Below are 56,704 nucleotides of genomic sequence, written 5' to 3' on the forward strand. Positions count from 1 at the left end.
CGATCGCCAGCGCCGCGCCCGGCACGTAGCCGTCGGGCGTGGGCAGCGGCGTGCCGTCCGTCAGCACCAGCCGCGGATTCCACAGCACCGTGCCCAGTTCCGGCAGGTTGGCGAGCAGGGCACGGGCCTGCGCCTCGGGTGCTGAACGCGCGCCGCCGGCGATCTCGGCCAGCACCTTGCGCACCACCGCGGTGCGGCTGCGGCCCGCTCGCCGGATCTCCAGGTCGAGCCCCTTCAACGGCACCCGGAACCGCTGCACGGCCTCCGCCATGACCGCCCGCACGATCCGCAGCTCGCGCAGCTCACGACAGGTGTCGACGACCGCGCGGGCCGGGCTGGCCACCCGGTAGTGCTCGGTGTGCCGGGCACGGCTGTCCAGGGACAGTGCCCGCTTCACCACGGCGAAGCCGTTGGAGCGGCAACGGGTCGCGTGCGGGACGAGGAGGTTCACCTCGGGCGCGGGCGGCAGGGCGCGGAAGCCGTACCAGGCCAGTGCGCTGGGGCCGGTGATCTGCGCGTCGGGACCCGCGTACAGGGTTGCTGCGACGCGACGCTGCTCGTCGGTGAGGGTGCCGCCGTGCACGCAGTAGACGCCGGCGAGCACCCGCTGCCAGCGGCCGGTCTGGATCCGACGGTAGATCATCATGTCGGTATGCCCGGTGGCCAGCACCTGCGCGCGGGTAAGCAGTTGCTGCTGGCGGTGCGCCAGCTCGTCCAGCACGGCGGTGGAGTCGGAAGTCATGCACGGCAGAGTCGCGGTCGCCCCCGCGCCGGACAACCACGCGACCTGGCCCGCCTGTGGACGAACCGCCGCTTGTGGAAAACCACTGCGGCCGGTGTGGATCTGCTATGCGCGACCCACCGGAGCACAACCCTGAGCGGCACTACGGCCCAGGTCAAGCCATCGTGGCGTTAAGAAGGGCACCTTCTGCAACGCGGAGCGTTAAGAAGGTGCCCTTCCTTTGTCCGAGACCTGGCTAGAGGGTGGTGGTCCAGCCGTGGGGGTCGGTGGCGCGGCCGTACTGGATGTCGACCAGGGTCTGGCGCAGGGCGGCGGTGACCGGGCCGGTGCCGCCGTCGCCGAGCTTGAACTCGCCGTCGACGCCGCGCACGGTGCCGATCGGGGTGAGCACGGCGGCGGTGCCGCAGGCGAAGGTCTCCACGATCTCGCCGCTGCGCGCGCCGTCACGCCACTCGTCGATGGTGACCGGGCGCTCCTCGACCTGCCGGCCCTGCTCGCGGGCGAGCGTGATGACCGAGTCGCGGGTGATGCCCGGCAGGATCGAGCCGTTCAGCTCCGGCGTGAACATCGAGCCGTCCTTGCGGACGAAGAAGACGTTCATGCCGCCCAGCTCGTCGACGTACCTGCGCTCCACGGCGTCGAGGTAGACGACCTGGTCGCAGCCGTTCTCGGCGGCCTGGGCCTGGGCGAGCAGCGAGGCGGCGTAGTTGCCGCCGCACTTGGCCGCGCCGGTGCCGCCGGGGGCCGCCCGGGTGTAGTCGTCGGACACCCAGATGGTGACCGGCTTGAGCCCGCCGGAGAAGTACGGCCCGACCGGCGACGCGATCAGGCAGTACAGGTACTCGCGCGCGGGCCGCACGCCGAGGAAGACCTCGCTGGCGTACTGGAACGGGCGCAGGTACAGGCTGCCCTCGGCGCTGGTCGGGATCCACTCCTGGTCGATGCCGACGAGCTGCCGGATCGAGTTCAGGAACAGGTCCTCCGGCAGCGGGGCCATCGCCATGCGGTGCGCCGACTCGGCGAACCGGCGGGCGTTGGCGTCGGGGCGGAAGAAGCCCACTTGGCCGTCGGCCCGGCGGTACGCCTTCATGCCCTCGAAGATCTCCTGGGCGTAGTGCAGTACGGCCGTGGCCGGGTCCATCGGGATCGGCGCCCGCGCCTCGACGCGCGCGTCGTACCAGCCCTTGCCCTCGGCGTACCGGATGGTCACCATGTGATCGGTGAAGACCCGCCCGAAACCGGGGTTGGCCAGCAGCGCCTCGCGCTCCGTGGCCGATACCGGCTGCGAACTCGGACGGATCTCGAAGTCGATCGTGCCACCGCCACTCATGCGCGCTGCCCTCCATCGTTCGGGGATCTGGGGGAAAACTTACCTCTAACGGTCGTTCAACCCCAGCCCGGCCGATGACCTGGGCAGTTTGTACGCATCCACCCCGGTCACCGCACGGACCGGAGCCCTGCGGTCATGCTACGAGTACGGATACCCGGTCGCCGACCTCGGCGGTGCGGATCGGCTCGCCGGTGCGCCCGGAGAGCTCCGTCGCCACGGCCTCCTCGATCTTGCGAGCCTCGTCGGGGTAGCCCAGGTGCTCCAGGCACAGCGCCACCGACAGGATCGCCGCCACGGGGTCGGCCTTGCCCTGGCCCGCGATGTCCGGAGCGGAGCCGTGCACCGGCTCGAACATCGACGGGAACGCCCGGGTCGGGTTGATGCAGCCGCTCGCGGCCAGGCCGATGCCACCGGTGACGGCGGCCGCGATGTCGGTGAGGATGTCGCCGAACAGGTTGTCGGTGACGATCACGTCGTAGCGCTGCGGGTTGGTCACCATGAACATGGCCGCCGCGTCGACGTGCTGGTATTCCGTCGCGATGTCCGGGAACTCCTTGGCCACCTCGGCGAAGGTGCGCGCCCACAGGCCGCCCGCGTGGGTCAGCACGTTGGTCTTGTGCACCATGGTGACCTTGCGGCGGGTGCGGCCGGCCGCCCGCGCGAAGGCGTCGCGGATGACCCGCTCCACGCCGTGGCGGGTGTTCAGGCTCTCCTCGGTGGCGATCTCCGCCGGGGTGCCCCGGTGCAGGCCGCCGCCGGCGCCCGCGTAGAGGCCCTCGGTGCCCTCGCGCACCACCACGAAGTCGATCTCGCCCGGCTTGACGTTCGCCAGCGGACCGGCGGTCCCGGGCCACAGGCGCGAGGGGCGCAGGTTGACGTACTGGTCGAAGTCGAAGCGCAGCTTGAGCAGCAGGCCCCGCTCCAGCACACCCGGCGGCACGCTGGGGTCGCCGACCGCGCCGAGCAGGATCGCGTCGTGCTGGGCCAGCTCGTCGCGCACCGAGTCCGGGAACACCTCACCGGTCCGGTGGTAACGCGCCGCGCCCAGGTCGTACGGAGTGGTCTCCACGCCCGGCAGCACCGCGTCGAGGACCTTGAGCCCCTCCGCCACCACCTCGGCGCCGATACCGTCCCCTGCCACGACCGCGATCCGCATGCCAGCCCGCTCCCTACCGCTCATGCCACATGTCTACCGAACGTTAAGCCCCGCTCCCACCCAACGGTACATCCGTTCCACCATGTGGACTTCGCGGTCAGGGATTGCGGTGGTCGCCGAGCAGTCGGCCGCTGCGGATCAGGGGGCGCTTGGAGACGCCGCGTACGGCCCGGCCGGGTTCCTCGTCGGGCTGGCTGCTGCGCACGAACAGGGTCACCGTCACGGCGGGCGCGAAGCCGTTGCGCGACATGAGCGTCGCCGACGCGCTGTTGGACGACTCGACGTCGGTCACCACGCGGCTCGCCCCGCCCGCGAACAGCGCCTCGCAGCAGGCGTTCACCAGCCGCCCCGCGATGCCCCTGCCCTGGTACGCCGGGTCCACCGCGATCCACTCCAGGTAGCCCCAGTCGTCGCGCAGTTCGAACGTCTGCGAGCCCAGCACGAAGCCGACCACCTTGGCGCCGTCCAGCGCCACCCAGCACGCGCTGTCGCCGCTGTCCAGGTGCTCGGCGACGGCGGTCAGCGACCACGAGGTGTACGGCTTCACCGTCGTGTCGAAGACCCGGTAACCGAGGTCCAGGACCTGGCGCAGGTGCTCGAAGCCGACCGGCGCGATGACGATCTCCGTCGGGGACGACTCACTCATGCCGGAATGCTGCCATGAACCCGCCTCGATCGGCCGGATTACCGCCGTGACCAGGAGCAGCGCGCGGGCACCGCAAACATGTGAGATAACTAACCGACCGATCGTTCTTATTGATTGCTAACCTGCCGCCATGAAGGCAGCGATCCTGATGACCGGTCGGCTCCTCAACGCCACCGCCGTGCTCGCCCCGCCCCTCGCCCGGCGTGTGGCGTACAAACTCTTCTTCCGCCCGGCCGGCCGCGCCGCGGTCCACCCTCGCGAGCAGGACGTGCACGCGGCGGCCACGGTCGCAGAGGTCGATCTCGACGGTGTCCCGGTCGCCACCTACAGCTGGGGGGACGGCAGCCGGCCGGTGCTGCTCGTGCACGGCTGGAGCTCGCGCGGCTCCCGCTTCGCCGGGATGATCGCCGAGCTGCTCGACCGGGGCTACAGCCCGGTCACCTTCGACGCGCCCGGCCACGGCGACTCCGGCGGCACCACGACCAACCTGCTCCAGTACGAACGCATCATGCGCGCGCTGCAAGAACGGCACGGCGACTTCGCGGCGGTCGTCGCCCACTCCTTCGGCGTCCCCTGCGCCTTCCACGCGCTGCGCACCGGACTGCGCGCGGAATGCCTGGTCGTGGTCGCCGGTCCCGCCGAGTTCGACCACCTGGTCACCGAGTTCGCCCGGCAGTTGCGCCTGCGCCCCTCACTCGCCCGGCACCTGCGCGAGCACTCGGTGCGCGAGCTCGGTGTCGACGACTTGTGGACCCGCTTCTCCAGCGTGTTCGAACCGGCGGCGCTGGCGGTCCCGCTGCTCGTCGTGCACGACACCGACGACGACGTGGTCGGCGTCGACCACGCCCACCGGATCCACACCGCCTATCCGGACTCACAGCTGCTGATCACCAGTGGACTGGGGCACCGCCGGGTCCTCGTCGATCCGCGCATCGTCGACCCGGTCGGCGCGTTCCTCGACACCCACGCTCCGGTCGCCGCCAAGCGATCTGCCTACCCGCTCTGACACCGCAAACACCGCGAATTGCCCATGACACCACGCGTACCGCGCGTTGATCCGTTTTTGTGGACGCTGGACGCCCCTGTAGGGGCAACGGGCGTCCACAAAAACGGATCAACGCCGTGGCTGCTCACCACCAGCCCCAGCCGGACTGCGCGCCGGACTCCACGGCGGGCGGGTGGGTCGCCTGGTAGGCCAGTGCTGCGGCCAGTAGCGCGTCCGCGGGCTCGCGCAGCAACTGCTCGTCCACCACGATCCACCGGTTGCCGCCTCGCAGGCCCCACAGCAGATACCGGCGGGCCCAGGTCGGGTAGGCGCTCAGCGCCACGATCCGGTCCGGGTCGCGCACCTGCACCGCCAGGCCCGTGCCGTCGCGCCTGCTCGGGCCGACGGCGTGCAGACCGACGACCTCGGCCCAGGGCACGGTGACCCGCAGCTGCCGGATCCAGATGCCCGCCTCGTCCACCCGCGCCGCGGCCCCCCGGTCGAAGGGCCGCAGCCGGTACAACTGGACCAGGCTGATGACCGCTGGCACGAGCAGGGTGAGCGCCCAGACGACGGCCCAGCCGCGCACGGCGGCCCAGTCGAACGGCTGACCCGGGAACACCTCCGCCCGCAGGTCGCGCTCCATGCCCACCGAGTCGATCATCAGGTACAGGTACAGCACCGACACGCCGAACAGCGGGATGGCGATCAGCGGCGAGCCGATCCCGGCCGGCCGTGCCGTCGTCGGCACCGCGCCTCGGGGGTCCCGCAACGCGGCGGCCACCCGGGCCGGCGCGACGGTCCGGGCCCACCGCCCGCGGAGGATCTCGACGCCGAGCACGGCAGTCGCGACCAGCACCATGGTCACGATGCCGGCCAGGCGCACCCAGGACCTGCCCGGACCGCCCGTGTACGAGGTCCCGAGCACCACCGCGGGCACCAGCAGCAGGATGACCGGAGTCAGGCACCTGCTGCGGCGCAGCCACGCGTGATGGCGGGCGATCATGGCGTCCTGCACGGCGGGGTCTGCGGGCACCGGGTCGGCGCGACCCACGCGACGGGCTTCGTCGCGCCGGGCCGCCGGCAGGTCGCGCCATGCGGTCGCGGGCTCAGGCATCGGCATGACCGGCATTCTGCTGCCCGGCCTCCACGCCCGCATGCCCGGTAGCCTGCCCAGCACCGGGCAGCGCCGCTCCCGGAACCCGCTCGGCGGCAGCCACTGGCACGGGCGTGTCCGCCGACGCCTGCGCGGCGGCGAGGTGTGCGGCGTGGAAGGCCAGCGCAGCTGCGTACGCCGGGAACATCGGTTCGCGCACCCCGGCCTCGGTGATGAAGATCCAGGGGCGCGAGCCGCCGCCGCCCCACAGCAGGCGTCGCAGGAGCGACGGGCGGCGGGCGGCCCACACCGCTCGCGGGTCGCGAAGGCGCAGTGCCAGTCCGATCAGCTCCTGCTCTTTCCGGTCGGCTGGCACGGCCGCGATCTCGGCGACCTGGTCCCAGGGCACGTCCAGGCCGCGCACCGGCAGGCGTACCCCCTGCTCGTCGATCTCCAGCGCGAGCCGCTTGCGCCGCCACCGGACCACGGCGAGCCCGGCCGCGAGAAGCAGCAGCGCGACCAGCACCGCACCGGTGAACAAGGCCTGGCCGGCGTCCGCTTCGCGGCGTCGCGCCCACAGCCCGAACCACATCACCACGGCCGGCGCCGCCGCGATCAGCACGATGGTCCGCAGCGAACCGGGGGCTGGCAGGCGCAGCCGGACCGGGTGCACCGCGCCGCTTTCGCGCGCAGCGGCCGCCGGCCACTGCGCCGCCTCGATCCGCGCGAACCGTGCGTCGACACCGAAGGCCATCGCCATCAGCACCCAAGACAACGCGGCCACGACCCGCCAGCCCTGCACCGGATCCGCGGAAAGACCCGACTGGATCCACGTGCCGAGCCAGAAGACGGCCAAGGACCGCATCACCCAGTGCAGCACGCGGCGTTGCGCACGCACCACTTCGTGCACGGCCGGGTCGGGGTGCGGAAGGCCGGCCTGGGCAAGCCGCCACACCTCACGGCGCACGGGCTTGGACAGGCTGAGCCAGGCAGACGAGGGCATGCCGAAAGAGTGCGGCACCGGGGCAAGAAAATCTGTCCCGGTACGCAGTTCGGCCCGGTGAGCTGCGGCAACAGCTCACCGGGCCGAACGGTGCTCGTCTGGCTGCTCGTCACCGCCGCGGCAGGGGTCACCCGAAGACCCGTCCCGAACGCGTGACAAGCGTGTCCGCAGTGGACACCTGTGCAGGTTACCCAGCGGGCAACACGCTACGCAAGCGTCTGCTCACTCTTCGGTGAGATCAACCGCGCTGACCGACGCCGCGCCGATGTTCTCGGCGGCCCGCTGCAGCAGGTCGGCGGCGACCGGCGAGTCGACGGTCAGCGTCATCAGCGCCTCGCCGCCGGCCTCGCGCCGGGCCACCTGCATCGCCGCGATGTTCACGCCGACCGCGCCGAGCACGGTGCCGACCGCGCCGACCACACCAGGCCGGTCCGCGTAGCGGAAGAACAGCAGGTTGCCGTCGGCGTCCAGCTCCAGGTCGAAGCCGTCCAGCTCGGTCAGCTTGATCTGCTCGCGCAGGCCGTGGGTGACCACCGCGCCGGCGACCGAGACCGTACGGCCGTCCGGCAGCGCGCCGCGCACCGTCACCAGGTTCTTGTGCTCGTTGACCTCGGGGTTGGTGGTCAGGTCGATCTCGACGCCGCGGTCGGCCGCGATCAGCGGCGCGTTGACGTAGGTGACCTGCTCCTCGACGATCGCGCTGAACAGGCCCTTGCTGGCGGCCAGCTTCAGCACCGACACGTCGTGCAGGTTCACGATCTCGCCGCGCACCTCGACGGTGACCCCGGCGGCCACGCCACCGGCCACGGCCGTGAAGACCTTGCCGAGCTTCTCGGCCAGCGGCAGCAGCGGCCGCACCTCCTCGGCGACCACGCCACCGGCCTGGACGTTCACCGCGTCCGGCACGAACTCGCCCTGCAGGGCCAGCTTGACGCTCTTGGCCACGGCCAGGCCGGCCTTGTCCTGCGCCTCGTGCGTCGACGCGCCCAGGTGCGGCGTGGCGACCACGTTGTCGAACGCGAACAGCGGCGACGTGGTGCACGGCTCCTTGAGGTACACATCGATGCCGGCACCGGCGACCCGGCCCTCGGCCAGCGCGTCGGCCAGCGCCTCCTCGTCGATCAGACCGCCGCGCGCGGCGTTGATGATCCGCACGTCCGGCTTGACGAGCTGGAGCTCCTTCGCGCCGATCAGGCCGACGGTCTCCGGGGTCTTCGGCAGGTGGATCGAGATGAAGTCGCTCTCGCGCAGCAGCTCCTCCAGGCCGACCAGGCGCACACCCAGCTGCGCCGCGCGGGCGGGCTGCACGTAGGGGTCGTACGCGATCAGGCGGGTGCCGAACGCGGCGATGCGCTGCGCGAACAGCACGCCGATGCGGCCCAGGCCGACCACGCCGACGGTCTTGCCCTGCAGCTCGACACCGGTGTACTTCGAGCGCTTCCACTCGCCGTTCTTCAGCGCCGACGACGCCGAGGCGGTGTTGCGGGCGACGGCCAGCAGCAGCGCGATGGCCTGCTCGGCGGCCGAGACGATGTTCGAGGTCGGCGCGTTGACGACCATCACGCCACGGGCGGTGGCGGCGGGCACCTCGACGTTGTCCAGGCCCACGCCCGCGCGGGCGACGACCTTCAGGCGCGGGGCGGCCGCGATGGCCTCGGCGTTGATCTGGGTGGCACTGCGCACGATCACGGCGTCGGCGTCGGCCAGCGCGGCAAGCAGTGCCGCCCGGTCCGTGCCGTCGACGTGACGCACGTCGAAGTCGTGCGCCAGCACGTCGAGCGCGGCGGGAGCGAGTTCTTCGGCAATGAGAACGACGGGAGTCACAGCTTGCCTCACGGAGAGAGTTGGATGACTTCAGCCCGGTTCGCCGCACTGCGTGTCGGGCCCTACCCCCGCGATGCTACGGGCTCGCGGGCGCTTCGCATGTCCAAGCCACCGCGTGACGGTACTCACGTTCGTGCTGCTCAGTCCGTTTCCGGCGCTCTTTGGAACCGGTCAAGAACGCGCTGCGCGCGCCGGAAAGCGCTGACCGGGCGAAACGGCATGATCAAGAAAAACCGGGCCGTACCCAGGGATCGCCTGGGCACGGCCCGGTAAGCCCGCCCGCAAGGTTGCGCGGGCGGACACCTATGGGAGAGGAAAGCTCTTAGGCGGTCTCGGTGATCGGCCGGTCGACCCAGCTCATCATCGCCCGCAGCTTGGCGCCGGTCTCCTCGATCGGGTGCACCGCGCCCTGCTCCTGCAGCTTGGTGAAGTTCGGGCGGCCGTTGTCGTCCTCGGCGACCCACTCGCGGGCGAACTCGCCGTTCTGGATCTCGCCGAGGATGCGCTTCATCTCCTCCTTGACCCGGCCGTCGATGACGCGCGGGCCGCGGGTGACGTCGCCGTACTCGGCGGTGTCGGAGACGCTGTAGCGCATGCGGGCGATGCCGCCCTCGTACATCAGGTCCACGATCAGCTTCAGCTCGTGCAGGCACTCGAAGTACGCCACCTCGGGCGCGTACCCGGCCTCGGTCAGCACCTCGAAGCCCGCTTGGACCAGCGCGGACGCGCCACCGCAGAGGACGGCCTGCTCACCGAACAGGTCGGTCTCGGTCTCCTCCTTGAAGGTGGTCTTGATGACGCCGGCCCGGCTGCCGCCGATCGCCTTGGCGTACGACAGGGCCAGGGCCTGCGCGCCGCCGGTCGGGTCCTGCTCGATGGCGATCAGGCAGGGCACGCCCTTGCCGTCGACGTACTGGCGGCGCACCAGGTGGCCGGGGCCCTTCGGGGCGACCATCGCCACGTCCACGTCCGCGGGCGGGGTGATCAGGCCGTAGCGGATGTTGAAGCCGTGGCCGAAGAACAGCGCCTTGCCCGAGGTCAGGTTCGGGGCGATCGACTCGGCGTAGATGAAGCGCTGCGCGGTGTCCGGCGCCAGCAGCATGATGACGTCGGCCTCGGCCGCCGCCTCGGCCGGCGTGACGACACGCAGGCCCTGCTCCTGCGCCTTGGCGCGGCTCTTCGAGCCCTCCTTGAGCCCGACGCGCACGTCGACGCCCGAGTCGCGCAGGGACAGCGCGTGGGCGTGACCCTGGCTGCCGTACCCGATCACCGCGACCTTGCGGCCCTGGATGATCGACAGGTCCGCGTCGTCGTCGTAGAAGATCTCAACCATTCTCGTTCCCTCTCAAGGTCACTCGCCGGGCCAGGGCATCTTCGCCCCGACCCCCGGCGGCAGGTGCACGCGGCCATCCCGCGTCCCACCAGTTGATCGTCTCGTCCCGCCCGGCCCTCCCCTGCCGCAACTCTTAAAGACTTGCGGCCTCGGAGGGTTCGGGATGCCGCGACTCTTTAAGAGTTGCGGCGGGAGTGGGGCGGGCCCGGAGGCCCGCCGCCGGGTGGGTGGTCAGGCGGCCAGGCGCAGGGCCGGGTTGGCGGTGATGCTGCGCGAGCCGCGGCCGATGGCGACCAGGCCCGACTGCACCATCTCCTTGATCCCGTACGGCTCCAGGTCGCGCAGCAGCGCGTCGAGCTTCTCGGCGGTGCCCGTCGCCTCGATGGTGAGCGCATCCGGGGCCACGTCCACGACCTTGGCCCGGAACAGCTCGACCGTCTCCAGCACCTGCGAGCGCACCGGGCGGTCGGCCCGGACCTTCACCAGCAGGAGTTCGCGCTGCACCGCGGTGCTGGCCTCCAGCTCCACGATCTTCAGCACGTTGACCAGCTTGTTGAGCTGCTTGGTGACCTGCTCCAGTGGCTGCTCGTCGGCGTTGACGACGACCGTGATACGGGAGACCTCGGGGTGCTCGGTCTCCCCCACCGCCAGCGAGTCGATGTTGAACCCGCGCCGCGAGAAGAGCCCCGCCACGCGCGCCAGCACACCGGGCTTGTTCTCGACGAGCACTGAAAGCGTGTGCTTACTCATCAGATGTCATCCTCGTCGAAGGTGGGACGCACGCCCCGGGCGAACATGATCTCGTCGTTGCTGGTGCCGGCGGCGACCATCGGCCACACCATGGCGTCCTTGCCGACCACGAAGTCGATGACCACGGGCGCGTCGTTGATCGCCATGGCGGCCTCGATCGTCTTGTCGACGTCCTCGGCGGACTCGCAGCGCATGCCGATGCAGCCCAGCGCCTCGGCGAGCTTCACGAAGTCGGGGATGCGGTGCTTGTGCGTGCCCAGGTCGGTGTTGGAGTAGCGCTCGTTGTAGAACAGCGTCTGCCACTGCCGGACCATGCCCAGGTTGCCGTTGTTGATGACGGCCACCTTGATCGGGATGCCTTCGAGCGCGCAGGTGGCCAGCTCCTGATTGGTCATCTGGAAGCAGCCGTCGCCGTCGATCGCCCACACCACCGCGTCGGGCCGGGCCACCTTGGCGCCCATGGCCGCCGGGACCGCGTAGCCCATGGTGCCCAGGCCGCCGGAGTTGAGCCAGGTGGCCGGCTTCTCGTACGAGATGAACTGGCTGGCCCACATCTGGTGCTGGCCGACGCCCGCCACGTAGACCGCGTCCGGACCGGCGATCTCGCCCAGCCGCTTGATCACGTACTGCGGGGCGAGCGTGCCGTCCTCCGGCTCCTCCCAGCCCAGCGGGTAGCGGGTGCGCAGGTCGTTGAGCTGCGCCCACCAGTCCTCGCGGGCCGGGTGCGACTCCGCCCTCAGCGCCGTGATCAGCTCCTCGATCACGTGCTTGACGTCGCCCACGATCGGCACGTCCGCGTGGCGGTTCTTGCCGATCTCGGCCGGGTCGATGTCGGCGTGGATGACCTGGGCGTCCGGGGCGAAGCTGTCCAGCTTGCCGGTGACCCGGTCGTCGAAGCGCGCGCCCAGGGTGATCAGCAGGTCGCTGCGCTGCAGCGCGTACACCGCCGACACCGTGCCGTGCATGCCGGGCATGCCGACGTGCTGGGTGTGCGAGTCGGGGAACGCGCCCCGGGCCATCAGTGTGGTGACCACCGGGATGCCGGTCAGCTCGGCCAGCTCGCGCAGCGCGTCGGTGGCCTGGGCCTTGAGCACGCCGCCGCCGACGTACAGCACCGGGCGCTTCGCCGACATGATCAGGCGGGCCGCCTCGCGGATCTGCTTGCCGTGCGGGTGCAGGGTCGGCCGGTAACCCGGCAGGTCCAGGGTCGGCGGCCAGCTGAACGTGGTCTGCGCCTGCAGCACGTCCTTCGGGATGTCGACCAGGACCGGGCCGGGGCGGCCGGTGGCCGCCAGGTGGAACGCCTCGGCCAGCACCCGGGGCAGGTCCTCGGCGGACTGCACCAGGAAGTTGTGCTTGGTGATCGGCAGCGTGATGCCCTGGATGTCCGCCTCCTGGAAGGCGTCGGTGCCGATCGCCGGGCGGGCCACCTGGCCGGTGATCGCCACCAGCGGCACCGAGTCCATGTACGCGTCCGCGATCGGCGTCACCAGGTTCGTCGCACCCGGCCCCGACGTCGCCATGCACACGCCGACCTTGCCGGTGGCCTGGGCGTAGCCGGTCGCGGCGTGCCCGCCGCCCTGCTCGTGGCGGACCAGGATGTGGCGCAGCTTCGAGTCGAACAGCGGGTCGTACGCGGGCAGGATGGCGCCGCCGGGAATGCCGAAGACCACCTCTACCCCGAGCGCCTCCAGCGACTTGACGAGGCTCTGCGCGCCGGTGGCCGCGACGGGGGCGGACTGGGCGCTGGTGGCGGCGGGGGGCGCTGATCGTTGCGCCGCGGCCCGCTGGGCCAGGGACTCCGGGCTGGGTCTAGTCATTTCCGATCACCTTTGGCATCTGGAAGGTCTCAGGGCGTCCGGCCAACAAAAAAGCCCTCGTGCAAAGTTCGCACGGGGGCCAGCGCACTCTCGTCAGTTTGAGAGTGCGCTCAGGTAAGTACTCGGGCGGACGGCCGAGAGGTCGACATGGGCTCAGCTTGACGCATCTCAGCCGCTGAGTCAACTGCTCCCGGATGTTGGGACGACCGTGTCGTGACGTCCCGCTGAGCTGCCGCTCGCCTCGCTGACGCGAGACGACGAGAGCCCGCCGATCGGCTGCGTCAGCGGCAGGGATTTGGCCGGTGACGCGCTGTTTCCCGACCCGGTCGGGGTGCTCGGCAGCGTCTTGGTCGGGGCCGGGCCGGCGTTCGCGGACGGCGCGCTCGGCAGTGGTTTGGGCGGTGCGGCGGGCAGGGCTTTGAGCCCCCCGTTGGCCGAGGACGCCAGCCGCGCCTCCAGGTGCTCGGCGGGCACGCCCATGCCGAACAGCTGGCCCTGCCCGTACGGGCAGCCGGTCGCCTCGACCAGGCGGCGGTGGTGCGGCTCGCTGATGCCCTCGGCGATCACCTGGAGGCCGAGACGCTGGCCGAGGCGGACCGCCACGTCCACCATCGGCGCGCCCGGCCCGTGGTCGGACGGTGCGTCGATGACCAGGTCACGGTCGATCTTGAGGATGTCCACCGGCATCTGCCGCAGCTGCCCCAGCGAGGAGTAACCCGCGCCGAAGTCGTCGAGTGCGATGCGCAGGCCCAGCGCGCGCAGCGCGGCCAGGGTGCGCCGGAACTCGTCCAGGTCGGTGGCGACGGCGTGCTCGGTCACCTCCAGCACCAGCCGCGACGGCGGCACCCGGTGCTTGCGCAGCACTTCTTTGACGCCGGTGACGTACTTGGTGGAGTGCAGCTCGCGGGGCGAGATGTTCACCGACACCCAGACGTCGTAGCCCTCCTGCACCCAGCGCGACAGCTGGCGGCAGGCCTGGTCCAGCACCCACGCCCCGAGCGCCTCGATCTGGCCGGTCTCCTCGGCGATCGGGATGAACTCCAGCGGGCCGACCGGGCCCAGCTCCGGATGGTTCCAGCGGATCAGCGCCTCCGCGCCGACCGGGCGGGTCGACGGCAGGGCCACCACCGGCTGGTAGGCCAGGGACAGCTCCTGGCGGTCGATCGCGCCCCGCAGCTCGTGCTCGATCGCGGTGCGGCGGCGCAGTTGCTTGTCATACACCTCGTCGTAGAGCTCGACCCGGTTCTTGCCGCGCTGCTTGGCGGCCCGCAGGGCCAGGTCGGCGTTGCGCAGCAGGGTGGGAATGTCGTCGGCCGCGCCGCAGCCGGCCAGGCCGATGCTCGCGGACAGGAAGATGTCGGCGGCCCCGTGCTGGTACGGCCGGGACAGCACCGCGAGCAGCCGCTGGGCGACCTTCGCCGCCTCCCCGGGCCGGCTCCACATCAGCACCGCGAACTCGTCGCCGCCCAGCCGCGCGGGCAGGTCGCCGGGCCGCAGGTTGAGCCGCAGCCGCTGGCCGACCTCGATCAGCACCGCGTCGCCCGCGTCGTGGCCGCGCATGTCGTTGACGTTCTTGAACCCGTCCAGGTCCAGCGTGAGCAGCACGCACGGCGGCCCGCCGGCCGCGTCTAGATACATCGTGCGCAGCAGCCCGCGCCGGTTGGCCAGGCCGGTCAGCGGGTCGGTGTGGGCCAGCTCGCGGAAGTGCGACTCGCTGTCGGCCAGCCGGTTGTTGGCCTTGCGCACGTCCACCACGGCCAGGTACTGCCGGCCGACCATGAACAGCCCGTTGACGATGCCGACCAGGGCGGTGACCGGCTCGATGCCCATCCCCCGGCTGTAGCCGAGCACCACCACGAAGGAGATCGTGATCACCGGCGCGAGGCCCGCGGCCAGGCCCGAACTCGGCGACACGGACTCGGCGTCGCTGGCCCGCGGCGGCGGGGGCGGCCCGATGAACCACAGCGCCGCGCCGATCGGCAGGGCAGCCGCCGCGACGACCACCACCAGCGGCGCTCCGTAACACGCGCCTCCGGCGATCGTGGTCATGCCGACCGCCATCAGCCCCGCGCCGACGCAGTGCCGCAGCAGCGGCCCCTGCCGGAGCTGCGCACGCACCAGCAGCACCGCGCTCAACCCCAGCACCACCGAGCACAGGATCGTGGCGACCAGCACCGGCACGCAGGCACCCGGCAGGGCGTGGTGCCCACCGGGCTTCACCGGTGCCAGCAGGAAGGTCCACGCCACGATGAACAGGCCCGACGCCACCATCAGCGATTCGAGCATCAGCCGCAGGCGCGCGCCGTCGCCCACCACCTGATCGGTGATCTCCAGGAGCGCGGCGACCAGCAGCAGCGCGGCGATCGACGCGGGCAGGCCGAGCAGGCCGCCCAGCACCATCCGGCTGCTCAACAGGTCAACCCAGCCGTCCGGCCAGCCGGCCGTGTGCACCCAGGCGATCGGGGCGGCGAGGGCGTACACCATCAGCGCACCGGCGCTGAGCCGGTTCGCGCGGACGACCAGGCCGTGCTGGTCGACCAGCCGATTCGTCGCCAGTGCCCAGACCACAGGCACAGCGGTCAACACGCTCGCCAGTACGGCTATCGCGAGCCCCGGGGGGAGGTCCACGTCACCACTCTGCCGCAGCTATGAGCACAAAGCGAGACACGTTGTGCGACATTCCCGCATCACCACCGTCCCGGGGTGTGGACACAGCAACGCTGAGCTGGGCGCGCGCTCGGACGAGTGACACACTTACGACATGCCCGAGCTGCGTTCCCGCACCTCCACTCACGGTCGCACCATGGCCGGCGCCCGCGCGCTGTGGCGTGCCACCGGTATGACCGACAGCGACTTCGGCAAGCCGATCATCGCCGTCGCCAACAGCTACACCCAGTTCGTGCCGGGGCACGTACACCTCAAGGACCTCGGCGGCCTGGTCTCCGACGCGATCGCCGAGGCCGGCGGCGTGGGCCGTGAGTTCAACACCATCGCCGTCGACGACGGCATCGCCATGGGCCACGGCGGCATGCTCTACTCGCTGCCCAGCCGTGAGCTGATCGCCGACGCGGTCGAGTACATGGTGAACGCGCACTGCGCCGACGCGCTCGTGTGCATCTCCAATTGCGACAAGATCACGCCCGGCATGCTGCTGGCCGCACTGCGCCTGAACATCCCCACCGTGTTCGTCTCCGGCGGCCCGATGGAGGCCGGCAAGACGGTCGCCGTCGAGGGCGTCGTGCACACCAAGCTCGACCTGATCGACGCGATGATCGCCGCCTCCAACGACGCGGTCAGCGACGAGCAGCTCGGCCAGATCGAGCGGTCCGCCTGCCCGACCTGCGGTTCCTGCTCCGGCATGTTCACCGCGAACTCGATGAACTGCCTCACCGAGGCGATCGGCCTGGCCCTGCCCGGCAACGGCTCCACGCTGGCCACCCATGCCGCCCGCAAGGCGCTGTTCGAGCGGGCCGGCTCGCTGATCGTGGACCTGTGCAAGCGCTACTACGACGGCGACGACGCCTCCGTGCTGCCCCGCGCCATCGCCACCCGCGAGGCGTTCGAGAACGCGGTCGCCCTCGACGTCGCCATGGGCGGCTCGACCAACACGGTGCTGCACCTACTGGCCGCGGCCCGCGAGGCCGAGCTGGACTTCGGGGTGGCCGACATCGACGCCGTCTCCCGGCGGGTGCCGTGCCTGGCCAAGGTCGCCCCGAACAGCCAGCAGTACCACATGGAGGACGTGCACCGGGCCGGCGGCATCCCCGCCCTGCTCGGCGAGCTGAACCGGGGCGGCATGCTGCACACCGGCGTGCACGCGGTGCACTCGCCGGACCTGGCCGGGTGGCTGTCCGATTGGGACATCCGCAGCGGCGCGGCGCTGCCCGAGGCGGAGAAGCTGTTCCACGCCGCCCCCGGCGGGGTGCGCACGACGCAGCCGTTCAGCACCGAGAACGTGTGGTCCACGCTGGACACCGACGCGGCCAACGGCTGCATCCGAGACGTGGCGCACGCGTACTCCGCCGACGGCGGCCTGGCCATCCTGTTCGGCAACCTGGCCCCGGACGGCGCGGTCGTGAAGACTGCGGGCGTGTCCGAGGAGAACCTGCGCTTCACCGGCCCGGCGAAGGTGTTCGAGTCGCAGGACGACGCGGTCACCGCCATCCTGGGCGGCGAGATCGTCGCCGGCGACGTGGTCGTCATCCGGTACGAGGGCCCGCGCGGCGGCCCCGGCATGCAGGAGATGCTCTACCCGACCTCGTTCCTCAAGGGGCGCGGCCTGGGCAAGGCGTGCGCGCTGATCACCGACGGGCGTTTCTCCGGCGGCACCAGCGGCCTGTCCATCGGGCACATCTCGCCCGAGGCGGCCGGCGGCGGCCTGATCGCGCTGGTCGAGAACGGCGACACCATCGCCATCGACATCCCCGCGCGATCGATGGTGCTGGAGGTCCCTGAGCAGGTGCTGGCCGAGAGGCGTATCGTTCAGGACAAGCGGGAAAAGCCGTACACCCCGGTCGACCGGCAGCGCCCCGTGAGCGCAGCCCTGCGGGCGTACGCGTCGATGGCCACGAGCGCCAGCGACGGCGCGTACCGGCGCGTCCCGTAACCCTCGACTCCCCCGCAGGCTCGCCCCCGCGGGAGGACTCCCTCACGCTGGTTGGCCATGAACCTCGGTTCATGGCCAACCAGCGTGTCCCGTTACGGCCCGCCACCCTCCCACCGGCACCCGCCACCACCCCTGCGCGAGTTGATCATGAACCTATGGCAGTGCTCGACGGCGTGTCGTAGTCGATCACGGCGCCGGGGTAGGGACACGCCGTCGACCACGCCCTTAAGTTCATGATCAACGCGGCGGGGCGGGGCGGGGCGCGGCGGGGCAGGCGGGGAGAGGGGTGATCATGGGCGGCATAGGATGCGGGTGGTACCGATTGCGAGGAGTTTTGCGATGCACGAGCCCAAGCTGCCGCACCTGACCGCGGCCGATCCGGCGCTGGCGGCGCTGATCGAGGGTGAGGCGAAGCGGCAGCACGACAAGCTGCGGATGATCGCGTCGGAGAACTACGTGTCGACGGCGGTGCTCGAAGCCTGCGGGACGGTGCTGAACAACAAGTACTCCGAGGGCTATCCGGGCAAGCGCTACTACGAGGGCCAGCAGTTCTGCGACCAGATCGAGACGCTGGCGATCGAGCGGGCCAAGGCGCTGTTCGGCACCGAGCACGCCAACGTGCAGACGTACTCCGGCTCGCCTGCCAACCTCGCGGTCTACCTGGCGTTCATGACGCCCGGCGACACCTTCCTGTCGCTGGAACTGGCCCAGGGCGGGCACCTGACGCACGGTTCGCCGGTGTCGGCGACCGGCAAGTGGTTCCGGCCGGTGCACTACACCGTCGGGCGCGACACCGGCCGCATCGACATGGACCTGGTCCGCGACATCGCGCTGGCCGAGCGCCCCAAGATGATCTTCTGTGGCGGCACGGCGATCCCGCGCACCATCGACTTCCCCGGCTTCGCCGCGATCGCCCGCGAGGTCGGCGCGATCCTGGTCGCCGACATCGCGCACATCGCGGGCCTGATCGCGGGCGGGGCGCACCCGTCGCCGGTCGGCCACGCCGACGTGATCACCACGACCACCCACAAGACCCTGCGCGGCCCGCGCGGCGCCATGATCATGGCGAGCGCCGAGCACGCCACCGCCATCGACAAGGCCGTCTTCCCCGGCCTGCAGGGCGGCCCGCACAACCACACCACCGCCGGCATCGCCGTCGCGCTGCACGAGGCCGCGCAGCCGACCTTCACCGCGTACGCCCACCAGGTCGTCGCGAACGCCAAAGCGCTCGCGACCGCGCTCAACGACCGGGGCTTCGACCTGGTCTCCGGCGGCACCGACAACCACCTGCTGCTCATCGACCTGACCGGCAAGGGCGTCGAGGGCAAGCCCGCCGCCAAGGCGCTGGACGCGGCCGGCATCGAGCTGAACTTCAACACGGTGCCCTACGACCCGCGCAAGCCGTGGAGCCCGTCCGGCATCCGCCTGGGCACCGCCGCGCTGACCACGCGCGGCCTCACCGAGCAGCACATGCCGCAGGTCGCGGCGTGGATGGACGAGGCGGTCACCGCCGCGGTCAAGGACGACCCGGCCACCGCCGAGCGCATCGCCGGCGAGGTGCGCGACCTGCTGCAGGCCTTCCCCATGCCCGGGTACACCGACTGAGCACTGTGATCGGAGCTCCTTTCGTGCTGAACTGTTCAGCACGAGAGGGGCTTCGATCATTCACAACGCAGCTGGAGCTCATATGAAGCGGGTAACCATCGCCGACATCGCCCGCGCGGCGGGGGTGTCCAAAGGCGCGGTGTCGTACGCGCTCAACGGCCGACCAGGCGTCTCCGAGGAGACCCGCCGCCGCATCCTCGCCGTGGCCGAGCAGTTCGGCTGGCACCCCAGCAGCGCGGCGCGGGCGCTGTCCGACGGCCGCACCGGCGTGCTCGGCATGATCGTCGACCGGCCGGCCCGCACGCTGGGCATCGAGTCCTTCTTCATGCAGCTCATCTCGGGCATCGAGGCGACCCTGTCGGCCCGCGACGTCAGCCTGCTGATGCAGGTCACCGAGGATCGCGAGCGCGAGATGGCGACATACCGCCGCTGGTGGGCGCAGCGCCGGGTGGACGGCGTGATCATCGTGGACCTGCGCCGCGACGACCCGCGCGTGCCGCTGCTGGAGGAGCTGAACATGCCGTGCGTGGTCATCGGCGGCCCGCACGGCCTCGGCACGCTGCCCGGCGTATGGAGCGACGAGGTCGCGGTGACCACCTCGGTGGTCGAGTACCTCGCCGCGCTGGGGCACCGGCGCATCGCCCGGGTCGCCGGGCTCGCCGACCTGTGGCACACCTCGGTGCGCGGCCAGGCCGTCGCCGACTCCGCCGACCGGGTCGGCCTCACCGACGTGACCACGGTGTACACCGACTACACCGGTGAGGAGGGCGCCCGCGCCACCCGGGCGCTGCTGTCGCGCCGCCCCACCCCGACCGCGATCGTCTACGACAACGACACCATGGCCGTGGCCGGGCTCGGCGTCGCGCACGAGATGGGCATCGCCGTGCCGCACCAGCTGTCCATCGTGGCCTGGGACGACTCGCCGCTGTGCCAGCTGCTGCACCCGCAGCTGTCCGCGGTCAGCCGCGACATCGCGGCGTACGGCGCGCACGCCGCCGACCAGCTGCTGAAGATCCTCGACGGGGCCGAGATCCGCGGTTTCCAGGACACGACACCGCAGCTCGTGCCGCGGGGAAGCACCGCTCCGCCGGCGGCCTGACGCCTACACTCGGCCCCATGAGCCTGTCCGCGGCGTACGCCCGCGACTTGCTGGCGGCGCTGCCGGGGCGGGTCGCCGACCCGCTGACCGCGGCCGAGTTCGCCGGGCTGGCCAGGCGCTTCGGGTTCGTCTTCAACCCCGACCACCGGGCCCTGCTCACGGCCGGGCTCCCGGTCGGCGGGCGCTGGCCCGACTGGCGCGACGGCGACCCCGACCAGCTCGCCGAACGGCTCGCGGCCCCGGTCGACGGGGTGCTGTTCGACGTCCAGGAGAACGGCTTCTGGCTGCCCGGCTGGGGCGAGCGGCCGTCCCGGACGGCGTTCGCGCTGTCGGTCGCCCGCCGCGCGCTCCAACAGGCTCCCCAACTCGTGCCGGTCTACGGCCACCGCTACGCCCCCGCGCTGCCCGAGACCGACCTGCCGGTCTTCTCCGTCATGCAGACCGACGTCATCGTGTACGGCGACACGCTGCCCGCGTACCTCCAGCGCGAGTTCGACCTGCCAGCTGGCGACCTGCCCGGCAGCGCCGCCGCCAAGCAGGTCCCCTTCTGGTCCGACCTCGCCTGACCCGAGGGTCAGAGCAGGGCGTACACCGTGGTGGCGTGGGCGACGATCGCGCCCTTGGCGGTCATCGTGATGTCGGCGAACGCCATGGTCCGGCCCAGCTTCGTCAGCCGCGCCGTGACCAGCACGTCGCTGCCGAGCACCGGCCGCTGGAACGTGGTCGACAGCTGCACCGTGGTCATCGGCACGAACCCGCCCCGGGCCGCGCTCACCGCGATGACCGTCGCCGTGTCCGCGGCCGCCATCAGGGCCTGGCCGCTCATCGCCCCGCCCTCCCGGGCCAGCCGGTCCGACCAGGGCAGCCGCAGGGTGGCCCAGTCGGGGCCGGTCTCCTGCACGGTCAGGCCCAGCTCCCGCACCCACGGGGCGAAGTTGTCCGCGAGGATGCCGTCGCCGTCGAGCGCGGGAGCCTCCTGCTCGACACTGCCGCCCGCGACGCTCGGCAGCACCTGCACCTCACCGCTGCCGCTGACCGGCGTTTCCTGACCTGACAACACCCTGCAGTCCTCTCCGTCCACGTACACGTTGACGTAGCGGCGCAGCTCGCCCCGCTCGTCGCGGATGCGCCGGCCCAGCCGGGGCCAGCGCTGATCGACCTCGTCCAACACCGCGCGCAGCGTGCCGTCCGCCCGCACCTCAAGCTTGGACTCGCCGCCGACCTCGGTCCGCAGCGCGCCCGGCACCAGCACCGTGACCATCAGATCCGGACCGCCCGCACGCACAGCACGTCGGGCAGGTGCGCCGCGACCAATGCCCAGCTGTCGCCCTCGTCGGCGCTGGCGAACACCTCGCCGGTGCGGCTGCCGAAGTAGACGCCGACCGGGTCGTTGTCGTCCACGCACATCGCGTCGCGCAGCACGGACGGGTAGAACGGGGCGGTGGGCAGCCCGTACGACTGCGGGGTCCAGGTCTTGCCCGCGTCGGTGGTGCGGAAGACGCGGCACTTGTTCTCGACCGGGAAGCGCAGCGCGTCGGCGGTGATCGGGAAGTTCCAGGCGGTGCCGCCGCGGCGCGGGTGGGCGACCATCGCGAAGCCGAAGTCGCTGGGCAGGCTGTCCGCGATCGAGGACCAGGTCTGGCCGTCGTCGTCGGAGCGGTACACCCCGTGGTGGTTCTGCAGGTAGAGCCGCTCGGGGTCCTCGCCGTCCCGGGCGACCTTGTGCACGCACTGGCCGAACTCCGGGAACGGGTCGGGCATGAACGTGACCTTGATGCCGCTGTTGGACGGGTGCCACGTCTCACCACCGTCGGTGGTCCGGTAGACGCCGCCGGTCGACATCGCGACCAGCACCCGCGACGGGTCGGTCGGATGCGGCAGCACCGTGTGGATGGCCTGGCCGCCGAAGCCCTCGCCCCACTCGGTGCGGTGCGGGTGGTTCCAGAGGCTGCGGACCAGCTCGTACGTCAGGCCGCCGTTGGTCGAGCGGAACAGCGCGGACGGCTGCGTGCCCGCCCAGACCACGTCCGGCTCGGCGGCCGGACCCGGCTGCAGCGCCCACACCCGGCCCAGCGCCGTGTCGGTGTCCTGCGGGAACGCCAGCGGGGCGTGGTCCGGCTCGCGCCAGCAGGCGCCCAGGTCGTCGCTCGTCGCCACGCTCGGGCCGAAGTGCGAGCTGTCGACCGCCGCCAGCAGGCGGGGCGTGGCGCGGCGGGTGTCGACGCCGACGGCGTACACCCCGGTCATCGGGAACTGCGGGACGGACAGCTGCCAGGCGTCCCCGACCCGGTCCCGGCGGGCCAGGAACAGGCCCTTCGCCGTGCCTATGAGCAGCAGAACGGTCATCGTTGACCTCTTTTCTCCGGTTCACCGCGTCTGAGGTTCACGTTCACCGGCCGCGACGGCGCACCATGGGCGCGCGGCCTCGCAGGTCAGTATGCCCGTGACGTCCGACACAACACACTACGTGGAACAATCGTGGCGTGACCCGCTTCCGCCTCCCCGCCGCCATCAGCGTCGCCGCTCTGATCACCCTGCTCGGTGGTTTCCCCATCGCCGCGCAGGGCGGGTTCTGGTGGCTGGTGCTGCTCGTGCCCGCCGCGGTCATGATCTGGGCCTGGCAGGCCGGCACCGACGTCAACGAGCGCGGGCTGCGCGTCCGAGCGCTGCTGGGCGCCCGGGTCGTGCTCTGGCCGCAGATCGCCGAGCTGCGCGCGCAGGGCCCGAAGCGGGTCGTCGCCGTCCTCACCGACGGCAGCGCCCTCACCCTCACCGCCGTCCGCCCCGCCGACCTGCCCAAACTCGTCTCCGCCGCCGGCCAGCCCCTCACGGCGGCCTGACGGCTCCCGCCGCGCGCCCGCCGTTTCGCCCCAGGCGCGTCGGCAAGGTCGACTGCACTTTCCAGGAAGCTGCACCTTCACGGCCGCCGATAGCTGCAGTTTCCATGAAACTGCAGGCACGAGCGGGAGCCCGCCGGGGCGGGGCGTGGGTGGGGTGGCGGGTCAGTAGCCGTCGTGGACCTGGTTGTCGAGGGGGGCGCCGGCGGTGTAGCGGCGGAGCTGCTCGCCGACCAGGCGGTACGCGCGGGGTAGCAGGCCGCGGACCGAGCCGGCCACGTGTGGGGTGATCAGGACGTTCGGGAGGTCCCACAAGGGGTGGCCGGCGGGCAGCGGCTCGGGGTCGGTGACGTCGAGTGCGGCGCTGATGCGGCCGGACGCCAGCTCCTTGGTCAGCGCCGCGGTGTCGGCGACCGGGCCGCGGGCCGCGTTGACCAGCAGCGCGCCGTCGGCCATCGCGGACAGGAACGACGCGTCGACCAGGCCTCGGGTCTGCGGGGTCAGCGGCACCAGCAGCACCACCACGTCGGCCTCCGGCAGCAGCCGGGGCAGCTCGTCGACGCCGTGCACGCCGTCGCGGGCGGTGCGGGCCACGTAGGCCAGGTCCACCTCGAACGGGGCCAGCCGCGCCGCGACCGCCGCGCCGATGGAGCCCGCGCCCACGATCAGCACCCGCTTGCCGCCCAGCTCGTCGGTCGGCGTGACCTCGGCGTACGCCCAGCGGTGCGCGGCCTGCGCCCGCGCGAAGTGGTCGAATCGGCGCAGCGAGGCCAGGATCGCCGTGACCACCCATTCGGCGGTGTGCGAGTCGTGCACGCCGCGCGCGTCGCACAGCGTGATGCCCTCGCGCAGCCGCCCGACCCAGGCGTCGGCCCCGGCGGTGATCAACTGCACCACCTTCAGGCCGCTCATCCGGTCGGCCAGCCCGACCACGTCGCCGCTGCTCAGGAACGGCGGCACCCAGAACTCGACCTCGGCCGGGTCGCCCGGCAGGGGCGCGTCCGGGCGCGGCAGCACCGCCACCTCGACGCCCGCCGGCAGCGGGCCCATCAGTTCACGTCCGGCCTCATGGGCGATCCACATCCGCACGAGCCCACGCTATCGGCCCCGCCGGTACGGGTGAAGGGCGCCTTCCGACCTGCCGGAAGGCGCCCCGAGGGTCAGGCCGTCAGTCCCACGTGATCAATTCCTGCTCCAGCGACCCGTCGTACGCACGCAACGGGCCTGTCCCGGTGCCCACGACCGCACCGGCCGCATCGACCGCCCGCAGACGCACTTCCCCTTTCCCGGAATAGGGGACGGTGCCGATCCCATCGACGAGCGCGAAGGCGCTGGTGACCCGGCCGCCGGCAGCCAGCACCTGCACTTCCGCCGCCTCTCGCGGCGCGATCACCAGCACCCGGCGTTCGCCCGCCGTCGGCTGGAACCGCTGCGGATCCGCCACGATCACCGCATCCGCCCGCCCCAGGTCGGCGTCGGTCCGGAAGCCGAAGCCGGCCTCCTCGGTCACCTGCTCGACGCGCCAGATGCCACCCACCTGCGGGGCCACGAACAGGCTGAAGCCGGGCTCGTCCGCCGACGCGCCGGGCAGCCGCCCCATGTACAACAACCGGGGCGGCCCGATCAGCCCGCTCCCGCTGCCCTCTACACGGAGCTGGCGCGCGGCCTTGTCCGGATCGACGTCGCCGCGGGCCGCGGACACCGCCGCGGTCACCTCCTCTTCGCTCAGCGTTCGCACGTTGTACCTGCCGAGACCGCCGGACCCGGCCAGGCCCAGATGCCGCACCTTGCCGTCGCAGGTGACCCGGTGCAGCCGCGTCGGAGCGAAGTCGATCGCGACGTCGCCCCCCGGTTCGTCGCGCCAGGTCCGCGGACCCGTGATCGGCGCGACGGCGATCCGGCAACCGGCTGGAACCAGTGCGAGATCAACCTCGGCCCCCCACGCGACGGCGGTGTTGGCGAACGAGACGCCGACATATGGACTCAGCGGGTACACCGACATCATCGAGCCGTTGTCACGCTGCCCGGTCCCGGCGTTGGCCAGCTGCTCCGGGCTCGCCCCGCGCTCGTCGAACAGGGCGATGCCGACCTGCTGACCGGTGTCGTAGCGGGCGGCGACGACGAGACGGGCGGTCCCGAGGTCCCCCGCGAAGAGGATCTTCACGGTGCCGTCGGGCACCACGGTGACGTCGCGTTGCCGCAACCGCGCGGCCAGGTCGCCGATGAACGCCAGGTCGGCCGCGAGGCTGCCCCGGGTCGGGGACTCGATCAGTTTGCGTATCCAGGGCGTGATCGGCTCGCTGCGGTAATGCTCCCCGATGGGCGACGCGGACGGGTCGACGAAGCCCGGCGGCGGGTCCGCGGTCATCGCCGGTCCCAGCGGGCCCAGCACGATCCCCGCGAGCAGGGCCGTCACGACCGCCCCCAGCCCGCCGACCGCCTTCCGCCGCCGGCCGCTGCGGCGGCGGCGCATCAGCCGGCCGTACGGATCCTCGGCCGGCACCACCGGCTCGGCCAGCCGGGCCAGCGCCTCGATCAGATCACGCTCGCTCACGCGATCACCTCCGCCACGTCACCCGCGCGCCGGGGCTCCGGGCGCAGCACCTCCCGCAACCTCGCCAGCCCACGGCTGGCCTGCGACTTCACCGACCCCACCGAGCAGCCCATCAGTTCGGCGGTGTCCGCTTCGGACATGTCCTCCCAGTAGCGCAGCACCAGCACGGCGCGCATGCGCACCGGCAGTTTCGCCAGTGCCGCGAGCAGCTCGTCCCGTTCCGCGTGCGCGGCGCTCCCGTCTGCCCGACCCCGTTCCGGCAGCACGCCGGTGAGCAGTTCCCGGGAGCCGATCCGGCGCCACACGCTGGTGCGCTGGTTGACCAGCGCCCGGCGCAGGTACGCCATGGGCTCGTCCACCTGGTCCCAGCGCCGGTACGCCTTGAGCAGCGCCGACTGCACGAGATCCTCGGCGGCGTGGGTCGAGCCGGTGAGCAGGTATGCGGTCCGTAACAGCTCGCCGTAGCGCAGCTGCACGAACTCGCGGAACCCCTCCTCCGCCATACGGCTCCTCCTTCCGTCGCCCATCCCGACGCGGCTGTGCGGGCGCAGGTTGAGAGAAACGAGGCAGTAGTTGAGCACGGACCACGGAGCTAGGCTGAATCGCATGTCTTCGCGCCGGGCACGGAACGGGATCATCGCGGCGGCGGCAGCGCTCGCCTTCACCGCCGGGTGCGGCGAGCAGCCCGACACGATCGCCTCGCAGGCCCCGCCGGTCCCGTCGACGCAGTCGTCGGCGGCGGCCACCTTCAGCCCGCGTACGGCGGAGGTGAAGACCCTGGCCACCGGCCTGCGCGCGCCGTGGGGCGTGGCGTTCCTGCCCGACGGCGGCGCGCTGGTGACCGAGCGCGACTCCCGGCGCGTCGTGCGGGTCGGGCCCGGCTCCTCAGGCGGCCGGCTCACCGTCACCGAGGTCGGGATGATCAGCGAAGCGGACTCCGGCGGTGAGGGCGGCCTGCTCGGCATCGCGGTGTCGCCGCGGTACGCGCAGGACAAGACGGTGTTCCTGTACTACACGGCGGACGACGACAACCGCATCGCGCGCTGGAAGCTCGGCGGGCGGCCGGAGCCGATCGTCACCGGCATCCCCATCTCCGGCATCCACAACGGCGGGCGGCTGGCGTTCGGGCCGGACGGCTTCCTCTACGCGACCACCGGCGACGCCGCGACCAGGGGCAACTCGCAGGACCTGAATAGCCTCGGCGGGAAGATCCTGCGGATGACGCCCGACGGCGAGCCCGCGCCCGGCAATCCGTACGGCACGCTGGTCTGGTCCTACGGGCACCGCAACGTGCAGGGCATCGCCTGGGACTCGGGCGGCCACCTGTGGGCGACCGAGTTCGGGCAGAACACCTGGGACGAGATCAACCGCATCGAGCCGGGGAAGAACTACGGGTGGCCCGAGGTCGAGGGCGCGACCGGCGACGGCCGGTACGCCGACCCGGTCGTGGCGTGGCCGACCGACGAGGCGTCGTGCTCGGGCGCGGCGATGGCCGGGGACGTCCTGGTCGCGGCGTGCCTGCGCGGCGAGCGCCTGTGGCTGGTGCCGGTGCGGGCCGACGGCACCCTGCGGGCGGCTCCGGCGGCGGCGCTCGTCGGCGAGTACGGCCGCCTGCGCGACGCGCACACCGCCCCCGACGGTTCGGTATGGGTGCTCACCAGCAACCACGACGGCCGCGGTGAACCCGTCGAATCCGATGATCGAATTCTTGCCGTCACGCTCGCTCCCGCGTGACAGCCGGGGCATGATGGGGCGATGACTCGGTTGCCGCGGTGGGCACGGCCGCTGAGCCGCAGCGGGGCAGACCGGTCAGGCGGCGAGCCCCCGCGCGGGCGTGCCGTGCGGGTGATGGACGCGTTCGGCCGGGTGCCGTGGCGGCGGCTCGGGTCCGGGCTCGGGCTGCTGGCCGTGTCGCTGACCGGGTTGGCGCTCGGCCTCTACCTGGCCGCGGGCACCAGCGTCGACGTGGGCCCGTTCCGCTCCACGATGGCGGTCACCCCGTCGTGGTACGGCGACACCGAGGTCGTCCTGCCGCCGCTGGGTTCCCTGCAACTGGACAGCCACGACGGTCCCGCCCGGCTGATGGTGCGCCTGGACGCGCTCGACCGTGCCCGCACCGAGGCGCTGATCACCGACCCGGCGGGCATCACCGCGGCCAGCCGCACCGCCGTCGACGACGTGCGCGCCGGGGTCACCCGGCTGGTGCTGCGCGCCACCGCGGTCGCGGTGCTCGGCGCGATGCTGCTGTCCGCGCTCGTGTACCGGCGGATGCGCCGGGTCGCGTGGGCCGGCGGGCTCGCGCTGGCCGTCATGGCGGCGGCGTTCGGGTCGGCGTTCGGCACGTTCAACCCGGGTGCGCTGCGCGAGCCGCGGTACGAGGGCCTGCTGGCCAACGCGCCGTCGGTGCTCGGCAACGCGCAGCGCATCGCCGACCGGTACGACGAGTACGCCGAGCAGCTGCAGAAGCTGGTGAGCAACGTCGGCAGCCTCTACGCCACGGTGCAGAACCTGCCGGTGTACTCCCCCGAGGACAACACGCTGCGCGTGCTGCACGTCTCCGACCTGCACCTGAACCCGGCCGCGTGGGGCGTGATCCGGACCGTGGTGGACAACTTCCACATCGACGTCGTCGTCGACACCGGCGACATCACCGACTGGGGCAGCGAGCCGGAGAAGGCGTTCGTGGCGTCGATCTCGCTGCTGAAGGTGCCGTACGTCTTCGTGCGCGGCAACCACGACTCCGCCGTGACGCAGGCCGCGGTCGCCGCCCAGCCCAACGCGATCGTGCTGGACAACAAGGTGGTGAGCGTCGCCGGGTTGAGCATCGCCGGGATCGGCGACCCGCGCTTCACCCCGGACAAGGGCATGGAGCCGGCGGGCTCCGGCGACTCGAAGCAGACCGTCGAGCGGGTGCTGGACGCCGGGGACAAGCTCGCCGACACCATCGCCAAGCAGCGCGACGAGGTCGTGGACCTGGCGCTGGTGCACGATCCGCTGTCGGCGGGGCCGCTGGCCGGGTACACGCCGCTGGTGCTGGCCGGGCACCGGCACCACCGGGAGATCAGCAAGCTCGGCGACGACCAGACCATGCTGATGGTGCAGGGCTCCAGCGGCGGGGCCGGGCTGCGCGGGCTGGAGGGCGAGACGCCCACGCCGCTGGCGATGTCGGTGCTCTACTTCGACGACAACCGCACGCTGATGGCGTACGACGACATCACCGTCGGCGGCACCGGTCTGGCGGAGGTGGCCCTGTCGCGCCACGTCGTCGACGACACCCCACCGGGCCAGGCGGCCGCCCCCGGCACCTCGCCCCGCCCCACTCCGTCCCGCACCCGCTGACCCGCCCGAACCCGTCCCGGCCCGCGCCACCGCCCGCGCCCCGCGCCGGAAACAGACGTTGGCCTATCTCATCGAATCCGGGTCACTGATTTTCGATGAGATAGGCCAACGTCTACAGAAAAGCGGGTGCGGCGGTCAGCGGCCCCGCGAATCGTCTCAGCTCGTGAGGCGGGCGAGGACGAGTTCGCGGACCGTCTTGGCGTCGGCCTGGCCCTTGGTGGTCTTCATGACGGCGCCGATGAGCACGCCCGCGGCGGCCTGGTTGCCGCCGCGGATCTTCTCGGCGACGTCGGGGTTGGCGGCGATGGCCTCGTCGATGGCGGCGGTCAGCGCGCCGGTGTCGGAGACGACCTCCAGGCCCCGGGCGGCCATGATCTGCTCCGGGTCGCCCTCGCCGGCCAGCACGCCCTCCAGCACCTGGCGGGCCAGCTTGTCGGTGAGCTTGCCCGAGGCGACCAGCGTCTGCAGCTGAGCCACCTGCGCGGGCGTCGCGCCGACGGCCTCCAGCTCGACGCCCTCGGCGTTGGCGCGCCGCGACAGCTCGCCCAGCCACCACTTGCGGGCTGCCTCCGGCGACGCGCCGGCGGCGACGGTGCGCTCGATCAGCTCGACCGCGCCCGCGTTGAGGATGGACTGCATGTCCAGGTCGGACAGGTTCCACTCGGTCTTCAGGCGGGCCCGGTGCTGCCGCGGCAGCTCCGGCAGCGCGGCCTTGAGCTGCTCCACCCAGGCGGGCTCGGGCGCGAGCGGCACCAGGTCGGGCTCGGGGAAGTAGCGGTAGTCGGTCGCGGTCTCCTTGGACCGGCCCGACGTGGTGTCGCCGGTGTCCTCGTGGAAGTGCCGGGTCTCCTGCGTGATGGTGCCGCCCGCGTCCAGCACGGACGCCTGGCGCAGCATCTCCGAGCGCACCGCGCGCTCGACGCTGCGCAGCGAGTTGACGTTCTTGGTCTCGGTGCGGGTGCCCCACTCCGCGCCGGGCAGGTTCAGCGAGGTGTTCACGTCGCAGCGCATCGAGCCCTGCTCCATGCGCACGTCGGAGACGCCCAGCGTGCGGATCATGTCGCGCAGCTCGGCGACGTACGCCTTGGCGATCTCGGGGGCGCGTGCGCCGAGGCCCGGCACCGGCTTGGTGACGATCTCGACGAGTGGGATGCCAGCCCGGTTGTAGTCGACCAGCGACTCGGTCGCGCCGTGGATGCGCCCGGTCGCGCCGCCGACGTGCAGCGTCTTGCCGGTGTCCTCCTCCAGGTGCACCCGCTCGATGCCGATGCGCACCAGCTCGCCGTCGACCTCCACGTCGAGGTAGCCGTCGGTGCACAGGGGCTCGTCGTACTGGCTGATCTGGAAGTTCTTCGGCATGTCCGGGTAGAAGTAGTTCTTGCGCGCGAAGCGGCACCAGGTCGCGATGGAGCAGTTCAGCGCGAGCCCGATGCGGATGGTCGCCTCGATCGCGGCGCGGTTGGCCACCGGGAGGCTGCCGGGCAGGCCCAGGCAGACGGGGCACACCTGGGTGTTCGGCTCGCCGCCGAAGTCGGTCGGGCAGCCGCAGAACATCTTGGTGACGGTGCCCAGCTCGACGTGGGTCTCCAGGCCGATGACCGGCTCGTAGCGGGAGACGACGTCGTCGTAGGTGGGCAGCACGGTGGTGCTCATCTGCTCGCTCCAGGCTTGGCGTGGGCGTGCTAGACGCCGCCGGACAAAACAACCACCAGCCTAGTAGCCCGCCCGGCCCCGCTCACACCGGGTTATCCGCCCCTCCATACATCGATCATGACAAGAGGAGTGGCGTACATCACAACATGAACCGTTCAGGTGATCCCGTATTCATTCATTCGTCGCTGTGCGCTGGTCACCGCCGCCCCGATCCTGAATGCACCCTGAGAACGGGACACGCCAACTTCCGGGCCTGGCGGTGAGCGCGTCACGTTCTTCCCCTCATCGATGCACAGGGAGGTGCATGATGGGTTCCGCAACGCTGTCCCGCCTCACCGCCGAGGCGCTCGGCACCGCAGTACTGGTCTTCTTCGGCGTGGGCGCCCTGCTTGTCGGCGGCGGCCCGCTGCTCGCGGGCGCGGTCGGCCTCATGATCGCCGCGGCCGCCGCCGCGTGGATCTTCGGCGGCCACTTCAACCCCTGGCTCACCCTCGCCGCTGCGGTCCGCGGCAGCGTGGACTGGGTCGGCGGCGCGCTGATCATCGCCGCGCAGCTGGTCGGCGGCTTCGTCGGTGGCCTGCTGATGTGGCTCTGCTACGGCGAGAACGGCGTCGCCGCCGGGCTCGGTGCGAACCGCCTGTCCGAGGCGGCGAGCTCCGGCAAGGGCCTGATCGCGGCGATCGTCGCCGAGGCGCTGGCGGTCTTCGTCATCGCCTGCGTGATGTTCGCGGTCGGCGACGGCGAGCGCTCCGGCATCAGCCTCGGCCTGGCGTACGCCGGTGGCACCCTCGCGATCGCGGCGGTCACCAGCGCCTCGCTCAACTTCGCCCGCACCGTCGGCCCGGAACTGGCGCTGACCCTCGCGGGCGGCGCGTCGGACTGGTCCGACATCTGGGTGTTCGCGGTCTCCGGCGCGCTCGGCGCGGTGCTCGCGGGCCTGCTCTACCCCCGGCTGAAGGGGGCCGCCTCCTGACCCCCGCCTGCTGCTGAACTCCTCAGGCAACGAGAAAGCGGCGTCCCCGCCCGGGGACGCCGCTTTCGTGTCGGCACTCAGAGAGCGGGCGGGGTGAAGGTGCCCACCGTCGACTCGACCGCGGCGGCGATCCGGTACATCCGGTCGTCGGCCATGGTCGGGGCCATGACCTGCAGACCCACCGGCAGCCCGTCGGACAGGCCGGCCGGCACCGAGATGCCGGGGCCGCCGTACAGGTTCGTCGGGATGGTGTACAGGTCCGCCAGGTACATCTGGTACGGGTCGGCGGTACGCGCGCCCAGCTCGAACGCGGTGAACGGCGTGGTCGGCGAGACCAGCACGTCGACCTTCTCGAACGCGGACGTGAAGTCGCGCGTGATCAGCGTGCGCACCTTCTGCGCCTGGCCGTAGTAGGCGTCGTAGTAACCCGACGACAGCGCGTACGTGCCGATGATGATGCGGCGCTTGACCTCGTCGCCGAAGCCCGCCTCGCGGGTCAGCGACATGACGTCCTCCAGCGAGTTGCGGCCGTCGTCGCCGACGCGCAGGCCGAAGCGCACCGCGTCGAAGCGGGCCAGGTTCGACGAGCACTCGCTGGGCGCGATCAGGTAGTACGCCGGCAGCGCGTACTGGAAGTGCGGGCAGGACACCTCGACGACCTCGGCACCCAGCTTGGTCAGCGCCTCCACGGTGTCGCGGAACACGGCCATCACGCCGGGCTCCGCGCCCTCGCCGGAGAACTCCTTGACCAGGCCGACCCGCACGCCGGTGAGGTCACCGGTCGCGCCCTGGCGGGCGGCCGCCACGACGTCCGGCACCGGCAGCGGGATCGAGGTGGAGTCGCGCGGGTCGTGCCCGGCGATCACCTCGTGCAGCAGCGCGGTGTCCAGCACGGTGCGCGCGACCGGGCCGGGCGTGTCCAGCGACGAGGAGAAAGCGATCAGGCCGTAGCGCGAGGTGCCGCCGTAGGTCGGCTTCGCGCCGACGGTGCCGGTGACCGCGCCGGGCTGGCGGATCGAGCCGCCGGTGTCGGTGCCGATGGCCAGCGGGGCCTCGTAACCGGCGACCGCCGCCGCCGAGCCGCCGCCGGAGCCGCCCGGGATGCGGGTCAGGTCCCACGGGTTGTACGTCGGGCCGTAGGCCGAGTACTCGGTGGAGGAGCCCATCGCGAACTCGTCCATGTTGGTCTTGCCGAGCATGACCATGCCCGCCTCGCGGATGCGGGTCATCACCGTCGCGTCGTACGGCGGCCGCCAGCCTTCGAGGATCTTCGAGGCGGCGGTGGTGGGGATGCCCTTGGTCGCGATGACGTCCTTGATCGCGATCGGCACGCCGGCCAGCGGACCGAGCTTCTCGCCCGCGGCGCGCTTGGCGTCGACGGCCCGCGCGGCCTCGACCGCGCCCTCGTTGTCGACGTGCAGGAACGCGTGCACGCGGCCGTCGACCTCGGCGATGCGGTCCAGGTGGGCCCGGGTCGCCTCCTCCGCGGACACGTCCCCGGCGGCGATCTTCGCGCCCAGCTCGGCCGCGGTCAGCTTGATCAGGTCACTCATGGGGGTCACTCCTCATCCGCGAGGATCTGCGGCACGCGGAAACGGTCCTCGGCGGAGTCCGGGGCGCCGGACAGCGCCTCCTCGCGGGTCAGGCCGGGCACGACGACGTCCTCGCGCAGCACGTTGACCAGCGGCACCGAGTGCGACGTCGGCGGGATGTCGTCCGCGGCGACCTCACCGACCCGCGCCACCGACTGCAGGATCACGTCCAGCTGACCGGCGAAGCGGTCCAGCTCCTGTTCGGTGACGGCGAGCCGCGACAGGCGCGCGAGATGCGCGACCTCTTCGCGGGAGATGGCGGCCATGACTGCCCCCTAGACGTAGCGGCGAACTCGGACAGCGCGAAGGGTGGCACACGCTCCGCGCCCGTAGCGAGTCTATTTGTCACCGGTGGCGCGTTTCGCAGCGCCCCTGGCCCAGCGAACCTCGCTCGCCCGCCGGGAGGGCTCCGGGAGACGGCCCCTCGCCGTTCGGCTACATCTTTTTTGAGGTGGCCACATCAAAAAAGATGTAGCGGCAAACTGCGGGCTGCCTGCCGACGCGCTCACACAGAGTCAGCGCGCACCTTACGGAGCGCGGCCAGAAGATGGCGGCGCGGTGCTGCTCAGGCGCTACGGGCGGGCAGGGTGGTGCGGGCGAGCCAGTCCGCCAGCTCGTCCGGCGGCAGGGGGCGGGCGTAGAACCACCCTTGGGCGACCTCGCATCCCGCGGACTGCAACAGCCGCCAGGCCCGCTCGTCCTCGACGCCCTCGGCGACCACGCGCAGCCCGAGCGCCCCGGCCAGCTCGATGATGGACCGCACGATCACCAGGTCGTCCGGGTCGTCGGCCATGGCCATCACGAACGAACGGTCGATCTTCACCTCGGACAGCGGCAGCCGGCGCAGGTGCTGCAGCGATGAGTAGCCGGTGCCGAAGTCGTCCAGGGCGATGCCGACACCGAGCAGCTGGAGCCTGGTCAGCGTGGCCAGCACCCGGTGCGGGTCGGCCATCAGCGCGCTCTCGGTGATCTCCAGCTGCAGCCGGTACGGCTCCACGCCGTAGCGCTGCAGCAGTTCCTCGATCTGCTCGACGATCGCGCCGGTGTGCAGGTCGCGCACGCTGACGTTGACCGCCATGCGCACCTGCAGGCCCGCCGCGGACCACTTGGCGAGCTGGGTCACCGCCTCCTCGATCACCCACCGCGTCAGCAGCCGCATCACCGAACTCGGCTCGGCCACCCGGATCAACTCGTCGGGGCTGACCGGGCCGCGGGTCGGGTGCTGCCAGCGCAGCAGCGCCTCGACGGCGACCACCTCACCGGTCGTGATCTCCACCTGGGGCTGGTAGAACAGCCGCAGCCCGCCCCGGTCCGGCTGGCCGAGCATGGTGCGCAGGTCGGCGAGCAGGCTCAGCCGCTGCGGGGAGTTCTGGTCGGCGTCGGGGTTGTAGACGGCGACGGCGTCGCCGTCGTGCTTGGCGTTGTACATGGCGACGTCGGCGTGGCGCAGCAGGGTGGCGAAGTTGGTCCCGTGGTCGGGGTAGACGGCGATGCCGATGGAGGCGCCGACGTCCAGCGGCAGCCCGTCCAGCACGACCGGGGCCGACAGTGCCTGCTCGATCTGCTCGGCCAGCTCGCGTGCCTGCTCGGGGCTGTCGAGGCGCTTCGCCACGACGGCGAACTCGTCCCCGCCCAGCCGCGCGACCAGGTCACCGGGGCGCACCAGCCGGTCCAGCCGGTCGCCGACCGCGATCAGCAGCCGGTCCCCCACCTCGTGCCCGAGGGAGTCGTTGACGTGCTTGAACCGGTCCAGGTCCAGCAGCAGCAGGCCGAAGCGGCTGCGCGGGTCGCCCTGCACGGCGCGCTGGGCGTGGCCGGCCACCGCTGCGGACACCTCGCCGATCAGCGCCTTGCGGTTGGCCAGCCCGGTCAGGGTGTCGATGTTGGCCAGGTGCCGCTGCTCGGCGGTGATGATGGACAACCTCCGCACCGCCAGCAGCGGCAGGATCAGCGCCAGCACCAGTGCGGGGGCGACCTCGGTCTGCGCGGCGATGACCGGGCCCAGCATGAGCAGCGCGCCGGTGCTCAGCGCCTCGTTGGCCAGCGGGCCCATGATGATCGGCAGCAGTGCGCCGCCGTCGCGCAGCCAGATCGCGGTCGCTGTGGTCAGGTACTTCACCGTGAACCAGGTGGCCGCCGAGACGGCCAGCGCGAGCAGCCCCGGCGGGGCGTCGCCGCTGAGCAGCTGCAGCACCGCGTACGCGAACCCGAAGGCCAGCGCGTACTGACCGAGGTTGAACACGGCCCGCCACAGCGCGTGCCGTAGCCGCAGCGACGCCACTGCCACCGCGAGCCCTTGCACCACCACCGCGGCGCCGAGCCCGGAGTCGATCATTATGGCGAACGTGAAACAGATCGACGGGTAGATGGCCGATGTGTTCCACCGGCCCGGCAGCGTGACCGGCAGCGCGTCGCCCGCCACGGCGAGCCCGGCCAGCAGCCAGAAGCCGAGGGTGACATGTTCGAGCACACCCGGCAGCTCGATAAGGTCACGCAGAGTGATGACAGCGGCGGCCACAGTGACGGCGATGACGTACACACCGAAATTCCGCCGTCGCTCCGCGGGCACGCGATTGCGATGTGCCTGCAGTGCTTGGGGTGTGGCCGCCATGGACACCTTCCCGAGGCCGATTGACGCGCGACCGCGCCGCCCGCCGATCGCGGCTGGTCACTTCACTCTAAGCCCGAAAACGCCCCAGACCACTCTGCGCGTTCGCGTGTGACGAAGATGTGATTGTTTGACCCTTTCCTCCGTCACTCCACGTAAGACCCATACGACCTTGCGTATATCTCCATCCGCCACTACGCCGAGCGCTACTCGCTTTCGCGGTTCGCGTCCGCGTACGCCTTCGCCGCCTCCGGGCCCTGCTCCAGCAGCACCGCGAAGCCCGCCTCGTCGAGGGTCGGCACGCCCAGCGAGCGGGCCTTGTCCAGCTTGGACCCGGCGTTCTCGCCGACGACCACGAAGCTGGTCTTCTTCGACACCGAACCGGCCACCTTCGCCCCGAGCGCGGTCAGCGCGTCGGCGGCCCCGTCGCGGGTGTGGTTCTCCAGGGTGCCGGTGACCACGACGGTCAGCCCGTCCAGCGGCTTGGGCCCGGTGTCGGCGACCGGCTCCTGCTCCATGAGCACGCCCGCGGCGCGCCACTTCTCGACCACCTCGCGGTGCCAGTCCTCGGCGAACCACTCCCGGACCGCCTCGGCGATGGTGCCGCCGACGTCCTCGACCACCGACATCTGCTCCAACGAGGCGGACGCGATCGCGTCGAGGGAGTTGAAGTGGTCGGCCAGCGCGCGGGCCGCGGTCGGGCCGGTGTGCCGGATGGACAGCGAGGTCAGCACCCGGAACAGTTCCTTGGTCTTGGCCAGTTCCAGGTTGGCCAGCAGCTTGCCCGCGTTCGTGGACAGCGTGCCGTCCTTCTTCAGGAAGAACGGCGACTTCGCCAGCCGCGCCTCGTCGAGGCTGAACAGGTCGCCCTCGTCGGCCAGCACTCCGTCGTTGACCAGCGCCAGCGCGGCCTTCGCACCCATACCCTCGATGTCGAAGCCGTCCCGGCTGCCGATGTAGATGATGCGCTCGGACAGCTGCGCCTTGCAGTAGCGGGTGTTCGGGCAGCGCAGGTCGACGTCGGCCTCCTTGGCCGGGGCGAGCTTGGTGCCGCAGGACGGGCAGGTCGACGGCATGGTCCAGGCGTGCTCGCTGCCGTCGCGCAGCGCCTCCACCGGGCCGAGCACCTCCGGGATCACGTCGCCCGCGCGCCGGAGCACCACGGTGTCGCCGATCAGCACGCCCTTGCGCACCACCTCCTGCTGGTTGTGCAGGGTCGCGCTGGCGACGGTCACGCCGCCGACGAACACCGGCTCCAGCACCGCGTACGGCGTGACCCGGCCGGTGCGGCCGACGTTCACCTCGATGCCGAGCAGCTTGGTGTTGACCTCCTCCGGCGGGTACTTGAACGCGATCGCCCAGCGCGGCGCGCGGCTGGTCGCCCCGAGCTTGGTCTGCTCGGCGACGTCGTCGACCTTGACCACCACGCCGTCGATGTCGTGTTCGAGGTCGTGCCGGTGTGCGGCGTAGTCGGCGATGTACGCCTTCACCTCGTCGAGCGTGTCGACCACCCGCCAGCGCTCGCTGGTCGGCAGGCCCCACGCCTTGAGCTGCGCGTACGCGTCGGACTGGCTGGTCGGCTCGAAGCCGGTGCGGGCGCCGATGCCGTGCACGATCAGGTGCAGGGCGCGCTTGGCGGTGATCGCCGGGTCCTTCTGCCGCAGCGAGCCGGAGGCGGCGTTGCGCGGGTTCACGTAGGTTTTCTCGCCCGCCGCGAGCTGGGCCGCGTTGAGGTCGGCGAAGGCCTGCGCCGGGAAGTAGATCTCGCCGCGGACCTCGACCAGGTCGGGCGGGTTGTCGCCGGCCAGCTTGTGCGGGATGCCCGCGATGCGGCGCACGTTGGCGGTCACGTCCTCGCCGGTGCGCCCGTCGCCGCGGGTCGCGCCCCGGGTCAGCCGGCCCTTCTCGTAGGTGAGGTTGACCGCGAGGCCGTCGATCTTCAGCTCGCACAGGTAGCGCACCGGCGCGCCCGCGTCCTTCTCGACCCGGACCGCCCAGGCCGCGAGCTGGTCGTCGTTGAACGCGTTGTCGAGGCTGAGCATGCGCTCGGCGTGGTCGACGCTGGCGAAGCCGGCCCACTCCCCGGCCCCGACCCGCTGCGTCGGCGAGTCCTGCGAGACCAGCTCGGGGTGCTCCAGCTCCAGCGCCTCCAGCTCGTGCATGAGCTCGTCGTAGGCGGCATCCGACAGCGTCGGCGCGTCGTCGACGTAGTAGCGGTGCTGCGCGTCATTGATCTTGGCCACGAGCTCGGCGTACCGCGTCCGGACCTTGTCGGTTACCTCACTGGTCACCCGTGCACGGTATCCGCCGCCCCCGACACCGCGGACCCCGCCCTGCGGACCAGCCATGATCTGTTTTCGTGGACGCTGGACGCCGCTCCAGCAGCACCGGGCGTCCACGAAAACAGATCATGACCTCAGTCCCAGGCCGCGCCGAGGGCGGCGAGCTGGTCGGCGTACTCGATGCGCTCGGCCCAGGCCGCCGGCCAGATCGCCATGCCCGCCGCCGCGCCGTGGAACGCGCCCGCCAGGCAGGCGATCGAGTCGGAGTCGCCGCTGGTCGCGGCAGCTCGCCCGAGCGCGGCCACCGGGTCGTCCGCGTGGCGCAGGGCCGCGAGCAGCGCCGTGGCCAGCGCCTCCTCGGCGATCCAGCCCTCGCCGGTCTCGCAGCACACGTCCCCGCCGGAGTCCGGCCTGGCCAGCGCCGCAAGCAGCACGTCCAGCGCGTCGGCGCACTCGTCCCAGCCGCGCGCGACGAACTCTCCGGGCGTCAGCACCCCCGGCCGCTGCCACAGGTCGCCGAGCCAGTCCTCGCGGTACACGGTGCGCTGGTCGGCGCAGCGGTCCCGCAGCGCGCCGGGCACGTCGGCCAGGTCGAGGCCGTCGCGCAGCAGCCGTACCGCCAGCGCGGTCAGCTCGGCCGCGGCGAGCCCGGTCGGGTGCCCGTGGGTCAGGCCCGCCTGCAACTGCGCTACCCCGGCCAGGGTGTCCAGGTCATACCCGGCGATCAGGCCGACCGGGGTGACCCGCATGTTCGCCCCGCAGCCCTTCGAACCGGCCACGGTCGCCTCCTGCCAGCGCAGCCCCGCCGACAGGTTCGCGCAGGCGTTCAAGCAGGTCATGCCAGGAGCGCGGTTGTTCTCCGGGCTCTTCGCCCAGGCCAGGAAACGCTCGCGCAGCAGAGGTTCGAGTTCCGCTGCGGTCGGCTCGGCGGCGTCGCGCAACGCCCAGGCCACCGCGAGCGCCATCTGCGTGTCGTCCGTGACGAGCGCGGGTTCGGGCAGCTCACGCGGCCCGCCCGGCCCGTGCTCCGCCACGATCTGGGCGTACTTGCGGAACTCGGTCGGCTTGCCCAGCGCGTCGCCATACGCCAACCCGAAGAGCGACCCGCTGGCCGCGTCGATGACCGTCACCTGCGGCATCCTGCCACTCCCGCGCCACATGATCACTCGACCTGCCTGGCACCTGGGCGAAAGCGCACTCAAGATACGCACGACTGCCAGGCAAGTCCGAAGATCTTGGACGGGACGGGCGGCCCGGCCCGGCGGCCGCCCGGCCCCGGGGTCTCAGGCGACCGCCGGGTACAGCTGCCGCAGGTCACCGGACAGGCCGGACTTGACCTGCCGAGCCACGTCGTCGGCGAGCACCTCGGGCTGGCCGGCCTCGACCCCGTCGAGGACCTGCGCCACGACGTCCGCGGCCGCGATCTTCGGGCCGTCGACGTGCGCCGCCATGTCGGTGTCGATGTAGCCGATGTGCACCCCGGTCACCAGGGTGCCCTGCCCGTGCAGCGCCAGCCGCAGCGCGTTGGTCGCGGCCCAGGCGGCGGACTTCGATGCCGAGTAGCCCGCGGTGTTCGGCAGCGCCAGCCAGGACAGCGCGGAGAGCACGTTGACGACCGCGCCGCCGCCGTTGGCGGCGAGGATCGGTGCGAACTCGCGGGACACGCGCACCGGGCCGTAGTAGTTGGTCTCCATCTCCCGGCGCAGCTCCTCGTCGCTGTCGAGGATGCCCGCGCCGGTCGCGATGCCCGCGTTGTTGATCAGGAGCTGTACGTCGCCGGCCTGCTTGGCGGCTGCCGCCACCGAGCCGGGGTCGGTGACGTCGAGCTGGAGCGGGACGACCCGCGGGTCGGTGATCGACGCGGCGTCGCGGGCGGTGGCGTACACCTTCGCCGCGCCGCGGGCGAGCAGCGCCTCGGTGAACGCCTTGCCGAGGCCGCGGTTGGCGCCGGTCACGAGTGCTACGGAACCATTGATCTTCATGTTCGCCTCCTGGTGGGTCGGGCTTCACCAGCGACACTATACGAAATGTATAGCGACTACCCTGAGATACGAATCATATAGCGCGAGCCATGCGATAGGTATGCTCGATTCATGTCCAAGCGTATGTACGGCCAGGTGTGCCCGATCGCGCGCTCGCTCGACGTGCTCGGTGAACGATGGACCCTTCTCATCGTGCGCGAGCTGCTGCTCGGCCCGAGGCGGTTCAAGGAACTCCTGGCCCTGCTGCCCGCGATGGGCACCAACCGCCTGGCGGAGCGGCTCCAGCTGCTGGAGCGCAGCGGGGTCGTGGTTCGTCGCGCGCTGCCGGCCGCCCCGGACGTGCGCGCCTACGAGCTGACCGCCTACGGCGAGCGGCTGCGCCCGCTGCTGATCGAGCTCGCCACCTGGGGTTCGGAACTGCCGCTCGACGACGAGGTCGACCCGGGCACCGCGCGGGCCGAACTGATCGCGCTCTACCTGGCCGAGCACTGCCCCCCGGATGTTGCCGCCGGACCGCCCGCGACCTACCAGTTCCAGGTGGGCGACGAGGTCTTCCACGTCCGCGCCGATAACGGCGTGCACACCAGATCCGGCCCCGCCCCGGTCCCCGCCGACCTCGTCGTGACCTGCGACCTGGCCACCTTCGACGCGCTGACCCGGGGAACGCTCGACCCCGCCGAGGCCGTCGCGTCCGGCGCGCTCACCACCACCGGCGACCCCGCCGCGCTCACCCGCGTCTTCGGCCTGCTACGGCACCGCGTCCCCGCGGAGACGGCCTGACCTGGTCGTCCCCCGACGGCGGCGGCGCAGGCAGTCAGCGCTGCGTGACGGCTACCGCTCTTGGTGGCCGGTCCGGTGCCGCGGGCATTGCGCCGTCACTGCTCGACCAGCCGCCTACCGGCTTCGCGGCAGGCCTTCAGCACCGCCTGGGCGTAGGCGGGCGTCGCCCTGGCCAGGCCGCACGACGGCGTCACCACCACCTGCCGCGCCAGCAGGTCGTCGGCGAAACCGAGATCCCGCCAGAGTCGCCTGACCCGCTCGGCCAGTGCCGCGCCGTTCGGGCGCGTGCCGTTGCCCGGGGGCGTCGTGCGTGCCACGCCCGCGAACAGGCCGAGCCCGGCGTCGATCATCTCGCCCACCGCGTCGAGCTTCTCCGCGCCCGTGCCGACCAGGTCCAGGTCCAGCGCGAGCGCGGCCGCCCCGGCCTCCCGCAGCAGCGCCAGCGGCGTGTCCGGCGCGCAGCAGTGCACGATCACCGGCACCCCGGCCGCGGCGATCACCGAGGCGAGCGTGTCCCGGACGGTCGACGGGGCCACCGAGCGGTACGTGTGCAGAGTGCTGGCGGTGCGTACCCGCCCGGCCAGCACCGCGGGCAGCGACGGCTCGTCGAGCTGGAGCAGCACCCGCGCACCGGGCACCCGCCGCTGAACGTCGGCGACGTGCGCCTTGAGCCCTTCGGCGAGCGATTCCGCCAGGTCACGAGCGGCACCGTGGTCGGAGACGAGCGCCTCGCCCAGGGCCAGCTCGATGTTGGCGGCCAGCGTCCACGGCCCGGCCGACTGCACCTTCAGCGTCCCGGTGAACCCGTCGGCCTGCTCGGTGAGCTGGTCCAGGTCGCGCTCGCGCAGGTCGTACGCCCGGCGAAGCTCCCGGCCCGGACTCGCCGCGACCCGCCACCGGCCCGCGTAGATCTCCACCGGCAGCTCGACCAGCAGCCCGGCGCTCCGCCCGATCATGTCCGCACCAGGGCCGCGGGCGGGCAGCTCCGGCAGGTACGGCAGGTCCGGCAGCTCACCGAGGGTGAATTTGACCGCCTCGGCGATGTCGGCGCCCGGCAGCGAGCCGATGCCCGTCGCTGACCCGGCGGGCCACAGCGGCTCGGCAGGCTTGTCCGCGATCTCGTCCGGCGTGCTCATGCTGAGGCCTCGTTCTGCTCGCCTTGCGGGTGGCACCTCGCGGTGCGGGAACGGACAGCGGTGCGCGCCATGGTGCCGCGCCGGTCACCGTGCCGCAGCGTGGCCGGGTGACCGGCGGGAACGGTGCCCTGGTGGCCGCGCGACGCGCAACGGCCGCGCTCGCTCATGCCGCGGTGGTGATGGTGGCGCTGCCGAGCACGATGTCACCGGCCGGGTCCGGCCGGTAGGCCACGACGGCCTGACCTGCCGCGATGCCGCGCTCAGCGCGGCGCAGCCGCACGCTCATCGCCGCCCCGTCGAGTTCCACGACGGCGGGCGCCGGGCGGCCGTGCGCCCGCAGCTGCACCTCGCACTCGATTGGGCCGACCGGCGCCTCGCCCGCGGTCCAGACCGTACGCGCGCCGTCGACCTGCGAGACCTCCAGCGCCTCGGCGGGGCCGACGGTGACCGTGTTGGTGACCGGCGTGATCGACAGCACGTAGCGCGGGCGGCCGTCCGGCGCGGGCCGGCCCAGTGCCAGCCCCTTGCGCTGGCCCACCGTGTACGCGAACGCGCCGTCGTGCTTGCCCAGCACCTCGCCGGTGCCGGCGTCGACGATGTCGCCCGGCTCGCTGCCCAGGTGCTTGCGCAGGAAGCCCTGCGTGTCGCCGTCGGCGATGAAGCAGATGTCGTGCGAGTCGGGCTTGTCGGCCACGGCCAGGCCACGGGCGTGCGCCTCGGCGCGCACCTGCTCCTTGGTCGAGTCGCCGAGCGGGAACATCGAGCGGTCGAGCTGCTCCCGGTTGAGCACCGCCAGCACGTACGACTGGTCCTTGGCGAGGTCGACGCTGCGGCGCAGCAGGCCGTCGGCGCCCAGCCGCGCGTGGTGGCCGGTGACCACCGCGTCGAAGCCCAGGGCCAGCGCGCGGTCCAGCACCGCCGCGAACTTGATCTTCTCGTTGCAGCGCAGACAGGGGTTCGGGGTGCGCCCCGCCGCGTACTCCGCGACGAAGTCCTCGATCACGTCCTCGTGGAACCGCTCGGCCATGTCCCACACGTAGAAGGGGATCCCGAGCACATCCGCCGCCCGACGCGCGTCGTGCGCGTCCTCCTTGGTGCAGCACCCCCGCGCCCCGGTCCGATGTGTCGCCGCGTTCTTCGACAGCGCCAGATGCACCCCGGTGACATCGTGCCCGGCCGCCACGGCCCGGGCAGCCGCCACCGCCGAATCCACCCCACCAGACATAGCCGCCAACACACGCACCCCGACAGCCTACCCGCCCCACCACCCTCCCCCGCCCTCCGCCGCCCGGCCCCGTTGATCATGAACTTAAGGACGTGCTCGTCGGCGTGTCACAACCCTGGTGCCGTGATCGATCAGGCTTCCTCGGTCATCACGGCACAGGGGTAGGGACACGCCGTCCGACACGTCCGTAAGTTCATGATCGACGCGGCGGGGTCGGGCGGCCGGGCGGAAGTGGGGGTGCGGTCAGCGGGACATGCCGGCGCGGCGGGCGCGGTCGACTGCCGCGGGCAGGGCTGTGATGAGAGCGTCGAGGTCGGCGCGGGTGGTGGTGTGGCCGAGGGTGAAGCGCAGGGAGGAGCGCGCGGACAGGGGGTCGGCGCCCATCTGGAGGAGCACGTGCGAGGGCTGGGCGACGCCGGCGGAGCAGGCCGAGCCGGTGGAGACGGCGATGTCCTGGGCGTCGAGCAGCAGCAGGAGGGCGTCGCCCTCGCAGCCGGGGAAGCTGAAGTGCGCGTTGCCGGGCAGCCGGGCACCGGGCTCGTCGGCCGGGGCGCCGTTGAGGATCGCGTCGGGGACGACGGCGCGCACCCGCTCGATCAGCTCGTCGCGCAGCGCGGCGAGCCGTTGCGCGTGCTGCTCCTGGTGCTTGACGGCGTGCTCGACGGCGCAGGCGAAGGCGACGATGCCGGGCACGTCCAGCGTGCCGGAGCGCACGTCGCGTTCCTGGCCACCACCGTGCAGCAGCGGGGTGCAGGCGACGTCGCGGCCCAGCATCAGCGCGCCGACGCCGAGCGGGCCGCCCAGCTTGTGCCCGGTGAGGGTGAGCGCGGCGACGCCGCTCGCGGCGTAGTCCACCGGCACCTGGCCGACGGCCTGCACCGCGTCGGTGTGCAGCGGCACACCGTGCGCGGCCGCGAGCGCGGCCAGTTCGGCGATCGGCTGGACCGTGCCGACCTCGTTGTTGGCCCACATGACGGTGACCAGCGCGACCGTGTCGTCCAGGGCTTCGGCCAGCACCTCCGGCCGCACCCGGCCCTCGTGGTCGACCGGCAGCGAGACCACCTCGGCGCCCTCGTGCTCGCCGAGCCAGTGCACCGCGTCCAGCACCGCGTGGTGCTCGACCGCGCCGGCCAGGACCTTGGTGCGCCCCTGCGGGCGGCGGGCCCAGTAGACGCCCTTGACGGCGAGGTTGTCGCTCTCGGTGCCACCACCGGTGAAGATCACTTCGGACGGACGCGCGCCCAGCACCGCCGCGATGCGCTCGCGCGACTCCTCGACCAGGCGGCGGGCAGCACGGCCCGGGCCGTGCAACGACGAGGCGTTGCCGACCTCACGCGCGGTCGCGACGTAGGCGTCCAGCGCCTCAGGCAGCATCGGCGTGGTCGCCGCATGATCAAGGTAGGCCATCTCGCCGCCAAGCCTAGCCGTAAGGGTGCTTACCCGTATCCCAGGAGTGTGCCGGGCATGGCCCGCCGGTCACCCCCGGCCGGCGGGCGCGACGGCCCTGCGAGCCTGTCACCAGCCATGACACGGCGAAGGGCCCGGCGGCCGGTGACCGCGGGGCCCTTCGATGTTGCGTACGCCGTCAGCGGCGCTTGCGGATCTCCTCGGACGCCTGCGGCACGACCTGGTTGAGGTCGCCCACGACGCCGAAGTCGGCCAGCTCGAAGATCGGTGCCTCGGTGTCCTTGTTCACCGCGACGATGGTCTTCGAGGTCTGCATGCCGGCCCGGTGCTGGATCGCGCCGGAGATGCCGACCGCGACGTAGAGCTGCGGCGACACGGTCTTGCCGGTCTGCCCGACCTGGTAGGCGTGCGGGTAGAAGCCGGAGTCGGTCGCCGCGCGCGACGCGCCGACGGCCGCGCCGAGCAGGTCGGCCAGCTCCTCGATGATCTTGAAGTTCTCCGCCGACGCGACACCGCGGCCACCGGAGACGACGATCGACGCTTCGGTCAGCTCCGGGCGGGCGCCCTTGGCCTCGGCGACGCGCTTGCTGACCACGGCCAGCTTGTCGGTGTCGGCCAGCGCCACCTCGACCTGCTCCACCGACGGCGAGGCCGCGGCGGGGCTGGGCGTGAGCGAGTTCGGCCGCACGGTGACCAGCGGCAGGCCCTTGGTGACCTTGGACTTGACGATGGTCGAGCCCGCGAAGGCGACCTGGGTGGCGGTGCCGTCTGCGGCCAGCTCGACCACGTCGGTGAGCACGCCGTTGTCCAGCTTGACCGCGAGCCGGCCCGCGATCTCCTTGCCCTCCTGGGTGGAGCCGATCAGCACGGCCGCCGGGGAGACGGCCTTGACCAGCTGCGCGAGCGCGGTGGCCTTGGGGGCGACCAGGTGCTCGTCGATCTCGGCGCTCTCGGCCGCGTAGACCTTCGTCGCGCCGTACTCGCCGAGCTTGTCGACGAGCGGAGCGGCCGTGCCGGGCGCGCCCAGCACCACCGCGGCGGGCTCGCCGAGCGAGCGCGCCAGGGTCAGCATCTCCAGCGTGACCTTCTTGACCGTGCCGCCGGAGGACTCGACGACTACCAGAACCTCAGCCATTGTCGGGCCTCTCAGACGAACTTCTCGGAGGACAGGAAATCGACCAGCGCGACGCCGCCCTCACCGGAGTCGGCGACCTTCTGGCCGGCGCTGCGCGCCGGGCGCTTGCTGTGCGACAGCACGGTGGTGGCGGCGCCCGCCCAGCCCACCTGGTCCGCGGCGACACCGAGGTCGGCCAGCGACTTGGTGGCCACCGGCTTCTTCTTGGCCGCCATGATGCCCTTGAAGGACGGATAACGCGGCTCGTTGATGGTGTCCCACACGCTCACGATCGCGGGGGTGGCGGCCGTGACGACCTCGTACCCCTCCTCGGTCTGGCGCTCGACGGTCAGCCGCGAGCCCTCGACGGTGAGCTTGCGCGCGCCGGTCAGCGCCGCGAAGCCCAGCCGCTCGGCCAGCATGTGCGGCATGACCTGGCCGCGGGCGTCGGTCGACTCCGCACCCGAGATGACCAGGTCGGGGGCCAGCTCGCTGATCGCGGCGGCGAGCACCTTGCTGGTGCCCAGCGCGTCGGTGCCGGCGAGGGCGTCGTCGAGCACGTGCACGGCCGCGTCGGGGCCCATGGACAGCGCCTTGCGGATCGACTCGGTGGCCCGGTCCGGCCCCATGGTCAGCACGGTCACCTCACCGCCGTGCGCCTCCTGCAGCCGCAGCGCCTCCTCGATGGCGTACTCGTCCATCTCGTTGATGACGTTGTTGGCCGAGGCACGGTCGACGGTGTTGTCGTCCGCGCGCAGATTGCGCTCGGCGCCGGAGTCCGGCACCTGCTTGACAAGTACGACGATCTTCATCGCGCTCTGACGACCCTCCTGAGTTGAACGGACGTTCATGCCCTCGCCGCGAGCCTGTCTCCTGACACGTCACGGGTCAAGCTAGACCGGCTGTGGACGTTGCCACTTTTACCGACCCGGCGCGAGTGGGAGTCCTCGACGATCCGGCCGTTCAGGCGGATCGCCGGGACGAGCCCATTCGCAAAGCAGGTTACTGACGAGTAATTTATGACCCCCGCCCACCTACCCGCCAGGACGGCCGCCAATAGTGACAGACGTCACCCCGCCACGATGCCCATCCCGTAGAGTCACGCCTAGCAGGAGGTGTCATGACATGAGCACGCAAACCGCACCCCTGCCGGGCCGCCCCACCACGGATCCGGGCCTGCCGCCCGAGGCGGAGCATCACCGGCAGCCTGAGCCCGACGAACACCTGTGCACCTGTGGCCGCCTACGCGGCGACTGCGTCCGCGACACGATCCGCGACCTCTGGCACCCGGCCCACACCTGACCGCCGGCCGCGCCGCGGGCCGCCCAGTTCGCCATCGACGTTGGCCTATCACATCGACTCCGAGTGCCGAAAAGTCGATGTAATAGGCCAACGTCAATGCAAAGCACGCGGCGGACGAACCGTCACCCGGCGGACGGCCGCCAGATGTACGGCGTAGTGGTGGTCACCGCGACCATGCCCAGCCGCTCCAGGATCGGCCGGCTGTCCGCCGACGCGTCCACCTGCAGGTACTTGAACCCGCGCTCCACCGCCCGGATCGCCCGGTGCGCCACCATCGCCTTGTAGATGCCGCGCCCCCGCCACTGCTCGAGCGTCGACCCGCCCCACAGCCCGGCGAACTCGGTGCCCTTCTCGTACCGGATCCAGCCCGCGCAGACCACCTCGCCGCCGGCCTCGGCGACCACGATGGTCAGCCCTCGCGGGTCCGCGGCCAGCTCCTTCTCCAGCCCGAAGACCAGGTGGCTGCGGTCCTCCTTCCAGACCGCCTCCTCCATCGCCCCGATCCGCTCCAGGTCGGCCCGCGAGGTCACCTCGCGCAGCGTCACGCCCTCGGGCAGGACCGGGGGCGACGCCAGCGGCTCGGCCAGCCCGATGATCACCGTCTCCAGCTCGTCGGGCACGAACCCGGCCGCCACCAGGCGATCCGGCAGGTCGGCGGGCAGGTCGTGGCCGCGCAACTTCCACTCGACCTCCTCGCCGCGGGCGGCGAAGTAGTCACGCTGGCGCGCGATGAGCGCGTCGAGTTCGGGGCCGCTCAGCTGGGAGACGTCGCGATAGGTGACGAATCCGCCGCGGTCGAGGCCGCTCATCCGGACCACCGGGCCGTCCCACTCGACGACCATGCCGGCGGGCAGGGGGTCGGGGATCTCGGTGCGCAGCTGCTCGTCGTACGCCCTCAGCAGGGCGTCGGTATCAAGTTCAGAAGTCATCGCCTTGATACTAGGAAGGTGCTGGCTAGGGTGCGCAACTGGTTTGATCCGCGCGAAGTTCACGAAACAGGGCAGACTCCCGACTACCGCTTCTCCCTGGCCAACGAGCGCACCTTCCTCGCCTGGATCCGCACCGGCCTCGCCATGATCGGTGGCGGGCTGGTGGTGGCCCAGTTCCTGCCGCCGATGGCCGTGCCGCACATGACGAAGATCCTCGGCGTGGCGCTCATCCTGCTCGGCGTGGGCTGCGCGCTGCGCGCCGTCGACCACTGGATCCGCTGCGAGATCGCGATGCGCAACAACCGGCCGCTGCCCCCGTCGCGATTCCCTGCCGTGCTCGCGATCGTGGTCGCGCTGGGGTCGCTCGCCCTGCTGGTCGAGGTCTTCGTCGACCTCTACCGCAGCCGGTGAGCACCCCCGCCGACCACGGCGCGCAGCCGGAGCGGACCCGGCTCGCGTGGCGGCGCACCGTGCTGTCGGGCACGGCATGCGCGCTGCTGCTGTTCCGGCTGGCCTTCGAACGCGGGCTCGACGACGTCGGTGCGCTCGGACTCGCCCTGGGGCTGCTGTGCTGGCTGGCGTTGCTGCTGGTGGCGCAGCGGCGGATCCGGGCGATGGCCCGGCCGGAGCCGGTCGGACTGGCGCGAGCGGTCGCGGCGGTCACGCTCTGCTGTGTGCTGATGGGTCTGTTGGGGGTACTACTCATCCTCTGGTGAGGTCTACGCTCTACGCCGTGGGACGCCTGTGGATGTTCATCTTCCTCGCCGAGATCGTGCTGACGGTGGCCGCGCTGATCAGCTGCCTGTCCGCCGAGGAGCACCGCCTGAACGCGCTGCCGCGCTGGGGCTGGGTGCTCATCATCCTGCTGTTCTCCCCGATCGGGGCGATCGCGTGGTTCGTGGTGGGCAAGGAGCGCACGCCGAATCCGCAGGTGTGGCGGCAGGGCAGCGGCTTCCCGGAGTCCCAGCGGCCGGGCCGGGCACTGGCCCCCGACGACGACCCGGAGTTCCTGCGCAAGCTCGCCAAGGAGCAGCGGGAGACCGCGGCCGCCGACCGCGAGCTGCTGAGCAAGTGGGAGATGGACCTGCGCCGCCGCGAGGAGGAGCTGCGCAAGCAGGACAGGTCCGAGGACTAGCCGCGCTCGCGCAGCCGCCGCGCGAGCCAGCGGAAGGACTCCTTGGGCGTACGCCGCTGCGTCGGGTAGTCGACGTGCACCAGCCCGAAGCGCTGGCTGTAGCCGGCCGCCCACTCGAAGTTGTCGAGCAGGCTCCAGACGAAGTAGCCGCGCAGGTCGAGCCCGTCCGCCCGCTTGCGCAGCGCCACCGCGAGGTGCTCGCGCAGGTAGTCGACGCGTCGCGGGTCGGGCACCGAGCCGTCCGGGGCGACCTCGTCGGGGAAGCTGGCCCCGCCCTCGGTGATGTACACCGGCGGCAGCCGGTCACCGTAGCGTTCGGACAGTTCGTCGAGGGTGTCGCCGAGCCCGGCGGGGCTGACCGGCCAGCCGAACCCGGTCCGCGGCACGCCTTCGATCTCGGCGAAGGCGAACGGCAGCTCGCCGACCCGGGCGAAGTCGCCCTCGGGCGTGTGGTCGGTGGCCGCGGCCGGGTCGGCCATGCCCACCCGGGACGGGTAGTAGTAGTTGACGCCGTAGAAGTCCAGCGGTGAGCTGATCACCTTGAGGTCCCCGGCCGGCACGTCGCCGAACGCGCCGAACAGCTCCGCGAACGGCTCCGGGGCCTGCGGATAGCGGCCGAGCAGCACCGGGTCCTCGAAGACCCGGTTCGCGATGAGGTCGTACAGGGCGGCGGCGAGCTGGTCCTCGGGGCGGTCCGAGGCGGGCACCACGGGGGTGTGCACGTTGGTGATGCCGATCTGCCCGGCCACGTTCGCCGCGCGCAGCGCCTGCACGGCCAGTCCGTGGCCGAGCAGCTGGTGGTGCGCCGCGGGCAGGGCGTCGAACAGCAGGGCGTGGCCCGGGGCGTGCGCGCCGGTGGCGTAGCCGGCCAGGGTCACCGAGTGCGGCTCGTTAATGGTGATCCACTTGCCGACCCGGTCGCCCAGGCGCGCCCCCATCAGGGCGGCGTACTCGCCGAAGCGCTCCGCGGTGTCGCGCGACAGCCAACCGCCCGCGTCCTCCAGGGCCTGCGGGGTGTCCCAGTGGAACAGGGTGGCCACCGGCTCGATGCCGCGGGCCAGCATCGCGTCGACGAGCCGGTCGTAGAACGCCAGACCGTCCGGGTTGGCCGGTCCGAAACCGTCGGGCTGGATGCGCGGCCACGCGATGGAGAAGCGGTACGCGTCCGCGCCGAGTTCGCGTACCAGATCAAGGTCTTGCTCGTAACGGTGGTAGTGGTCGCAGGCGACCGCCCCGGTGTCGCCGCCGAGCACCCGGTCCGGCCGGCCGCAGAACGTGTCCCAGACCGACACCCCGCGCCCGCCCTCGGCCACCGCGCCCTCGATCTGGTACGCCGCCGTGGCCACGCCCAGCTGGAAGTCCTTCGGAATCGCCGGATCGATCACGCGCCCAGCACCCGATCCAGGTAGTCGTTGGCGAAGACGCGCTCGGGGTCGAGCTTGTCGCGCACGGCGAGGAAGTCGCCGAACCGGGGGTACGTCGGCGCGAGTGTGCTCGCGTCCTGGTAGTGCATCTTGCCCCAGTGCGGCCGGCCGCCGTGCGCGCGGAAGATCTGCTCGGCGAGGCGGAAGTAGGTGTGCGGATCCTCCTTGAAGAACCGGTGGATCGCCACGTATCCGGTCTCGCGGCCGTGCGCGGTGGACAGCCAGATGTCGTCGGGCGCGGCGACGCGCACCTCGACCGGGAACGAGATGCGCCAGCCGTTCTGCGTGATCAGGCGGTCCAGCGCGCGCAGCACGTCCGGCACCTCCTCACGCGGCAGGGCATACTCCATCTCCCGGAAGCGCACCTCGCGCTTGGTGGTGAACACCGAGGTGGACACGTCGGTGAACTCGCGGTTGTTGGTGAGCCGCTGGGCCAGCCGGTTGATCGGTGGGGTCAGCGCGGGCACGGCCTTGCCCAGGTGGCAGACCCAGTTGAAGACCGTGTTGGACATCAGGTCGTCGTCGAGCCAGCGCTGGAAGCCACCGAGCGGCTGGCGCGGGGCGTCCATCGGCAGCCGGGTGTTGGTCTTGGTGAGGGCGGTCTGCGTGTGCGGGAACCAGTAGAACTCGAAGTGGTCCGCGCCCGTCCCCCGCTGCTCCCACTGGGCCAGCACCTCGGCCAGCGGTTCCGGCTTCTCGACCGCCTGCAGCTGGAACGCGGGCACGCACTGCACGGTGATGTCGAGCAGCACCCCGAGCGCGCCCAGCCCGAGGCGGGCCGCGTCGAGCAGCTCCGGGTTGCTGTTCTCGGAGATTTCCATGGTGCCGCCGTCGGCGGTGGCGAGGGTGACCGCGACGATCTGCGTGGCCAGGCCGCCGAACGCGTGCCCGGTGCCGTGCGTGCCGGTCGAGGTCGCACCCGCGATGGTCTGCGCGTCGATGTCGCCCATGTTCTGCAGCGCCAGCCCGTACGGCTTCAGCAGCTCCGGCAACCGGTAGAGGTGCGTGCCCGCGGCGAGCTTCACGCGGTGGCGCTGCTCGTCGACGGCGAGCACGCCCTGCAGGTTACGCAGGTCGAGCTGCACGCCGGGAGCCACGGCGATGCCGGTGAAGCTGTGGCCCGCGCCGATCGGCTTGACCCGCAGCCCGTCGGCGCGCGCGGCGGCGATGGCCTGCACCACCTCGTCGGGGCTGCCGGGATACGCCACCCGCGCCGGGGTCACACTCTCGATCCGGCTCCAGTTGCGCCACACGGTGCTGCTCATAGAAAGGCCTTTCCTTCGCCACGGTACGTGGGCAGGGCCCCGGCGACCGTGTCCGCGTCGATCAGGTGAAGCTCGTTGACGTGCTCGGACAGCTCGCCCGCCTTGGTGTGCCGCAGCCACACCCGGTCGCCCAGGCGCAGCCGGGTCGCGGGCTCGCCCACCACCGGGGTCTGCACCTCACCGGCCATCTCGCGAGGCACCATCGTCAGCCCAGCGGGCCAGACCACCTGCGGGAGCCGGTCCAGGCCGGGCGGCCCGGAGGCGATCCAGCCGCCGCCGAGCAGGGTCACCCGGTCCGGGGCGGGACGCCGCACCACCGGCAGCGCGAACGCGGCGGCGGGAGCCGGGGTGAAGTGGGCGTAGTTGTCGAACAGGTGCGGGCCGAACAGCCCCGAACCGGCGGCGACCTCGGTCACCGAGCGGTCCGCGCCGGTGGCCTCCAGGCTGCCGGTGCCGCCGCCGTTGACGAACTCCAGCGGGGCCAGCTCGGACACGGCCGCGACGGCCGCCGCGCGGCGCTCGACCAGTTCGGCCATCGAGGAACGCTGCAACGCGCGCACCATCGCGCCCCGCAGCGGGCTGCCCTTGGGGGCGTTGCCGAGCCCGGCGACCTGGGCCTCGTACCCCATCATGCCGACCAGCCGGAAGCCGCGCCGGGCGACGACGGCCTCGGCCAGCGCGCGGGCCTGCTCGGCGCGGTGCACCGGCGAGCGCCACACCCCGATGTGCCCGAGCAGCCGCGACTTGTACGACGAGTCCAGTTCGATGGCGACTCGGATGTCCGGCCGCGCGCCCGGGGCGACCACGGCGTCCACCAGGTCCAGGTGGTCCACCGAATCGATCATGATGGTGACCCGGGCGGCCAGTTCGGACGAGGCGGCCAGCGCCGCGACGGCGGCACGGTCGGCGGTCGGGTAGCCGACCACCACGTCGTCGATCGTCTCGGCCAGCCACAGCGCCTCGGCCAGCGTGTACGCCAGCACCCCGCGGTAACCCGGCATCGCCAGCACCGCGTCGAGCACACCCCGGCAGCGCACCGACTTGCTGGCGACGCGGATCGGCACACCGTTCGCGCGGCGGGCCAGGTCGTGCGCGTTGTACGACAGCGCGGCCAGGTTCACCGCGCCGAACACCGGATCCAGCGCCGCGGTCGCCGCGTTCATGGCCGACCAGTACGTGTCGGCGTCCTCCCACGGCCGGGCCGTGGACGGGGCCGACACCTGCAGCGCCAGCGTCATCAGCGCACTCCCTTCACCGGCAGCACGGCGAGCGCACCGAGCACCGAGATCACCCCGGACGCCAGGTACAGCGTCCCGAAACCGCCCCACTGCGCGACGACGAAAGCGCCGAGCAGCGGGGCCACCGCCTGCGGCACCGCGGTGGCGATGTTCATGATGCCGAGATCCTTGCCGCGCGCCGCCGGGTCCGGCAGCACCTGGGTGGCCAGCGCCTGGTCCACCGACAGGAAGCAGCCGTAGCCCAGGCCTAGCAGGCCCGCGCCGACGGTGGCCACGGTCAGGTTCGGGAAGAACGCCAGCAGCACGGCCGCGACGCCCTGCAAGCCCGACGAGACGAGAACGAAGACCTTGCGCCGTCCGAAACGGTCGGACAGCCGGCCGAGGAACAGCGCGGCCAGCACCACGAACAGCATGTAGATCAGCGTGAGGACGAGCAGCTCGTCCTCGGCCTTCTCCACCTTCACGTGGTACATCAAGAAGTAGAGCAGCAGCGTGGTGCCCAGCGCGTTGCCGACGTTGACCAGGATGCGGCTGAGCAGCGTCCAGCCGAAGTCGGGGTAACGCCGCGGGCTGATCCAGAACCCGGCGGCCAGGTCACGGAAGCTGAACGGCGGCCGGGCCGCGCGCGGCAGCACCTCGTCGGGCGCGCCGAGCACGAACGGCAGCACCAGCAGCACGAGCAGCCCAGCCATCAGCGAGTAGCCGATGAACTGGCTCAGCGCCAACTCGGTGACCAGCACGATGCCGAGGATGGTGCCGATCGCCTGCGGGGCGGAGATCCAGCCGGAGATGTAGCCGCGCTGTCCCACCGGAACCTGGTCGGAGATGGTGGCGGTGAGCGCCGCGGTGAGCACGCAGAAGCCGACCAGGGTCAGCGTCCACCAGACGCCGATGCCGACGATGCCGTCCTGCCGGCCGAGCACCACCAGCGAGGCCGCGAACAGCATGGCGCCGAAGACGATCCAGGGGCGGCGGCGGCCGAAGCGCGACACCGTGCGGTCCGACAGGGCACCGGTCAGGGGGTACGCGATCAGCGCGAACGCGCCCGCGATGCCCGACACCACACCGAACGCCACCACGTTGTCCACCCAGTCCGCGGACTTGAGCTGCGCCTCGACCTGGATCGGCAGCAGCAGCTGCACGGGGGTCAGCTGAGCCATCCAGATGCCCAGCCAGGCCAGCGCGAACAGGCTGATCCACCGGCCGGTGACCGGGCGTTCCGGCTCGGCGAACGGGGCGGGCGGGGGCGTTGCGGGGTCAGCCGTGGTGAGCGTGGCCGGCTCGGTCATGCCTTCTCCTCGCTTCGCTCGTCGACGGCATGTTCGCTGAGCCTGCAGATTCGCTCGCTGCGCTCGCTCATGGGGGGTCCCTAGGGCCAGGTGTGATTCCCGTCGCGCGGAGTTTAGAGAACTTTTCATGTTTGCACCAGGCTCGCCACCCGGACAGATGAACGGCAGCGTGTCGCGTCGCGGGGTCTGGCGAGAACGTGAAACCTTCTCTAGGCTCCGCCGCCATGAAGGCATACACACGTCTGCTCGGCATCGTCGCCGTGGCGGCGATCGCCATACTCGGTCCGGCCGGCGCGGCGTCCGCCCACGAGGAACGGCCCACCCGCGAGCTGGACGGCACCGGCAGCGTGCCCACCTACCGCACCACCGGGCCCACCCTGCTCGTCTGCAAGACCGACCCGGCCGACTTCGCCGCCCGCGTCGCCGGCTACCCGGCCGACCTCAAGGCCGCGAACGAGCAGCTGTGGACGCAGTGCCAGAAGGACGGCTACCGCCACATCCAGCAGGCTGTGGACGCCGCCCACCTGCCCGGCACGAACATCAAGATCCTGCCCGGGGTGTACCTGGAGGAGCCGAGCATCGCGCCGGCCAGCCCCGAGTGCGCCGCCATGGAGAACGGCGCGGTACGCGGCCGCATCTACGGCTACCCCGTGCTCACCTGGGACCAGCAGCTCGCCTGCCCGCACCTGGCCAACCTCGTGGCCATCCTGGGCAAGAAGAACCTCCAGCTCGAAGGCACCGGCGCGAAGCCGGAGGATGTGCTCGTCGACGCGCAGTACAAGAAACTCAACGCGATCCGGGCCGACAACGCCGACGGCGTCTACTTCCGCAACATGTCCGCGCAGCGGGCGCAGTTCAACGCCTTCTACATCATGGAGACCGACGGCTTCGTCGTCGACCGGACCATGGGCCGCTGGAACGACGAGTACGCCTTCCTCACCTTCGCCGTCGACCACGGCCTCTACACCGACTGCGAGGGCTACGGCAACGGCGACTCGGCCTTCTACCCGGGCGCCGCCTCGAACATCAACAAGGACCGGGGCCACGACGTGCCGCGCTACGCCGTCGAGATCCAGCGCTGCTACGGCCACCACAACACGCTGGGCTACTCCGGCACCGCCGGCGACTCGGTATGGGTGCACGACAGCGTCTTCACCGAGAACACCGCGGGCATCGCCACCGACAGCGCCTTCCCCGACCACCCGGGCATGCCGCAGAACCACTCGAAGTTCGAGAACAACGTCATCGCGAACAACAACACCGACTACTACCGGCACATCGTCGACGGCACCTGCAAGAAGCCCTTCGCCGAGCGCGGGTACGAGCAGGGCGTCGTCTGCCCGGCGGTCGGCCTGCCGGTCGGCGCGGGCGTGGTCAACCCCGGCGGCAACTACAACATCTGGCGCGGCAACCACATCTACGGCAACCGGTACTCCGGGTTCGTGACCAGCTTCGTGCCCGGCTTCGTGCGCAACGACACCGAGTTCGCGCAGCAGTTCGACACCTCGCACCACAACCGCTACCTCGACAACGTCATGGGGGTCAGCGAGCAGGGCGAGGCCAAGCCGAACGGGCTGAACTTCTGGTGGGACGGGCAGGGTGTCGGCAGCTGCTGGACGGACATGTCCGCCACGAACATCCGTACCGTGCCCGCCTGCGGCGACGACGACCTGCCGGCCATCGGCTCCCACCGCTACTTCGGCGAGCCCGCAGGAACTTTGAAGATGTACGCCTGCGCCGGCTACGACGGCGGACGGCAGCACCTGCCCTCGGACTGCGACTGGTACGGCGAGTACGCCGCCTCCGGGCTGGCGCGCATCGAGGTGAAGTGGGCGTTCGGCGGCGCGGTCGTGCTCGGCCTGCTGGCGATCGGTCTCTACTACCGCCGCCTGCGCGACTCCAAGCGCGCGCTGCTCGGGCTGCTGCTGACGGTCGGCGGCCTGACCGTCGGCGTCTTCGGCACCGTCGAGATGGGCAGCGTCCTGCACCCGATCGGCCTCGCCCTGCACGGCACCGGCTTCGCCCTGCTCGGCCTGGCCCTGCGCACCACCCGCGCCCGCAAGCTGGGCACGACCACGCTGATCGTGGCCGCGTTCGCGGTGCTCGGCGCGATCGACCACGGGCTGATCATGATCCCCTGGCTGCCGGTCTCCCCCGCCCTGCTGCGCGTGCTGACCGAGGTCGTCTGGATCCCGTGGGCCCTCGGCGCGGTCCTCGTCCCGGGCCGCACCACCGCCACCACCCCGGCCGCCGAACCCGCCCAAGAACCCGCAACCGCCTGACGAACGAAAGGAAGGGCACCTTCACATCGCTATGCGTTGTGGACGGTGCCCTTCTTAACGCTCCAGGCGGTGGGCAGGAGCTCGACGGCTGTCGGGAGTGGTGCCCGGTCATGGGCGGGGCAGGCCGGCGCGGGTGCGCCGAGTCCGGCGGTGCGGTCCTGCGTGGCCGCGTCGGCGTGGCCGAGGGCCGCGCGGCGGGCCCCGGCGCGGTTCCGGCTTCTAACGGGCCGGGCCCGCACCACTGAATCGCGGCTCCGACTAGCGGATCTAGCAGAGTTGTGGTCGTTATAACGACCACCACACGCGAATAAGCCCAACAGGGGGCGCCCGGGTGGGCGGGGGCGGGGGGGCGGGCCCCCCGGA

General features: G+C 71.8%; 48 protein-coding genes (1 of these 48 only partly in view). 15 read left to right on the forward strand and 33 right to left on the reverse strand.

Translation table 11 applies throughout. The annotated features are described in order from the left end of the window. The 4 genes from AB0B66_RS00570 to AB0B66_RS00585 form a co-directional block, all read right to left on the reverse strand. Positions 1–742: the 5' portion of a type IV toxin-antitoxin system AbiEi family antitoxin domain-containing protein gene (locus AB0B66_RS00570; protein WP_360520617.1), read on the reverse strand. 209 nt of this gene lie to the left of the window's left edge; only the first 742 of its 951 coding nucleotides appear in the window; its start codon is at positions 740–742; its stop codon lies off the left edge, out of view. Between the two features lie 235 nt (positions 743–977). Then, positions 978–2,072 (reverse strand): branched-chain amino acid aminotransferase, encoded by a 1,095-nt coding sequence (locus AB0B66_RS00575; protein WP_360520620.1) that lies wholly within the window; start codon positions 2,070–2,072, stop codon positions 978–980. Positions 2,073–2,205: 133 nt separating this feature from the next. After that, positions 2,206–3,228, reverse strand: coding sequence for a 3-isopropylmalate dehydrogenase (locus AB0B66_RS00580; protein WP_360520623.1), 1,023 nt, complete (start codon positions 3,226–3,228; stop codon positions 2,206–2,208). A 97-nt stretch (positions 3,229–3,325) separates the two neighbouring features. Further along, entirely contained in the window at positions 3,326–3,874 is a 549-nt protein-coding gene (locus tag AB0B66_RS00585) for a GNAT family N-acetyltransferase (protein WP_360520626.1), read from the reverse strand. A 130-nt stretch (positions 3,875–4,004) separates the two neighbouring features. Between AB0B66_RS00585 and AB0B66_RS00590 the strand changes: the two genes are divergently transcribed. After that, complete coding sequence (locus tag AB0B66_RS00590; RefSeq protein ID WP_360520629.1) at positions 4,005–4,880, forward strand: alpha/beta hydrolase; 876 nt, start codon at positions 4,005–4,007, stop codon at positions 4,878–4,880. 124 nt (positions 4,881–5,004) lie between these two features. Here the strand turns inward: AB0B66_RS00590 and AB0B66_RS00595 are convergent, their stop codons facing one another. From AB0B66_RS00595 to AB0B66_RS00625, 7 genes are all read right to left on the reverse strand, one after another. Continuing rightward, a complete protein-coding gene (locus AB0B66_RS00595; protein ID WP_360520632.1) occupies positions 5,005–5,982 on the reverse strand; it encodes a hypothetical protein in 978 nt (325 codons plus the stop codon). Next, entirely contained in the window at positions 5,969–6,958 is a 990-nt protein-coding gene (locus AB0B66_RS00600; RefSeq protein ID WP_360520635.1) for a hypothetical protein, read from the reverse strand. Before AB0B66_RS00600 ends, AB0B66_RS00595 begins: the two co-directional genes overlap by 14 nt. A 222-nt stretch (positions 6,959–7,180) precedes the next feature. Beyond that, positions 7,181–8,782, reverse strand: a complete 1,602-nt coding sequence (gene serA, locus AB0B66_RS00605) for a phosphoglycerate dehydrogenase (protein WP_360520638.1) — start codon at positions 8,780–8,782, stop codon at positions 7,181–7,183. 322 nt (positions 8,783–9,104) lie between these two features. After that, positions 9,105–10,115 (reverse strand): ketol-acid reductoisomerase, encoded by a 1,011-nt coding sequence (gene ilvC, locus AB0B66_RS00610; protein WP_360520640.1) that lies wholly within the window; start codon positions 10,113–10,115, stop codon positions 9,105–9,107. Between the two features lie 231 nt (positions 10,116–10,346). Further along, positions 10,347–10,865 (reverse strand): acetolactate synthase small subunit, encoded by a 519-nt coding sequence (gene ilvN / locus AB0B66_RS00615; protein WP_120318427.1) that lies wholly within the window; start codon positions 10,863–10,865, stop codon positions 10,347–10,349. After that, entirely contained in the window at positions 10,865–12,685 is a 1,821-nt protein-coding gene (locus AB0B66_RS00620; protein WP_360520643.1) for an acetolactate synthase large subunit, read from the reverse strand. The genes ilvN and AB0B66_RS00620 overlap by 1 nt, the downstream gene beginning before the upstream one ends. A gap of 180 nt (positions 12,686–12,865) precedes the next feature. Further along, complete coding sequence (locus tag AB0B66_RS00625; protein ID WP_360520646.1) at positions 12,866–15,313, reverse strand: EAL domain-containing protein; 2,448 nt, start codon at positions 15,311–15,313, stop codon at positions 12,866–12,868. A 133-nt stretch (positions 15,314–15,446) separates the two neighbouring features. Between AB0B66_RS00625 and ilvD the strand changes: the two genes are divergently transcribed. The 4 genes from ilvD to AB0B66_RS00645 all read left to right on the forward strand — a co-directional run bounded on the left by ilvD (position 15,447) and on the right by AB0B66_RS00645 (position 20,561). Continuing rightward, positions 15,447–17,291 (forward strand): dihydroxy-acid dehydratase, encoded by a 1,845-nt coding sequence (ilvD, locus tag AB0B66_RS00630; protein ID WP_360520649.1) that lies wholly within the window; start codon positions 15,447–15,449, stop codon positions 17,289–17,291. 339 nt (positions 17,292–17,630) lie between these two features. Then, entirely contained in the window at positions 17,631–18,896 is a 1,266-nt protein-coding gene (gene glyA / locus AB0B66_RS00635; protein WP_360520652.1) for a serine hydroxymethyltransferase, read from the forward strand. A gap of 82 nt (positions 18,897–18,978) precedes the next feature. Further along, positions 18,979–19,995: a LacI family DNA-binding transcriptional regulator gene (locus AB0B66_RS00640; protein ID WP_360520655.1), complete on the forward strand. Its 1,017-nt coding sequence runs from the start codon at positions 18,979–18,981 to the stop codon at positions 19,993–19,995. Positions 19,996–20,012: 17 nt separating this feature from the next. Next, positions 20,013–20,561, forward strand: a complete 549-nt coding sequence (locus AB0B66_RS00645; protein WP_360520658.1) for a hypothetical protein — start codon at positions 20,013–20,015, stop codon at positions 20,559–20,561. Between the two features lie 8 nt (positions 20,562–20,569). Here AB0B66_RS00645 and AB0B66_RS00650 read toward each other — a convergent pair whose 3' ends face one another. After that, positions 20,570–21,256 carry a MoaD/ThiS family protein gene (locus AB0B66_RS00650; protein WP_360520661.1) on the reverse strand — a complete coding sequence of 229 codons (687 nt, stop codon included), beginning with the start codon at positions 21,254–21,256 and terminating at the stop codon, positions 20,570–20,572. Beyond that, a complete protein-coding gene (locus AB0B66_RS00655) occupies positions 21,256–22,341 on the reverse strand; it encodes an exo-alpha-sialidase (RefSeq protein ID WP_360520664.1) in 1,086 nt (361 codons plus the stop codon). The genes AB0B66_RS00650 and AB0B66_RS00655 overlap by 1 nt, the downstream gene beginning before the upstream one ends. Positions 22,342–22,478: 137 nt before the next feature. Between AB0B66_RS00655 and AB0B66_RS00660 the strand changes: the two genes are divergently transcribed. Next, positions 22,479–22,835: a PH domain-containing protein gene (locus AB0B66_RS00660; RefSeq protein WP_360520667.1), complete on the forward strand. Its 357-nt coding sequence runs from the start codon at positions 22,479–22,481 to the stop codon at positions 22,833–22,835. A gap of 162 nt (positions 22,836–22,997) precedes the next feature. Here the strand turns inward: AB0B66_RS00660 and AB0B66_RS00665 are convergent, their stop codons facing one another. The 3 genes from AB0B66_RS00665 to AB0B66_RS00675 all read right to left on the reverse strand — a co-directional run bounded on the left by AB0B66_RS00665 (position 22,998) and on the right by AB0B66_RS00675 (position 25,889). Beyond that, positions 22,998–23,921, reverse strand: a complete 924-nt coding sequence (locus tag AB0B66_RS00665; RefSeq protein WP_360520670.1) for a 2-hydroxyacid dehydrogenase — start codon at positions 23,919–23,921, stop codon at positions 22,998–23,000. Positions 23,922–24,000: 79 nt separating this feature from the next. Next, positions 24,001–25,386, reverse strand: a complete 1,386-nt coding sequence (locus AB0B66_RS00670) for a hypothetical protein (protein ID WP_360520673.1) — start codon at positions 25,384–25,386, stop codon at positions 24,001–24,003. Beyond that, entirely contained in the window at positions 25,383–25,889 is a 507-nt protein-coding gene (locus tag AB0B66_RS00675) for a SigE family RNA polymerase sigma factor (protein WP_360520676.1), read from the reverse strand. Before AB0B66_RS00675 ends, AB0B66_RS00670 begins: the two co-directional genes overlap by 4 nt. A gap of 103 nt (positions 25,890–25,992) precedes the next feature. Between AB0B66_RS00675 and AB0B66_RS00680 the strand changes: the two genes are divergently transcribed. After that, entirely contained in the window at positions 25,993–27,120 is a 1,128-nt protein-coding gene (locus AB0B66_RS00680; RefSeq protein WP_360520679.1) for a PQQ-dependent sugar dehydrogenase, read from the forward strand. 114 nt (positions 27,121–27,234) lie between these two features. Beyond that, positions 27,235–28,725, forward strand: a complete 1,491-nt coding sequence (locus AB0B66_RS00685; protein WP_360521708.1) for a metallophosphoesterase — start codon at positions 27,235–27,237, stop codon at positions 28,723–28,725. Between the two features lie 156 nt (positions 28,726–28,881). Here the strand turns inward: AB0B66_RS00685 and gatB are convergent, their stop codons facing one another. Next, complete coding sequence (gene gatB / locus AB0B66_RS00690) at positions 28,882–30,378, reverse strand: Asp-tRNA(Asn)/Glu-tRNA(Gln) amidotransferase subunit GatB (protein WP_360520682.1); 1,497 nt, start codon at positions 30,376–30,378, stop codon at positions 28,882–28,884. Between the two features lie 307 nt (positions 30,379–30,685). On the opposite strand from gatB, the gene AB0B66_RS00695 reads away from it, so the two are divergent. Then, entirely contained in the window at positions 30,686–31,351 is a 666-nt protein-coding gene (locus AB0B66_RS00695) for an aquaporin (RefSeq protein ID WP_360520685.1), read from the forward strand. Between the two features lie 77 nt (positions 31,352–31,428). Here AB0B66_RS00695 and gatA read toward each other — a convergent pair whose 3' ends face one another. The 6 genes from gatA to AB0B66_RS00725 form a co-directional block, all read right to left on the reverse strand. Further along, entirely contained in the window at positions 31,429–32,904 is a 1,476-nt protein-coding gene (gatA, locus tag AB0B66_RS00700; RefSeq protein WP_360520688.1) for an Asp-tRNA(Asn)/Glu-tRNA(Gln) amidotransferase subunit GatA, read from the reverse strand. A gap of 5 nt (positions 32,905–32,909) precedes the next feature. After that, on the reverse strand, positions 32,910–33,209 hold the full coding sequence (gene gatC / locus AB0B66_RS00705) for an Asp-tRNA(Asn)/Glu-tRNA(Gln) amidotransferase subunit GatC (RefSeq protein ID WP_203693597.1): 300 nt from the start codon (positions 33,207–33,209) through the stop codon (positions 32,910–32,912). Positions 33,210–33,508: 299 nt separating this feature from the next. Further along, positions 33,509–35,482 carry an EAL domain-containing protein gene (locus tag AB0B66_RS00710; RefSeq protein WP_360520692.1) on the reverse strand — a complete coding sequence of 658 codons (1,974 nt, stop codon included), beginning with the start codon at positions 35,480–35,482 and terminating at the stop codon, positions 33,509–33,511. A 275-nt stretch (positions 35,483–35,757) separates the two neighbouring features. Beyond that, entirely contained in the window at positions 35,758–37,842 is a 2,085-nt protein-coding gene (gene ligA, locus AB0B66_RS00715; RefSeq protein WP_360520695.1) for an NAD-dependent DNA ligase LigA, read from the reverse strand. A 125-nt stretch (positions 37,843–37,967) separates the two neighbouring features. Beyond that, positions 37,968–38,972 carry an ADP-ribosylglycohydrolase family protein gene (locus AB0B66_RS00720; protein ID WP_360520698.1) on the reverse strand — a complete coding sequence of 335 codons (1,005 nt, stop codon included), beginning with the start codon at positions 38,970–38,972 and terminating at the stop codon, positions 37,968–37,970. Positions 38,973–39,116: 144 nt separating this feature from the next. Beyond that, positions 39,117–39,815: an SDR family oxidoreductase gene (locus AB0B66_RS00725; protein ID WP_360520701.1), complete on the reverse strand. Its 699-nt coding sequence runs from the start codon at positions 39,813–39,815 to the stop codon at positions 39,117–39,119. Between the two features lie 111 nt (positions 39,816–39,926). On the opposite strand from AB0B66_RS00725, the gene AB0B66_RS00730 reads away from it, so the two are divergent. Continuing rightward, a complete protein-coding gene (locus AB0B66_RS00730) occupies positions 39,927–40,595 on the forward strand; it encodes a winged helix-turn-helix transcriptional regulator (protein ID WP_360520703.1) in 669 nt (222 codons plus the stop codon). A gap of 95 nt (positions 40,596–40,690) precedes the next feature. Here AB0B66_RS00730 and AB0B66_RS00735 read toward each other — a convergent pair whose 3' ends face one another. The 5 genes from AB0B66_RS00735 to AB0B66_RS00755 form a co-directional block, all read right to left on the reverse strand. Further along, positions 40,691–41,713: a methionine synthase gene (locus tag AB0B66_RS00735; protein WP_360521711.1), complete on the reverse strand. Its 1,023-nt coding sequence runs from the start codon at positions 41,711–41,713 to the stop codon at positions 40,691–40,693. A 181-nt stretch (positions 41,714–41,894) separates the two neighbouring features. Further along, positions 41,895–42,974, reverse strand: a complete 1,080-nt coding sequence (gene mnmA / locus AB0B66_RS00740; protein WP_360520706.1) for a tRNA 2-thiouridine(34) synthase MnmA — start codon at positions 42,972–42,974, stop codon at positions 41,895–41,897. 225 nt (positions 42,975–43,199) lie between these two features. Further along, positions 43,200–44,363, reverse strand: a complete 1,164-nt coding sequence (locus AB0B66_RS00745) for a cysteine desulfurase family protein (protein WP_360520709.1) — start codon at positions 44,361–44,363, stop codon at positions 43,200–43,202. A 178-nt stretch (positions 44,364–44,541) separates the two neighbouring features. Beyond that, on the reverse strand, positions 44,542–45,498 hold the full coding sequence (locus AB0B66_RS00750; RefSeq protein ID WP_360520712.1) for an electron transfer flavoprotein subunit alpha/FixB family protein: 957 nt from the start codon (positions 45,496–45,498) through the stop codon (positions 44,542–44,544). 11 nt (positions 45,499–45,509) lie between these two features. Beyond that, positions 45,510–46,289, reverse strand: coding sequence for an electron transfer flavoprotein subunit beta/FixA family protein (locus AB0B66_RS00755; RefSeq protein ID WP_360521714.1), 780 nt, complete (start codon positions 46,287–46,289; stop codon positions 45,510–45,512). A 313-nt stretch (positions 46,290–46,602) separates the two neighbouring features. Here AB0B66_RS00755 and AB0B66_RS00760 point away from each other — a divergent pair, with 313 nt between their 5' ends. Further along, complete coding sequence (locus AB0B66_RS00760) at positions 46,603–46,779, forward strand: hypothetical protein (RefSeq protein ID WP_360520715.1); 177 nt, start codon at positions 46,603–46,605, stop codon at positions 46,777–46,779. Positions 46,780–46,901: 122 nt separating this feature from the next. Here the strand turns inward: AB0B66_RS00760 and AB0B66_RS00765 are convergent, their stop codons facing one another. Next, the gene (locus AB0B66_RS00765) at positions 46,902–47,708 is read right to left on the reverse strand and encodes a GNAT family N-acetyltransferase (protein ID WP_360520718.1); all 807 of its coding nucleotides are present in this window, start codon (positions 47,706–47,708) and stop codon (positions 46,902–46,904) included. 18 nt (positions 47,709–47,726) lie between these two features. Here AB0B66_RS00765 and AB0B66_RS00770 point away from each other — a divergent pair, with 18 nt between their 5' ends. From AB0B66_RS00770 to AB0B66_RS00780, 3 genes are read left to right on the forward strand one after another with little or no spacing between them, the layout of a single operon-like run. Further along, positions 47,727–48,119, forward strand: a complete 393-nt coding sequence (locus AB0B66_RS00770) for a DUF202 domain-containing protein (protein WP_360520721.1) — start codon at positions 47,727–47,729, stop codon at positions 48,117–48,119. Beyond that, a complete protein-coding gene (locus AB0B66_RS00775) occupies positions 48,116–48,424 on the forward strand; it encodes a DUF202 domain-containing protein (protein WP_360520724.1) in 309 nt (102 codons plus the stop codon). Before AB0B66_RS00770 ends, AB0B66_RS00775 begins: the two co-directional genes overlap by 4 nt. A gap of 17 nt (positions 48,425–48,441) precedes the next feature. Then, complete coding sequence (locus AB0B66_RS00780; protein ID WP_360520727.1) at positions 48,442–48,843, forward strand: PLD nuclease N-terminal domain-containing protein; 402 nt, start codon at positions 48,442–48,444, stop codon at positions 48,841–48,843. Here AB0B66_RS00780 and AB0B66_RS00785 read toward each other — a convergent pair. The 4 genes from AB0B66_RS00785 to AB0B66_RS00800 form a co-directional block, all read right to left on the reverse strand. Then, on the reverse strand, positions 48,840–50,228 hold the full coding sequence (locus AB0B66_RS00785) for a GH1 family beta-glucosidase (protein ID WP_360520730.1): 1,389 nt from the start codon (positions 50,226–50,228) through the stop codon (positions 48,840–48,842). The two genes, AB0B66_RS00780 and AB0B66_RS00785, sit on opposite strands and share 4 nt — an antisense overlap. Beyond that, positions 50,225–51,532 (reverse strand): D-arabinono-1,4-lactone oxidase, encoded by a 1,308-nt coding sequence (locus AB0B66_RS00790; protein ID WP_360520733.1) that lies wholly within the window; start codon positions 51,530–51,532, stop codon positions 50,225–50,227. Before AB0B66_RS00790 ends, AB0B66_RS00785 begins: the two co-directional genes overlap by 4 nt. Continuing rightward, entirely contained in the window at positions 51,529–52,695 is a 1,167-nt protein-coding gene (locus AB0B66_RS00795; protein ID WP_360521718.1) for an alanine racemase, read from the reverse strand. Before AB0B66_RS00795 ends, AB0B66_RS00790 begins: the two co-directional genes overlap by 4 nt. Positions 52,696–52,769: 74 nt before the next feature. Further along, positions 52,770–54,059: an MFS transporter gene (locus AB0B66_RS00800; RefSeq protein WP_360520736.1), complete on the reverse strand. Its 1,290-nt coding sequence runs from the start codon at positions 54,057–54,059 to the stop codon at positions 52,770–52,772. 224 nt (positions 54,060–54,283) lie between these two features. On the opposite strand from AB0B66_RS00800, the gene AB0B66_RS00805 reads away from it, so the two are divergent. Then, positions 54,284–56,341, forward strand: a complete 2,058-nt coding sequence (locus tag AB0B66_RS00805; protein WP_360520739.1) for a hypothetical protein — start codon at positions 54,284–54,286, stop codon at positions 56,339–56,341. The last annotated feature ends 363 nt before the right edge of the window (positions 56,342–56,704 follow it).

Source organism: Catellatospora sp. NPDC049111 (assembly GCF_040648615.1).
In the GTDB taxonomy this organism is placed as follows: Bacteria; Actinomycetota; Actinomycetes; order Mycobacteriales; family Micromonosporaceae; genus Catellatospora; species Catellatospora aurea.

Excerpts from the sequence above, each read along its gene's own strand:
- AB0B66_RS00720 (WP_360520698.1), bottom strand. The coding sequence starts at position 38,972 with ATGCCGCAGGTGACGGTCATCGACGCGGCCAGCGGGTCGCTCTTCGGG.
- AB0B66_RS00695 (WP_360520685.1), top strand. The coding sequence starts at position 30,686 with ATGGGTTCCGCAACGCTGTCCCGCCTCACCGCCGAGGCGCTCGGCACC.
- AB0B66_RS00580 (WP_360520623.1), bottom strand. The coding sequence starts at position 3,228 with ATGCGGATCGCGGTCGTGGCAGGGGACGGTATCGGCGCCGAGGTGGTG.
- AB0B66_RS00795 (WP_360521718.1), bottom strand. The coding sequence starts at position 52,695 with ATGAACGCGGCGACCGCGGCGCTGGATCCGGTGTTCGGCGCGGTGAAC.
- ilvD (WP_360520649.1), top strand. The coding sequence starts at position 15,447 with ATGCCCGAGCTGCGTTCCCGCACCTCCACTCACGGTCGCACCATGGCC.
- AB0B66_RS00685 (WP_360521708.1), top strand. The coding sequence starts at position 27,235 with ATGGACGCGTTCGGCCGGGTGCCGTGGCGGCGGCTCGGGTCCGGGCTC.
- AB0B66_RS00745 (WP_360520709.1), bottom strand. The coding sequence starts at position 44,363 with ATGGCCTACCTTGATCATGCGGCGACCACGCCGATGCTGCCTGAGGCG.
- AB0B66_RS00675 (WP_360520676.1), bottom strand. The coding sequence starts at position 25,889 with ATGGCGGAGGAGGGGTTCCGCGAGTTCGTGCAGCTGCGCTACGGCGAG.
- AB0B66_RS00725 (WP_360520701.1), bottom strand. The coding sequence starts at position 39,815 with ATGAAGATCAATGGTTCCGTAGCACTCGTGACCGGCGCCAACCGCGGC.
- AB0B66_RS00620 (WP_360520643.1), bottom strand. The coding sequence starts at position 12,685 with ATGACTAGACCCAGCCCGGAGTCCCTGGCCCAGCGGGCCGCGGCGCAA.
- AB0B66_RS00750 (WP_360520712.1), bottom strand. The coding sequence starts at position 45,498 with ATGGCTGAGGTTCTGGTAGTCGTCGAGTCCTCCGGCGGCACGGTCAAG.
- AB0B66_RS00590 (WP_360520629.1), top strand. The coding sequence starts at position 4,005 with ATGAAGGCAGCGATCCTGATGACCGGTCGGCTCCTCAACGCCACCGCC.
- ilvC (WP_360520640.1), bottom strand. The coding sequence starts at position 10,115 with ATGGTTGAGATCTTCTACGACGACGACGCGGACCTGTCGATCATCCAG.
- AB0B66_RS00730 (WP_360520703.1), top strand. The coding sequence starts at position 39,927 with ATGTCCAAGCGTATGTACGGCCAGGTGTGCCCGATCGCGCGCTCGCTC.
- AB0B66_RS00805 (WP_360520739.1), top strand. The coding sequence starts at position 54,284 with ATGAAGGCATACACACGTCTGCTCGGCATCGTCGCCGTGGCGGCGATC.
- AB0B66_RS00585 (WP_360520626.1), bottom strand. The coding sequence starts at position 3,874 with ATGAGTGAGTCGTCCCCGACGGAGATCGTCATCGCGCCGGTCGGCTTC.
- gatB (WP_360520682.1), bottom strand. The coding sequence starts at position 30,378 with ATGAGCACCACCGTGCTGCCCACCTACGACGACGTCGTCTCCCGCTAC.
- AB0B66_RS00800 (WP_360520736.1), bottom strand. The coding sequence starts at position 54,059 with ATGACCGAGCCGGCCACGCTCACCACGGCTGACCCCGCAACGCCCCCG.
- AB0B66_RS00645 (WP_360520658.1), top strand. The coding sequence starts at position 20,013 with ATGAGCCTGTCCGCGGCGTACGCCCGCGACTTGCTGGCGGCGCTGCCG.
- AB0B66_RS00655 (WP_360520664.1), bottom strand. The coding sequence starts at position 22,341 with ATGACCGTTCTGCTGCTCATAGGCACGGCGAAGGGCCTGTTCCTGGCC.
- glyA (WP_360520652.1), top strand. The coding sequence starts at position 17,631 with ATGCACGAGCCCAAGCTGCCGCACCTGACCGCGGCCGATCCGGCGCTG.
- AB0B66_RS00650 (WP_360520661.1), bottom strand. The coding sequence starts at position 21,256 with ATGGTCACGGTGCTGGTGCCGGGCGCGCTGCGGACCGAGGTCGGCGGC.
- AB0B66_RS00680 (WP_360520679.1), top strand. The coding sequence starts at position 25,993 with ATGTCTTCGCGCCGGGCACGGAACGGGATCATCGCGGCGGCGGCAGCG.
- AB0B66_RS00755 (WP_360521714.1), bottom strand. The coding sequence starts at position 46,289 with ATGAAGATCGTCGTACTTGTCAAGCAGGTGCCGGACTCCGGCGCCGAG.
- gatC (WP_203693597.1), bottom strand. The coding sequence starts at position 33,209 with ATGGCCGCCATCTCCCGCGAAGAGGTCGCGCATCTCGCGCGCCTGTCG.
- AB0B66_RS00790 (WP_360520733.1), bottom strand. The coding sequence starts at position 51,532 with ATGAGCAGCACCGTGTGGCGCAACTGGAGCCGGATCGAGAGTGTGACC.
- ilvN (WP_120318427.1), bottom strand. The coding sequence starts at position 10,865 with ATGAGTAAGCACACGCTTTCAGTGCTCGTCGAGAACAAGCCCGGTGTG.
- AB0B66_RS00600 (WP_360520635.1), bottom strand. The coding sequence starts at position 6,958 with ATGCCCTCGTCTGCCTGGCTCAGCCTGTCCAAGCCCGTGCGCCGTGAG.
- AB0B66_RS00575 (WP_360520620.1), bottom strand. The coding sequence starts at position 2,072 with ATGAGTGGCGGTGGCACGATCGACTTCGAGATCCGTCCGAGTTCGCAG.
- AB0B66_RS00595 (WP_360520632.1), bottom strand. The coding sequence starts at position 5,982 with ATGCCGATGCCTGAGCCCGCGACCGCATGGCGCGACCTGCCGGCGGCC.
- gatA (WP_360520688.1), bottom strand. The coding sequence starts at position 32,904 with ATGAGTGACCTGATCAAGCTGACCGCGGCCGAGCTGGGCGCGAAGATC.
- AB0B66_RS00640 (WP_360520655.1), top strand. The coding sequence starts at position 18,979 with ATGAAGCGGGTAACCATCGCCGACATCGCCCGCGCGGCGGGGGTGTCC.
- AB0B66_RS00760 (WP_360520715.1), top strand. The coding sequence starts at position 46,603 with ATGAGCACGCAAACCGCACCCCTGCCGGGCCGCCCCACCACGGATCCG.
- AB0B66_RS00765 (WP_360520718.1), bottom strand. The coding sequence starts at position 47,708 with ATGACTTCTGAACTTGATACCGACGCCCTGCTGAGGGCGTACGACGAG.